Below are 57,671 nucleotides of genomic sequence, written 5' to 3' on the forward strand. Positions count from 1 at the left end.
TTGATGAAAAAAGAAATTCCTGAAATTTCTGAAGAAATCATTGAAATTAAGGCCGCAGCTCGTCAACCGGGTGTTCGTGCTAAAATTGCAGTGAAAACCAATGACCACCGTATTGATCCGGTGGGTGCTTGTATTGGTATGCGTGGTACACGTATCCAGGCTGTACAGCAAGAGCTCAATGGCGAGCGTATTGATGTGGTAGTTTGGTCGGATGATCCTGCGCAATATATCGCAAGTGCATTAGAACCAGCAGATGTCTCTAGTATTGTCATCGATGAAGATGCACGTACTGCAGACATCATTTTCGCGACTAGTGATCAGCTAGCTCGTGCAATTGGTTCACAAGGTCAAAACGTTCGTCTGGCATCTGAATTGACTGGCTACAAGCTGGACATGATGCTGGAAGAAGAGTACTACGCACGTCAACAAAGCGAAGCACAAAAATACCTAGACATGTTTGTTACACGTCTGGATATTGCTGAAGATTTGGCGATGGCGTTGGTAGAAATGGGCTTCACCTCGCTTGAAGAAATTGCTTACGTACCGCCAGAAACGTTTGATGAAATCGAACTGGATGCGGAACTGGTTGAACTACTGCAAAGCCGTGCGAAAGAAATTGCACTTGCTGATGCATTACAACAGCAAGAAAACGTACAAGCGCCAAGTGAAGAACTTGTTGCAATGGAAGGCATGACAGCAGAGATCGCGCAAGCTCTCGCAGCTCGTGGTGTGGTAACCGTAGATGACTTAGCTGACCAAGCGACTGATGATATCGAAGATATCGAAGGTCTCGGTGCTGAGAAGGCCGGTCAACTTATTATGAAAGCGCGCGAATCATGGTTTAACTAGGAGGTAGTATATGACGGACAAGTCGATTAAAGAGTTAGCACTCAGCGTGGGTCGCCATGTTGATAAGCTCCTAGAGCAGGTTCGTGAGGCAGGTTTACCACAGCGTAAAGCTGACGATATTATTACCACCGAACAACAAGATCGCTTAATGAATCATGTGAAAAAGACACAAGGTTCGGATGGCCATGCAGGACAAATCACGTTGAAACGTAAAACGACCAGTACTGCTAAAGTGGCAAGTACTTCAGGTAAGGCGAAAACGATTAATGTAGAAGTTCGCAAGAAACATACATTCGTCAAGCCAGACCCGGAACAAATTAAAGCAGAAGCTTTAGCGAAGGCTCAAGCTGAACAGCAAGCGAAAGCAGAAGCTGAACAGAAGTCAGCACCAGCTAAAAAACCTGCTGATGCACCTAAGTCAGGTACAAACAATGCAAGCAAAGCGCTAGAAGCAATGCGTGCAGCTCAGAAACAAGAAACTGAGAAACAGGAAACACCTAAAGCAGCTGTTGTGGTAAAACGCAAATCAACTAATAAACCGATTGTGAAAGCAGCGGTTAAACAAGTTGAAACAGCAGAACAGAAAAAAGCGCGTGAAGCTCAAGCCGCTCAATTAAAAGCAGCTGAAGAAGCAGCACGTCGTAAGGCAGCTGAAGAAGCACAGCAACGTACCCTTGAGCAAATGCGCAAGATGGCGTCGAAGTATTCTTCTGAAGATACCACTGCAACCATTCGTGTGATTGATGATTCTCCACTTGCTGCTGGTCTGGTTGGCCAGGCATATGAAGACTCATTTGCGAAAGAAGACCGCGAAATTAAACGTGGTACTAACACTTCAAATACACGTTCACCGAAGAAAGGTGGTCGTCGTGGTGAAGAGCAGTCTTTCCGTGATAACTCGCACAAACGTGGTCTGAAATCTAGCCAAGCGAACAAGCATGGTTTTGAAAAACCAGTGAAAAAACAGGTTTATGACGTTGAAATCGGTGAAACGATTGTCGTTGCTGACCTGGCTGCGAAAATGGCAGTTAAGGTTCGCGAAGTGATCAAGTCACTGATGAAAATGGGTGAACTGGTTACTCAAAACCAGGCAATCGATCAGGAAATCGCGGCTCTTGTGGTTGAAGAAATGGGCCATAACCCGGTACTGGTTTCTGAAACTGCAGTCGAAGATAACCTGCTTGAACAGGCTGAAGAAGCACGTGGTGCGCAAACTACTCGTGCGCCAGTTGTTACGATCATGGGTCACGTTGACCATGGTAAAACATCGCTTCTTGACCGTATTCGTCGTGCCAAAGTGGCGCAAGGAGAAGCAGGTGGTATTACCCAGCATATCGGTGCTTACCATGTAACGACTGATAAAGGTATTATCACATTCCTTGATACTCCGGGACACGCAGCGTTTACTGCAATGCGTTCACGTGGTGCCAAAGCGACTGATATCGTAGTCCTGGTTGTTGCAGCAGATGATGGCGTGATGCCACAAACTGCCGAAGCCATCGATCACGCACGTGCAGCGGGTACGCCAATCATTGTTGCAATCAACAAGATGGATAAAGACTCTGCTGATCCAGATCGCGTATTGAATGAATTGACCACCAAAGAAATCGTACCTGAAGAATGGGGCGGTGACGTTCCTGTAGCGAAAGTATCTGCACATACTGGTGCCGGTATTGACGAACTTCTTGACCTGATTTTAATTCAGTCTGAATTGCTTGAATTGAAAGCGTCTGAAGAAGGTGCAGCACAAGGTGTTGTGATTGAAGCGCGTGTTGATAAAGGCCGCGGTGCAGTAACTTCTATTCTTGTACAGAACGGTACGTTGAAAGTGGGTGACCTGGTACTTGCTGGCTCATCTTATGGCCGCGTTCGTGCCATGACCGATGAAAACGGTAAGCGTATCAAGTCTGCAGGTCCTTCGATTCCAGTTGAAATTCTGGGTCTTCCAGAAGCACCGATGGCAGGTGACGAAGTTCTGGTTGTGAATGACGAGAAGAAAGCACGTGAAGTTGCCGATGCGCGTATGGATCGTGAACGTCAAAAACGTCTTGAACGTCAATCTGCAATGCGTCTTGAAAACATCATGGCGTCTATGGGCAAAAAAGATGTGCCGATCGTCAATGTGGTATTAAAAACTGATGTACGCGGTACATTGGAAGCGCTGCATGTTGCATTGGCTGAGCTTTCAACTGATGAAGTAAAAGTACGTATCATTGGTTCTGGTGTTGGTGCGATTACTGAATCTGACGTGACACTTGCTGAATCTTCAGAAGCGGTTCTTCTGGGCTTTAACGTACGTGCCGACAATACTGCACGTCAAAAAGCAGATGCAGACAGTATCGACATTCGTTACTACTCAGTGATCTATCAATTGATTGATGACGTGAAAGCAGCGATGAGCGGTAAACTTGCTCCTGAACACCGTGAAACGATCTTGGGTGTTGCTCAAGTGCGTGAAGTGTTCCACTCAAGCAAATTCGGTGCTGCAGCAGGCTGTATGGTGCTTGAAGGTGTATTACACCGTAATAAACCGATTCGCGTATTACGTGATGACGTGGTGATCTTCCAGGGCGAGCTAGAATCTCTTCGTCGCTACAAAGAAGTGGTGGAAGAAGTTCGTGCCGGTATGGAATGTGGTCTTGCGGTGAAAGGCTATAAAGACATCAAACCTCTCGACAAGATCGAAGTGTATGATGTGCAATTGATTAAACGGAGTCTTTAATGGCGGGTAGTCAACGTCTGAAGCGTATGGCGGATACGGTACAACGCGAGTTGTCTGAACTGATCCGTCAGGAGCTGAAAGATCCACGTCTGGGTGGTCTGGTGACCATCTCAGCCGTGAAGGTGAGCCCAGACTTAGGATATGCAGAAGTTTATGTCACAGTAATGGGTCGTGAACTTGGTGATGAGCAAAGTGAAGCCGCAAATAAAGAAACACTCGATGTCCTGAATAAGGCATCTGGGTTCCTGCGCCATGAACTGAGCCGTCGAATCAAGACACGTATTACACCTCGTCTACGTTTCCATTACGACAAAACCAATGCATATGGTAACTATATGTTTGGTCTGATTGCTGAAGCAGTGAAGGATTTACCTCCTGCTGACGACAAGAAAGATGAAGAATAAGCTTTTATAAAGCGCAATAAAAAAGCCACCTTAGGGTGGCTTTTTTATTGCTGAACTTTTAAGTAGAACTGGCTAACTATTACTTTGAATCTTGATCATTCATTTTCTTTTCATAAAATGCACGACGGCGGGTTTTCTGCCAAGGTAATGGACGTTCCAGCGTTTCTGGCACTTCACCACTCATCGAGCGCAAACGTAAATGCAAGGCCGCTTGCGCCATCAGGTTGGCAGATACCGGTGCAGTAATAAAGGCAAATAGGGTAATTAGTACTTCAGCAAAACCTAAACGACCATAGATAGCCGAAAAAATAATAGAAGCGATCAGAAAGCTTCCTAGACCTAAGGTACTGGATTTGGTCGGTGCATGCAAACGCATAAACAGGTCGGGTAGACGTATCATCCCAATGCCGCCCACCAGCATAAAGAAAGCGCCAATCAATAAAAAAATCGAAACTAGTATTTCTAAAATTAAAGGCATTTAAAAACTCCTAGTCGATGACATGGCCAGTAGTGAAATAGCGGGCAAGGGCAGCGGTAGAGACAAAACCTAGCATAGCCACCAGTAGGGCACCTTCAAACATAAAGGTACTGCTCCAGTAGATTCCCAGAATCACCACCAGACAGGTTGCATTCAAAAACAGGGTATCTAATGCTAGGAGACGGTCAACAATTGAAGGGCCCATGACCAGCCGGATCAGACACAGCAACATGGAGATCGTGACAGCACCCAGACAAATCAGCAATGCATATGGCAGAATGGTCATGCTTCAGCTCCTGATTGTGCGCTAAAAATTTTAATCAATGGTTGTTCATAGCGCTGTTTAATAGTTTCAATTTCGGCCTCTTCATCATCCGTACTTAAGGCATGCACCAGAATATCGCCACGGTCCTGATCAATCCCCGCAGAAACTGTACCAGGTGTGGTGGTAATGATCATTGCCAGCAAAGTATTTACTTCTTCATGCTCGGTATCCAGAGGTACCCGGAACCATTTGGGATGCAGATTTTTGGTCGGTCCCAGTACTAAAATCGCGACTTTAATATTAGCGACAATGATGTCCCAAACAACGACCCAGAATAAGCGCATCGCTGGGATCCATCGGATATTCGGCGTGTAATCAATAAAAGGAGCGACCATTCGTGGAATCAAGATGGCCAGAAATATTGCCATGAGCAGTGTGCCGGCTTCCATATTATGGGCTAGCATGACCCAGCTCATCGCCACAATCACGGAAACGAAAGGATGAGGAAACCAGCGTTGAAGTAATGATTCAGCCATTAAAGTCCCTCCGCCGGTTTAAGTTGATTGTCGTCGTATTTGTTCTGTTCAATATACTGCTTATCAATCTGACGTTGTTTAAATTCAGAAATATGATCGCCATTTAAGGTGTTTTCTGAAATGACATAAGGAATCAGATGCGCATTTGGATCAGGTGTTTCACCACCATATTTGGTTTCTGGTAAATAACCTGGATCAAATGGCTGAACACTGATGAACTTACCTTCAGCATCACGTTTTAACAGTGCTGCTTCATAAATCGGATTGGTTTTAATCTGTGCTGCGGTCTGATAATTATATTGATAGATCGGTGCAGCAAAAACCACGTAGGCTGTCAGACTGAGCAATAACAGATAAATAACCCGGTCATTTCGTGCCGGTGCCTTGCTCGGTAAGGCTTCATACTTGCTGAATTCTTCAGAATTTTCATCCTGTTCCGGTCGGCTTGAACGCCAGAACAGAATAAAACCGACCCGGGTAAAAGCCAAAATACTCAGTAAGCTGACCAGTAGAACCGTAAAGATAATCAGCATTTGATGCTCAGACTGTCCTGAAGCTTGCAGGATAAACACTTTACCGAAGAAGCCGCTGAAAGGTGGCAAGCCAGCCATCATCAAGGCAATGATGAAATATACAATGGAAACCAGCTTATTCTGTTTCATCTGTGGGGCAATCTTAAAGTGATCTTTAAACTCGCCACGCTGTGAGGTGATCCAGCCACACAGAATATAAAATGCCGCGCCAATTAGGGTGCTGTGCACCATGTAATACAGTGCACCTGCCCAGGCCTGAGTGCTATTCATCGCAATGGCAATCAAAATAGTCCCAACTGAAGACAGCACCATAAAACCGACAAAACGACGCAGGCGTTCGGTACCAATTGCACCGATTACCCCATAGACCGAAGTAATCAGACCAATCACCAGCAGACAGTTCATCAGAATCTGGTGGCTATATTCATCATCAAATACAGTGCCATTGACCCGGATAATCGCGTAGATCCCGACTTTGGTCATGATGGTAAACAGGGCAGCCACCGGAGTAGTTGCAACAGCATACGTTTTAGGAAGCCACAGGCCTACCGGTAACATGGCTGCCTTGATCCCGAACACCACAAATAGCATCAGTCCGCCTGCAACGGCCAGCTTATGTTCATCGCCTGCCAAAGTTGGCATCAGGCGGGCAACATCAGCCATATTCAGGCTGCCGACACTGCCATAAATCATCCCGAGTCCGATCAGGAACATAGCAGAAGCGAGCAGGTTAATAGCCACATAATGCACAGCGAGCTGGAAGCGTGCCTTGCCTTGCCCATGCAAAAGTAGAACATAGGAGGCCATTAACAGGATCTCGAAGAACACGAACAGGTTAAACAAGTCACCGGTCAGGAAGGCACCACTAAGCCCCATTAATAGAAAATGGACCATGGTGTGGAAATAGCGCCCGCGAATATCCCATTCTTTGCTGGCATACCAAACGATTGGCAAAGCGAGTGTATAGGTCAGTACCAGCATCAAGGCAGAGAGTTGGTCCAAGACCAGTACAATACCAAAAGGGGCGGCCCATTCACTTAAAGTGTAGACACTGATCTGCCCTTGGCTGCTATTGATCAGATAGCCAACCGCCATAATCAAACCCAATAGGGTCGAAATATGACTCACGCCACGACGCCACGGCTGACGCCAGTCGGTAATCAGAGAACCGGAACCCGGGTTACCCAACAGTACTAAAATAAAGGCAGTAAAAGCCGGTAAAAGAATACTGAAAATAGGAGTGTGTTGATTCAAGAAGTTGAGAAGATCAGTCATTACGGCTCATCCTCACGTGGGTCATGTTGCGGTATCTCTTCTTTGGAATCAACGTGATCTGTTCCTGATTCATAACGGCTACGTAAGGCCAGCTGTACAATAAAGGCGGTGGTGGCAAAACCGATTACAATGGCGGTCAGCACTAGCGCCTGAGGTAAAGGGTCGGTGACCTGCGTGGCTTCGGTGAGCACTGCAGGCGAATTCATCTGAATACGACCCATGGCAAATAAAAACAGGTTCACTGCATAACCAATCATGGCCAGTCCAAGAACGACCGGAAAGGTACGTGCCCGCAGAATCAGATAGATCCCGGTGGCAGTAAGTAGGCCAATTGCTGAGGCTAATAAAAGTTCTAAACTAATCATTCTATTATCCTCTTGGTACTGGGCCAGTCATACTTGAGTGACGGGAGTCACCTAGAACGGAAATCATCAGCATGGTCGCCCCGACTACGGTGACATAGACACCGACATCAAATAGCGCGGCAGAAGCCAAATGCATATCGCCAAGTAATGGTGGATGAACATGAATATGGGCACTGGTCAGGAATGGACGTGACCAGAACCAGGCTGCAATACCAGTTAGGCCTGCAATAGTCAGGCCGACGCCAATCCAGATTTCATAGAGACGTCCAGATTTAGCTCCCAGCATTTTCTCTGCATGATCCTGACCAATGGCAACGTATTGAATGATCAAGGCCAATGAGGTAACCAGACCGGCAATAAAACCACCACCCGGAAGATTATGGCCGCGCATAAAGATATACAGACTCACCACCAGGGCTACCGGTAAAATCCATGATGCAGTAATACGCAGCATCAAAGGGGAGGGGTTAAAACGGTAAGTCAGACCTTGGGTAATGGTAGTGCCATGGGCACGCATGCCATCCATCAGACTCAGTACACCGATTGCTGCAATCCCGAGTACGGTAATCTCGCCGAAGGTATCGAAACCACGGAAATCGACCAGAATTACGTTGACGACGTTTGTACCGCCACCAAGCGGAATCGATTGTTGGATGAAGAACCAGGAAATTGAATTATGGTCACGTGTCATAACTAGCCAAGCAACCGTTGCAATTCCTAGACCCCCGCAGACCGCAATCACTGCATCTCGCCAGCGTCGGGTCGGGCTGGATTCATAAGGCGTGAGTTGTGGCAGTAGAGACAGGCTCATTAGTAGCAGAACCGTCGTTACTACATCGACTGTAATCTGGGTCAAAGCCAGGTCGGGTGCCGAGAAACCAATGAAAACCATGGTGACGACCAGACCGACCGCACCACTGATCAGGATGGCCTTAATCCGTTCATGATGGAACCACAGCATCATCCAGCAAGCTGAGAACAGCAATAACCACAGTACAATGGCAAGCACTGGTGCATGGGTCAGTTCGCGGCTACCGGTGTCGATCCCATTGACGACGAGTGGGTAACCCACCAGACCAATGGTAAACAGTACAATCCACAAAATATAACTTTGCAGTTTGCCATTTTCAGTCGCACGGCGGAAACGTCTTGAATTCAGTAATAGATTTTTCAGAAACAGATCAAATAGTACACGACCTTGCAGTTTGCCCAGTTTCGGATCCAGATCAATTTCCCGGATTGTGCCACCTTTGGCCAGTGCAAAATAGAAAATCGCACCGCCGAATATCGCAATAATACTCATCACCAAAGGCAGATTAATACCGTGCCAAAGGGCGAGGTGAGTACCTTCAAAGGCGAAATTCTGGGTTGATGCTTGTGTGGTGCTATTTACAATCTTTTCAACCAGTAATCCTGGTAACAGGCCGACTGCGATACACAGGAAAGCCAGTAAAATAGCCGGTGCACGCATACCGAATGGCGGTTCATGCGCATCTTTATTTGGGACTTGCTGGCCTAAGGGGCCATCAAAAAATACGCCATGCACCAGACGAATTGAATAGGCGACAGCAAAAATCCCAGCCAGTGTTCCTGCAATGGCGGCACCGACCATCACTGGTCCACTTAAGTTTGCGACCAGTTCGGTAAAGAACATCTCTTTGGACAAGAAACCATTGGTTAATGGAATACCAGCCATGGAGGCCGCTGTGATCATGGTCAGTGTTGCGGTAAAAGGTAGCATTTGCCAAAGACCAGACAATTTTCGCAGATCCCGGGTACCGGATTCATGGTCAATGATCCCGGCAATCATGAACAAGGCAGCTTTAAAGGTTGCATGGTTAATGATATGGAAAATTGCTGCTGCGACGGCGAGTGGTGAGCCAATACCCAGCAGACACATGATCAGGCCTAAATGGCTAATAGTTGAATAGGCCAACAGACCTTTCAGATCTTCTTTAAAGATGGCAAAGAACGCTGCCACACACAGGGTAAATAACCCAATAAAAGTAACAATATTATGGAACAGTGCCGCGCCTGCAAAAATCGGCAATAAACGTGCAACTAAAAACAGGCCTGCTTTAACCATGGTTGCAGAGTGCAGATAGGCAGACACCGGCGTCGGTGCTGCCATGGCATTTGGTAACCAGAAGTGAAACGGGAACTGCGCACTTTTGGTAAAAGCACCGAGTAAAATTAATAATAATGTCGGTACAAATAGGGCATGCGCCTGAATCTGTTCGCCCATCATCAGGATCTGGTCAATCTGATAGGTACCTGTCATCTGTCCGAGCAGAATAAAACCACCCAGCATAGATAAGCCACCCATGCCGGTAATGGTCAGAGCCATGCGTGAGCCGCGTTGAGCCGCTTCATAATTGCTCCAGTAACCGACCAGCAGGAAGGAGGAAATACTGGTGAGTTCCCAGAAAATCAGGAGAATCAGAAGATTATTAGACAAGGAAATGCCGAGCATCGCTGCCATAAACAGCATCAGCAGGAAATAGAGTTTACTCAGGGAGTTTTTAGGGCTGAGATAATAATAGGCATAGATATAAATCAGGGTGCCAATTCCACTAATCAGCAGAGCAAACAGCATGCCCAAAGCATCCAGCCGGAAACTGAAATCGATTCCAAGCTGGGGTAGCCAGGACCAGGTCTGGGTAATTACCGTTCCATTAAATACAGCAGGCGCCTGACTCAACAGTAATAAGAAACTGCTGAGGCTGACGGCAATTGCTCCTAAAGCCGTTACCCCGCGTGAAAATTGCTTCAGCCACGAGACAAGGGTTGTGCCTAATACTAACGGTAACAATATAATAATTGGCAGCACACTCGTATCCATTGTCGTGATATAGGTTAAGGTCAACCTAGGGTGAATCTTTATCTTTCAAGGATTACAGGACCGCAAAGAGCGACCCAAAACTTCTCGATCTTGAAAGCCAGAATGATATTCAAACAGAATAAAACAGTTGTATTGCGCAACTTATAAACGATAGCAAATTCCGATTTTACAACGAAAATTGCAAGTAAAACCGATCATATTACAGGATAACCACAACATCAATGTTTTTATGTAGAACTTGTAGATTATACGTAAGCTTGGTTTTGATATGGGGTGCATGCTTGAACATCTCGTACAAATTTGACCGAAAATAAAGATCAAACTCCCTGCATTTATTGATAAAAATTTATAACTTCTTGATCAGGAATGCAGAAAATCCAAACCTATTCTTGCATCCTGATTTTATTTTTTAAATTGCATTATCGTTTCAGCACTATTTAAGAAGATTGAGGCAAGCTTTGTGAATTATCCTGACTCAACAGTTGTAAAAGTTCTTGCTGCTGTTCTGTGCTTAGCTGCTCCTGAATCAGTTGCAAAACAGATTGAGCCGTCAGGTTGACTGTTTCTGGTTCCTGAAGTGCATCTTCAACTTTTTCTATATCTGAATGATGTTGGCTAATCTCAAGCGGCAACTTCGCATAGAGATGATCATATTGAACCTGCATTGGATTCAGATGGATGGGATGCAGCTGTTTATTTTCCAGTTTTAGACACTGAAAATCCTGAGCCTGTTCCAGCAATTCCGGCCGGTTTCCAGTCACAATAATCTGCAAGTTAGGAAACGCCTGATGCAGACGCGGTAAAATGACGGCAGCCATGTCCTGATCCAGTTGATGATCAATTTCATCAATCATTAAGATGCCAGTACCTTCCTGACAGGGAAATAAGCTGTGCGGATTAAGCAGACAAAGGCGTCGTACGATATCTCCCACCAGTGCAATCCAGTTCCGGATACTGCTCGACAACTGCTGAAAGCTAAAGGTGTGATCCTGATAACGCACCATCAATTGCAGCTTGGGCTGGTAATCGAGATAAATCTGGCTAAGTTCTGGTAGTACAATGGATAGAGCTTCACGCAAGGCAGTTAAGCTCGGTGTATGCATATGCGCTTTGGCTTTTTCAATTTGCTGGGCCAGTTGATCTGCCTGTATATCATCCGATTGCTGTAGTGCCTGATCTAGAATCTGGTCAATGATCTTGGCACTTTGTGCATTTTCAATATCACTAACTTCACGAAACCATTCAAAGAAGCGCGCAAAAGTCGTAAAAGGAATGGCGGTAATTTCATAAGCATGCGCAGTCTGAAAAATGGCCTGATTATTTTTGCTGAGTAAATTGATTTCATTGACGAAGCGTTCAGCCGGATAGTAGGCGACCATAGGCAGACCGAGCAAAGGGTCATGTTGCCTTGCCTTCTGATAAAGATTCACCATGGCATCGAGTTGCTGGGTTTCTGCTTTGGCAAAGCCAATTCCCTGACTATTTAAGGTTTTATATAACTGCCAGGAACAAGATTGGGCAGGGGCCGCTTCTCCCTGTGCTGATTCAGGAAATGATCCCAAATCATCAGGAAAACGCACCAGGATATCAATTTTGGATTGCAGACGATTTTGCAGGATATCCTGATCCAGCATACTTAAACCTGCGGTACGCAAGTCACGAAAACGTGCAGAAAACCAGGTCAAAGCCTGATAACTTAAGCGCAGCAAGGTAGTTTTACCGGAACCCTGATCACCCAGAATTAAAGTCACAGGTGATTTTTGCAGATCAAAATCGAGCTGGATATTAGAAAAGTGCAGAGCATGTTTGAGTTGTATTTTTTCGATGTGCATGGATCACCTGTAGCGTGATTTTTACATCTATGTTTTACCTTAGCCGACGGCTTGGCGCAGTGACTGTGGCATCCTGATTTTCAGTTGTTGAATGAGGTCATAAATGTGATGAATATTTAAGCTTACTTTAGCACGAGTACAGGCCACGTACAGCAGACGTAACTCTTCGTCACTAATTTTATGGTCTTTCTCATTCAGCTTAAACTGGTAATCATCTTCAATGTGTACCCGATCCCATTCCAAACCTTTGGCCTTATGCGCGGTAGAGATAATGTAGTCCGCTTGCCCGATTGGGGTGATTTTGGCGAGAGCAGTTTTCAGGGGATCAGTACCATGTTCATCGACCAGTTTGACTAAAGGTTTGATATCACTACCTTCATTGGTCTCGCAGTACTCGTGCACATCATGCCAGGAATTAAACCAGGCCAGTTCAGGTACATCAACCACACGTTTGCCCTGTTTCAGCATCGCAGCGGCATCAACAAAACGGTTCAGTTTGACATGATCCGCTTGCAGGCTGACTTTATCACCACGTACTAAACCAGCGAGTAACAGTTCCATAGCACGTGCATTGGTCCGGCATAGAATCGCATCGCGCAATTTGGTATGTGGTTTATTGACCACTTTAGAATTTAAGTGCGGATTACCGAGTAGGGGCACGGTTTCATTCAGTGCTCCCAAAATCGCATTGGCATTCAGCGCAATTTCAGGCCCGAAACGGAAGGAAGTGGTCAGACGAGATTCAGGTAGTGGCAGCTGCTGCATGGCATTCACTGCACCACGCCAGGCATAAATTTGCTGATGTGCATCGCCGACATAGATGACCTGAGTGCTACGCTGTTTCAGCAAAATTCCCAGCATCAGTGGATCAGCATCCTGTGCTTCATCAAACAGCACATAGTCGGCAGGAATATTGGGCTCAGACAATGCCCAAAGTTTCAGGTAAATATCATGCCCAATCCCGGCCTGATGATTGGGATCAATTGACTCTAACCAACGCCGTTCAACTGCTGGATAAAGTTTCTTTTGCAATGCTTCAATATCATCTGGGTGTAGCCAGCTCGGTGCCTGAATATGTCGCGGGGCGGGATATTGCGAACTGGTTGAGCAGAAATAGCCAACTGCATTCGCGACCAGACTGGCCAGACGCGAAGGCATCAGTACATATTTTTCATAACGTCCGCCCATCATCCGGCGCAAGGTCATCGGTTCAAGGCGATATTCTTTGGCAATAAAGCTTGGACTTAAACGCGGTAGGCGTAGTTTATCCGTGACTCCACGTGGAACACTGCGAAAAGCCAGGGAGTGGAAAGTACGGCAGTCGACACCACGATGAAACTTGTTTTGTGCTTCTGAGGCAATGGATTTATTAAACGCCAGATACATGCCGCGCCGTTCCGGCATGGCATCACTGATCATTTGCAGGGTCGTGGTTTTACCTGTGCCCGCATAGGCAATGACTTTAAAAGATTTTCCCAGGCGTGCGTTATCAATAGCAGTTGCCTGCTCATAGGTCGCTTTGGGTTTTTGCAGATCAGACACAGGTAGATTCATTCACGATTTAATGTTGGCGATTGGCTTTTTCAACCAGACCGGATAGACCCTGACGGCGTGCCAGTTCATTCAGGACCAGTTGCGGATCCAGGTCGAAGTAACCGAGCATCACAATGGTATGGAACCATAGATCAGCCACTTCATAGATCAGGTCATTCTTGTTGTCTTCAGAGGCTTCAGTTTTGAAATCTTTAGCCGCGATCACGGTCTCAAAGCTTTCTTCACCGACTTTTTCCAGAATCTTGTTGAGGCCTTTATGGTACAGCTTGGCCACATAAGAAGATTCCGGATCAGCTTTCTTACGCTCTGCCATCATCTCGCCCAAGTATGACAATACTTCAACCTGTTCAGACTGAGCGGTTGAGGCATTCATGGCAAGCGTATGCGGATTTGTTGATTTTTCACCGTAAATCGCAGCAGGATCTTTGATTTGTGCATCCACAATTTCCCAGCCATTTGGTGTCAGTTTACGGTAGAAACATGATTCACGACCAGTATGGCAGGCAATACCACCATGCTGTTCAATCTGTAAAATAATCACGTCAGCATCACAGTCCAGACGGATTTCATGCACAGTCTGGAAATGACCAGATTCTTCGCCCTTATGCCATAACTTGTTGCGCGAACGGGAGAAATATACCGCCTGATTTTTTTCAGCAGTTAAAGTCAGCGCTTCGCGGTTCATCCAGGCGACCATCAATACACGACCAGTTTGATGGTGCTGGGCAATGGCAGGGATCAGACCTTGTTCGTTAAATTTTACTTCATCGAGCCATTGCACGTTGTTCATAAGGGTTTCCATTAATTGAATCAGAATATAAAAAGATGGATAGGAAATATCCGTCCATAGTGTACGTGATCTCGTCGCATTTGCGGCAAAAATCTGTGCCTGAAAAGACAGGATGTGTCGTTAAGCGCATTCAGATTATAAACCTGAGCGACTGAATCTCTAAAGTGTAGAAATAAAATAGCCGCCCTTAGGCGGCCAGAATATTCTTGAAAAAATTACCAGTGCTCACCTGGGAAGATCCGCGCATAGGCCTTTTGCACCCAGTTCAGTTTTTGCGGCTGACCCACTGATGCTGAAGAGCTTGGGAATAGGTTATAACCGATCGACATCAGGACATTGTTGATGTCTGGCGCAATCGCATAGGTAATCGAAGCCAGACGTCCCAGATGGGTTGCGACTTTCTTCGGACGTTTCACAATCGCATAAGCAATCAGTTCGGCTGCCTGTTCCGGAGACAGGGTAGGCACATATTTATAAATTTTGGTCGGTGCGATCATTGGCGTACGAACCAAAGGCATATAAATCGAAGTGATCGCAATTTTATGTGAATGGACTTCTGCAGACAGACAGCGGCTGAAAGCATCCAGTGCGGCTTTAGATGCGACATAAGCCGAGAAGCGGGTGGCATTCGCCAATACCCCAATCGAGCTGATATTGATGATATGGCCTGCACGGCGAATCATCATTTGCGGCAGGATATTCATCACCAGACGTACAGCACCAAAATAATTTAGCTGCATGGTACGTTCAAAATCATGAAAACGATCCACTGATTCATGCACTGCACGGCGAATCGAGCGGCCCGCATTGTTAATCAGGATGTCGATATGATCGACTGAAGCAATAATCTGTTTGGACACTTCATCAATGGATTCCATATTATTGAGATCACATGGAAATACTGAAGCTTTACCGCCTTTGGATTCAATTTCTTTTTTTACTTGTTCTAGGGTGTCTTTGGTACGCGCGACCAGTAAAACATGTGCGCCAGCATCTGCCAGCTGATGTGCTGTCGTTAAACCTATACCACTGGATGCGCCTGTAATAAGGACAGTTTTACCTGCAATACGTTTTTCCAATTGTTTCTGTAGTCTAGTTTTCACGTTTGTTATCCCTAATTTGAAGACTGCGTTCAAATTATTTTTATTAAAAAATCAAAGATGGCTCTAACAGAGATAAGAGCGAAGATGAGTACTAATATGATAACTAATTATTTAAGAAAATCCATACATTAAACTATTGAAAATAAAATAAAAATTAGAGTAATTGCTCTATTTGTGTTCGCCGTTTCAATTGATTTTTATCATGAAAATAAATCACAAAGCAAGTGATTGTATTCAAAAAATAAATAAAAAAACCCCAGCATTTTTGCTGGAGTTTTCTGCTTTAAAATGAGGCTTAAACTGCTGCAAGAGATTGTTCCAGATCCGCAATCAGGTCATCAATGTGTTCAATCCCGATCGATAAACGCACCATATCTTCACTCACACCTGCTGATTTAAGCTCTTCAGCATTAAGCTGGCGGTGGGTGGTCGTTGCCGGGTGGCAGGCCAAACTCTTGGCATCCCCAATATTGACCAGCCGAGTGAACAATTGCAGGGCATCGATAAAACGGGCACCGCCTTCACGGCCACCTTCTACACCAAAAGTCAGAATGGCAGACGGTTTACCTTTCACATATTTTTGTGCCAAAGCATGCTGCGGGTGATCTTTCAGACCGGCATAATTGACCCATTTTACTTTCGGATGTTGTTGTAAATATTCTGCAACCTTCAGCGCATTTTCTGTGTGACGTTCCATACGCAGGCTCAAAGTTTCCAAGCCTTGCAGAATTAAAAATACATTTTGTGGGCTGATCGCTGCCCCGGTATTACGCAGAGGTACGACACGAGCACGCGCGATATACGCCGCTTCACCTAAAGCTTCGACATAATTCACACCATGATAACTCGGATCCGGTGTATTCAAAGCAGGGAAACGCTCGGCATGCTGCCCCCATGGGAACTTGCCACTATCCACGATAATGCCGCCAATCGAATTCCCATGACCACCAATATATTTGGTCAGTGAATGCACCACGATGTCGGCACCGAAATCAAAAGATTTCTGTAGAACTGGGGTCGCTACAGTATTGTCGACGATGACTGGTACGCCATATTCATGGGCAATCTTGGAAATCGCTTCGAGGTCAATAATATTGCCCAGCGGGTTACCGATTGATTCCACAAAAACCAGTTTGGTTTTGCCGTCAATCAGATTACGTAGAGCTTCCGGATCTTGATAGTCAAAGAAACGAACTTCGATCCCTTGTTTAGGCAGGGTATGTGCAAACAGGTTATAAGTGCCGCCATATAAAGTAGACACCGAAGCAATATTGTCACCCGCTTCAGCAATGGTCTGAATCGCATAGGTAATCGCAGCCATACCTGAAGCTAAAGCCAGCGCACCAATACCACCTTCCAGAGCTGCAATACGTTGTTCCAGCACTGCCGTGGTTGGGTTCATGATGCGGGTATAGATATTGCCCTGAACTTTTAGGTCAAACAGATCGGCACCGTGCTGAGTATTGTCAAAGGCATATGAGGTGGTTTGATAAATGGGAACCGCAACAGCTTTAGTGGTAGGTTCCGGGCTATAGCCTGCGTGAATCGCTAAAGTTTCTGCTTTATAAGTCATGATCGTTGGTCTTCTTGTGTTTTTAGCTGTAATGAAACTGCTCAAATATTAACACTTGAAATATGAAGAAAAGTGCATATTTATTCAAATGAATATCTTAATTAACGATATAGCATCAGCAAAATAATGCAAGTTTAGGTGTCAGAAATACTGTTTGAAAAATAAACAGGATTAAACTTGTAACAAGGCATTAACTTCACGTGAATGGCTTATGTTTTGAAGACTTTCTGCGTATAATAGCCGATTATTTTTTCGCTCATGATTGAGCAGGGGAAGTTTGTTTCTTCCCCATTTGGTTTTTCAATTGAGGAGTCCTACGTGGCCCAATATATTTATACGATGAACCGAGTGTCCAAGATGGTTCCGCCAAAGCGCGAAATCCTCAAGGATATCTCCTTATCATTTTTCCCAGGCGCAAAAATTGGTGTGCTTGGTCTGAACGGTGCAGGTAAATCTACTTTGCTTCGTATTATGGCGGGCGTAGATAAAGATTTCTCTGGTGAAGCACGTGCGCAACCGGGTATCAAAATCGGTTACCTCGAGCAAGAACCACCACTTGATCCAACCAAAGACGTTCGTGGCAACGTTGAAGACGGCGTACGTGAAGCACTTGATGCATTAGAACGCCTTGATCAGGTATTTGCAGACTATGCAGATCCGGATGCAGACTTCGATGCTTTGGCGAAAGAACAGGAAAAACTGGAAGCGATTATCCAGACTTGGGATGCGCATAACCTGAATAACCAGTTGGAACAGGCTGCAGCAGCATTAAATCTGCCTGCATGGGATGCAGATGTAACCATGCTTTCAGGTGGTGAACGCCGTCGTGTTGCATTATGTCGTTTACTGCTGTCTAAACCAGACATGCTGCTTCTCGACGAACCGACCAACCACTTGGATGCAGAATCTGTATCTTGGCTGGAACGCTTCCTGAAAGACTTCCCGGGCACTATCGTGGCGATTACGCACGACCGTTATTTCCTGGATAACGTAGCCGAGTGGATTCTGGAGCTTGACCGCGGACATGGTATTCCTTACCAAGGTAACTATTCTTCTTGGCTGGAACAGAAAAATGCGCGTTTAGAACAAGAGAACAAGCAGGAAGAATCTTTTGCTAAAGCATTGAAAAAAGAACTTGAATGGGTTCGTTCAAATGCGAAAGGCCAGCAGAAGAAAAACAAAGCACGTATGGAGCGTTTCGAAGAGCTTAACTCTCGCGAATTCCAGCAACGTAATGAAACTTCTGAAATCTATATTCCGCCTGGTCCACGTCTGGGCAACAAGGTGGTTGAAGTTGAAGGGATCAGCAAATCGTTTGGTGACAAACTGCTGTATAAAGACTTGTCTTTCACAGTACCACCAACAGCGATTGTCGGTATCGTAGGTCCAAACGGTGCAGGTAAAACTACATTGTTCCGTATGATGACGGGCGAACAGCAACCCGATACTGGTACAGTGACTTTGGGTGATTCTGTAAAAGTTGCTTATGTGGGTCAGATTCGTGACACCCTGGATGACAATAAAACCGTTTGGGAAGAAGTGTCTGGCGGTCTGGATATCCTGAAAGTAGGCGATTACGAAATTGCATCTCGTGCTTACATCGGTCGCTTCAACTTTAAAGGTCAAGATCAGCAAAAACGCGTAGGTGAATTGTCAGGTGGTGAGCGTAACCGTTTACAACTTGCGAAAATCCTGCAACAAGGTGCGAACGTAATCCTGCTCGATGAACCATCAAACGACTTGGACGTAGAAACTTTACGTGCGTTAGAAGATGCAATTCTGGTATTCCCGGGCTGTGTGATGGTGGTATCGCATGACCGCTGGTTCTTGGACCGTATTGCGACTCACATCTTGTCATTTGAAGATGAGACTCCAGAATTCTTCACCGGTAACTATACCGAGTTTGAAGAATATCGCCGTAAGAAATATGGCGATGATCTGGCAGCGAAGCGTCAGAAATACCGCAAAATTGGTGCTTAATCCAAGCGCATAAAAAAACCAGCCTTTGGGCTGGTTTTTTTATTTAATATTGGACACTCATTTGGCTATAAGTATTTGATAACAGCCGCGCAGCTTTTAAATGACCTTGCTGTTTAGCCTTATTCAGCCATTCTTCAGCATGAAAATAATTCTGATCTAAACCTAGACTACCTTTAAGAAAGTGTTTACCCAGTCTATATTGCGCTTCGGCGTGTCCACGTGTTGCTGCACTTAAATAGTTCCAGAAAGCATTGCGTTGATAACTTTCTTGCTGCTTTAGCTGCGCAATTTGAAAATGTTCGACTTGGCGTTGCTTTAAAGCATGGCAAAGCTTTTCAAGCTGTACAGCTTCCAGATAATAGGTGTCTGCTTCAGAAATAGAATTCTCCACTTCTGAACCTGTAGGCTCATCATGAGAAAACAGAAAATGTATGACTTTTTTAAGTTTAAGCATTTTTATTCCTCACGTTTGCCATTATTAACAATTAATTAAACTATCCACTAAAGACTACAATATAAAGCGGTTTTATTACGGTAATGAATTGCATGCTTTTAGTCTCATGTTGATATTTTTGTGTATTTAATGAGCAAAAACAAGAAGTAAAAATAAAAAAACTTCATTTAAAAAGTGAATTAAATTAGAAAAAATATGAATTTGTTGTTCTAGTCGACATTTTAATATTAGGGGCTAGAAGATTTAGTTTTACTAATAAAAAAAATCTTGCATAAGCATGCAAGATTTTTAGCTTTAAAAATGAGTGAACTATAGAAATCAGATTTCCCACTCATGATTGCATTCACGGCATTTCCATTTCTTTTGACTTTGCATGAAAGCTTGCATGGAAATTTTAAAATCAGGCAAATCTTTATAGAACATGAAGCCTGCGATCAGACAGATTATAAACACGATCACAGTAGCGGTCTGTAAAGTCGTACCTGCACCATCTCCAAAAATCCACATCGCGATGCTAATGATGACCAGCAGCAATAATACAAACAGGGCAGGCACCAGCATGATCAGGCTTTTAGGCACAACAGGACGCGCCGCTGGTTGACCTGGCTGAGCAACGGGCATGATTTTTGGGCTTTGACATTTAGGGCAACGATATTGCATTACAACTCCAAAATTCTAAATTACTGATTATTTTATCGGAAGATACGCAAAAACCGAAATACCGCCAATATAAAACAGACAGACAATAAAAAACCCAAGTCACAATGCTTGGGTTTTTTATTAAGATGTTGCCATCTTGAATATGGCGTCCCTACGGGGATTCGAACCCCGGTTACCGCCGTGAAAGGGCGATGTCCTAGGCCTCTAGACGATAGGGACAAATGAGGCAAATACACAGGTAAAGCAAGACTTATTTGGTGGAGTCAAGGAGGATCGAACTCCTGACCTCTACAATGCCATTGTAGCGCTCTACCAACTGAGCTATGACCCCAGTCTGTGTGAGCGCTATATTATGGATATAACGCTCAGCCGTCAACTAAAAAATAAATCAAGCTTGATCAACTGCTTCATTTTTCGGCAGTTTCAGACTCTCATTCAGCTTTTCCCAAGCTTTTACTTCTTTCTTGCTAGGACCACCCACAACTTCCAGCGCGTGGCGCAGACGGGCAAAAGTCAGATCCGGACCAATGGTAACCATGGTCTGCATGACTGGGGTAGAAGCGGTTGAACCGGCAATCGCAATAAAGAATGCTGGCATAAAGTCACGTAATTTAACGCCCATCTGATTTGCCAGATCCATCAGCGTTTGGCTGACAGTGTCATTGTTCCAGGTGAACAGGCTTTCCAGACGCCAGATCGCAAATTGCAGGCTTTGACGCACTTGTTCTTCAGAAAGTTTTTTGCTTTCAAACTGTTCTTTAGTCAAAGTCGGGAAATGGTTGAAATAATGCGCTGACCAGTTCACTGCTTCAGACAGCAAATTGATCCGTGGTTGAATTGCAGCAGCGATTTCTTCCAGTTTGGCACGGTCTGCTTTCCAGGCTAGTAAGGTATCTAATAGTTCAGCAGGAGAAAGGGCTTTAATCCACTGACCATTTAACCAGTTCAGTTTCTCAACATCAAAGATTGGACCACCCAGAGAGACACGGTTAATGTCAAAGTGTTCAATCATTTCAGCCAAAGTAAACTTTTCACGCTCATCTGGCATTGACCAGCCCATACGGCCCAGATAGTTCAGCAATGCTTCTGGCAATACACCGATGTCTTTATAGTAGTTAATTGAAGTCGGGTTCTTACGTTTAGACAGTTTTGATTTGTCCGGGTTACGCAGTAGAGGCATGTGGCACAGGACTGGCATGTCCCAACCAAAGTATTTGTACAGCAACTGATGTTTCGGTGCAGATGGAATCCATTCTTCACCACGAATCACATGTGTAATTTGCATCAGGTGGTCATCGACCACGTTTGCCAGATGGTAAGTTGGCAGACCATCAGTTTTCAGCAGAATTTGCATGTCGACTTGCGCCCATGGAATTTCCACTTCACCACGCAGCATATCATTGAACGTACATACCCCTTCAGTCGGCACTTTCATACGGATCACGTGCGGTTCACCAGCTGCCAGACGACGTGCCACTTCTTCTTTAGACAGTTTTAGACCGCGGCCATCATAACGTGGAGTTTCGCCACGTGCCTGCTGTTCAGCACGCATTTCATCCAGTTCTTGCGCTGTTGCGAAACAGTAGAAGGCATGACCTTTATCTACGAGTTCTTCTGCGTATTTTTTATAAATGCTCATTCGTTCTGACTGGCGGTATGGTGCATGTGGACCACCGACATCTGGGCCTTCTGACCAGTTCAGGCCTAACCAGCGTAGTGAGTCCAGAATCATTTTTTCAGATTCAGGAGTAGAACGTAGCTGATCCGTATCTTCAATACGAAGAATGAATTCGCCACCGTGCTGTTTGGCAAAACACAGGTTGAACAGGGCAATATAGGCAGTTCCCACATGCGGGAAACCGGTAGGAGAAGGTGCAATACGAGTACGAACAGTCATAACCGGATCTAATCTTAAATATAAAATTGCAGCTATTATAACGAAAAAGCCACATCACTTAATGCTTTATTCAACATTGAATGATGCGGCTTTTCAGGATGAGCAAAATATAACGAATGTGGAGAACTAAAACTAAGTCTTATGAATTGCTCGGAGAAAAAATACTTTGCACAAAGCGGGTAAAGCGCAGGTTTTGAGCTGCAAAAAAGCTTTGAGTCGGATTTGATTTGAACGCAGTCAGCGCCTTAAGTTCATCCTCAGTATGAAAAGCATTTTTATCAGCTTTATGTTGCTGAATCGCTTTTTCAATTGGTGAGGTTTTCACTTCAATTGCACTTGCAGAGGCTTTAGGTAGCTCTGTTTTTACAACTACGGCATGGCCAAGTTGAATCGAGAACAGCATGATAAGACTTAGGATGCTGGCTGTGAATATTTTAAATTTCATATCCAAACTTCCTCCTTGGCTCTGGTTAATCTTGTTTTGTTAAAAATGTTGTTATAATACTGGCTACAATCTAATCACATTCAGATATAAAAAAGTAGAACCAGGTCACATTTTTTACAAAAAACTAATATTTCTCTGTGGAAAATTACTAAATCTCAAAATTTCCACATTTAAGTTGCCTATTTGTAACAGATAACTGTGTAGAGATCGTGAAGAACTGTCTTATATTGTAGCAGGATATTAAATTTTTAGGGGAAAATGTATCCGAAATGAATTGTGAGCATATATATCAAAAATAGAATATGATTGGATAAAATATTATAATCATCTGATTGTTAAGTAATTTTTTTGTTTATATAGTGCTGGGTAAATTAGCAATGAGTGCCCATCATGAAAAAGATAATAACTTCTACTATTTTAGTATTACTTGGCGGAAGTGTCATTCCTAGCTATGCTGCAAAAGACTTTCTCAATGTTTCCTATGATCCGACCCGCGAATTCTATCAGGAATATAATGAAGAATTTGGCAAGTTCTGGAAACAGAAAACCGGGCAAGCGGTCAACTTTAAACAGTCGCATGGTGGTTCAGGTAAACAGGCACGCTCTGTGGTGGATGGTTTGCAGGCCGATGTAGTCACTTTGGCACTGGCCAATGACATCGAAGAAATTGTCAATGCAGGCTTAATCGAAAAGGGCTGGCAGAAAGAGTTCCCAAGTAATTCGGCTCCTTATACCTCTACGATTGTATTTCTGGTTCGTAAAGGCAATCTAAAACAGATTAAAGACTGGAATGACCTAACCAAACCAGGCGTTGAAATTATTACGCCAAACCCAAAAACCGGTGGTGCACCGCGCTGGATTTATCTGTCGGCTTGGGGTTATGCCTTGAAACAGCCGGGTGGTAATGATGCCAAAGCCAAAGAACTGGTGAAAAAACTCTATGCCAATGTCAAAGTATTGGATTCAGGTGCGCGTGGTTCCTTAACGACCTTTGCTGAACGCGGGATCGGCGATGTATTACTCTCTTGGGAAAATGAAGCGTTATTGGCGACGCAAGGTCTGGGTAAAGATAAGTATGAAATTGTTTATCCTTCGATTTCCATTCTGGCTGAGCCTTCAGTGGCGATTGTCGACAAGACCGTGGATAAAAATGGTAACCGTAATTTGGCCAAAGGTTATTTAAACTATTTATATTCACCAAAAGGGCAGGAGTTGGCAGCGAAATATTACTTCCGTCCACGTGATGCCAAAGCAGCAGCAAAATATGCGGCGCAATTCCCGAAAATTCAGACTTTTACCATTGATAAAGTCTTTGGCGGCTGGGCAAAAGCGCAGAAAACCCATTTTGTGAATGGGGCAATTTACGATCAGATCTCTGCGGAAAACCGTAAATAATTTTAATTACTGAAGCAAAGTCAGAAAGCGGATAGTTTATTATCCGTTTTTTTTATATCTAAAGCATAAAATGCTATAAAAATGGGATAAGCCTTTAATCTAGAAATTTTTATTATATAAAACATGAAATTAAAACAAAAAATAACTAAATATTACCCTGTATGCACTTTGTTTGCTCAATTGCGAAAAATAACTTTATTTCATATAGTTATATCTAATGAAGATAATCTCCCGATACTCTTATGAAAACTCAATTAAAATCACTGGTTAGTGTTGCTTTATTGGCAACAGGTCTGACATTTACTGCAACTGCAAGCCAAGCTGCGGATCGTGAATTCCTGAACGTTTCTTATGATGCAACCCGTGAATTCTATGATGAATTTAACAAATCTTTTGGAGCCTACTGGAAAAAACGAACCGGTATTGATGTGAACTTTAAACAGTCTCACGGCGGTTCAGGTAAACAGGCGCGTTCTGTGGTCGACGGTTTAAAAGGTGATGTGGTTACTTTGGCATTGGCAAACGATATTGAAGAGATCGTAAGATCTGGTCAGATTCAGCCAGGCTGGCAAAAAGAGTTCCCGCATAATTCTGCACCTTATACTTCAACGATTGTCTTCATGGTGCGTAAGGGTAACCCTAAAGGAATTAAAGACTGGAAAGATCTGACTAAACCGGGCGTAGAAATTATTACACCAAACCCGAAAACTGGTGGTTTGCCACGTTGGGTTTATCTGTCAGCTTGGGGTTATGCAGAAAAACAACCAGGTGGTAGCAAAACCAAAGCCCAAGAATTTGTCGGCAAGCTTTATAAAAACGTCAAAGTGATGGACTCAGCCGCACGTGCCTCAATGACGACATTTGCTGAACGTAATATTGGTGATGTGCTGTTAACTTGGGAAAATGAAGCTCTGGTAACGCAAAAAACTTTAGGTAAAAATAAGTTTGATATCGTTTATCCATCTTTGACCATTCTGACTGAACCTTCTGTAGCCATCGTAGATCGTACGGTAGATAAAAATGGCAATAAATGGTTAGCTAAAGGTTATATCAACTATCTTTATTCTCCACTTGGTCAGGACATGGCAGCACGACATTTCTATCGTCCACGTAATGAGAAAGTCTTAGCCAAATATTCATCACAGTTCCCGAAAATTAAAACCTTTACCATTGATGAAGTATTCGGTGGCTGGGCCAATGCACAGAAAACTCACTTTGTGAATGGTGCAATCTTCGACCAGATCTATAACTCGAAGCGTTAATTTGTTGATTAAAAAATAAATTTAAAATATAAAAAAAGCTTCCTCGATGGAGGCTTTTTATCGGCTGTCGAAAAATAAAAACGGTTTTCTCTATAGAAATTAATATTTATCTACAAAAAGTCGTTTGGAGCTTTAGCTAAACAGAGTGATAATGTGCAGTTAAATTTTTCGCCCTATTGATTGAGTTTTTATGTCACATATTTCTGTATTACTTCACGAAACGATTGATGCCTTACTGGCTGGTCGCAATACGGGAATTTATGTGGATGGAACCTTTGGCCGTGGTGGGCATACACGTTTATTACTTTCCAAATTAGATGAAAATGCACGCGTCTATGCTTTCGATAAAGACCCGCAAGCATTGGCTGTTGCCGCAGAACTGGAACAGGAAGATTCACGTTTCAAAATTATTCATGCCAGCTTCGCTGATTTAAAACAGGCACTGGCTGAGCAGGGCATTGAAAGTGTGGATGGTGTGATGGCTGACTTAGGGGTGTCTTCACCGCAGCTGGATCAGGCAGAACGCGGTTTTAGCTTTATGAAAGATGGCCCGCTGGATATGCGTATGGACAACTCGCAAGGTCCTACTGCAGCAGAATGGCTGGTAGATATTGAAGAAGAAGCACTGGCTAATGTGATTTTTCAGTATGGTGAAGAGCGTTATAGTCGCCGTATTGCTAAAGCAATCAAGGCTGCCGGATATATTGATACCACAGCTAAACTGGCGGAAATTGTAAAAGTTGCCCATCCAAAATGGGAAAAAAATAAACATGCTGCCACCCGAACTTTCCAGGCAATTCGTATTGCTATTAATAAAGAATTAGAAGATATTGAAACTTTCCTCCCTCAAGCGGTTGAGATTTTGAAACCGGAGGGACGTTTGGCTGTGATCAGCTTCCACTCATTGGAAGACCGGTTGATTAAGCAGTTTATTCAAAAAGAATCAACGCTTGAAGAAGATTCAGGCTGGGGAATGCCGCAACAACAAAAGGATACGCGACGTTTAAAGAAAATTGCCCGGGTCAAGGCAAGTGATGAGGAAGTTAAAGCCAATCCTCGTTCACGTAGCGCATGGCTGCGCGTGGCAGAACGTTTAGCTTAATAGGCACATCATGAAAACTGAAGTGGTTGATAAAAAAACAGAAAAGTTATGGCTGAAAAAAGTCATTGTTTACCTCATATTGATATTGATGGTCTTTATCAGTGCGGTATTTGTCGTCTTCCAGGTCTTTGAATACCGTCAGGATAATCGAGAACTAAGTACCTATCTGCGTGAACGGGATGATTTGAATGCAGAGTGGGGACGTTTGCTGATTGAACAGCAGACCTTTGGTGCGACCGCGCAGATTGGTACCCGTGCAGTGACCCAGTTAAGGATGTATTCACCTCCGATTTCACAGAGTGCCGTGATTTCCTTACCACAACCTTCAGATGAGAAAAAATAAGGCTAGCGCTCGAACATGGTAGACAAGAGAAAGAAGCAACCGGTACGTAAAAAGCAGTCCGTCACCGAGAAAAATGCCTTAAATGTTTATATCAACCGTTTTTACATCATGTGGGCCGTGGTGCTGCTGTGTTTTGTGACACTGATCGGCCGAGCTTTCTATGTGCAGATTATCAATAAAGACTTTTTGCAAAATAAAGCCAATGCCAATATTTTACGAACCAATACCATCAAGGCCATGCGTGGCGTAATTTATGATCGTAATGGTATTCCGCTGGCAATCAGTACGCCGATTATGAAAATCGTGATTGACCCACGTGACTATTTTGATAATAAAAAACTCTATGATGAAACCATGCTGGCGCTACAGAAAGAGCCGAATAGCCGTAAACTGAAACGTCAACTCCCAGATAAAAACCTGAATCTGGATGAGCTGGCTGATGCAGTAGGTATGGATCGTGCTGAATTGCGTAGAAAGATGGAAGAGCGCCCACGTTCACGTTATCTGATCCTTAAAAAAGAAGTGCCGCCACAACAGGCGGAACTGATCATGAAGCGTAATTTCCAGGGTGTGTATACCGAGAAAAACTATAAGCGTTATTATCCGCAGCCACAGCCAAACTCCCAGATTATTGGTCTGACCAATAGTGAAGGTACAGGTATTGAAGGTCTGGAGATGCAGCTGAATACCCGTCTTGCCGGTCAGGATGGAGAACAGCAGATTATTCGTGACAAAAAAGGCAACCGGGTTAAAGAACCGGAAGTGATTAAAGAAGTTGAGCCGGGTGAAAACATTACCCTGAGTATCGACTCACGTTTACAGTACATTATGTATCGTGAACTGACTGCAGCAGGCGTCGCCAATAATGCCCGCTCCGCAACAGCGATTGCAGTTGATGTCAAAACTGGTGAAATTCTGGCAATGTCTTCTTGGCCATCTTATAACCCGAATGACAAGAATGGCTTATTAAATAAAGACGCAATGCGTAACCGTGGCGCTGTCGATTCCTTCGAGCCGGGTTCAACCATGAAGCCGCTAACAGTGGCGATGGCTCTAGAGAGCGGGAAATATACGGCCAATTCGGTGATCAATACGAGTCCAGGTAGTATGCGAGTCGGGAATCATACTATTCGTGATACGCATAACTACGGTCAGTTGACACTGGGTGGTATTATCCAGAAATCATCAAACGTCGGTGTAGCTAAATTAGCTCTGTCACTGCCGTATGAAACTTTACCGACTTTCTATAAACGTCTTGGTTTTGGTCAGCGTTCCGCAGTGAAATTTCCGGGTGAAAGTTCCGGTTTGATTCTGCCGCCAAGTAAATGGAATGTGTCTGAAGTAGCAACCATGGCCTATGGTTATGGTCTGAATGCGACTGTGCTGCAATTGGCTGATGCCTATGCCATGCTGGCGAACAAAGGTGTGAAAGTGCCTTTAAGTCTATATAAGTTAGAAGAACAGCCACAAGGCGAGCAGATGATTGATCCACAAATCGCAGAACAGGTTCTGCTGATGATGGAAACAGCAACTTTGCCTGGTGGTACAGCAACCCGTGCAACCGTACCTGGTTATCGTGTTGCAGGTAAAACCGGTACTGCGCATAAATTGCGTGCCGATCGTAAAGGCTATTCAACCAGTGAATACCGTGCCTTATTTGCCGGTGTAGCGCCAGTAAGTGATCCGCGTATTGCCATGGTGGTGGTCGTGGAAAATCCGCAAGGGTCTTATTATGGTGGTATGGTATCTGCACCTGTCTTTGCCCGTGTGATGCAGGAATCTTTACGCCTGCTGAATGTCCCGTTGGACAAACCTTTAGAATCTCCCAAAGTCCAGTAAATAGGTGATCAATGTCCATTACATTTCAAGATCTCTACGCCGTTCAAGAACCTGCTGAGTGGATGCGACAATCCTTTCAGGGTTTCGAACTGGACAGCCGCAAAGTTAAACTGGGGCAAATTTTTATTGCCCTGACCAGCTTGTCTCAACCTGAAAAAACCGCAGAATATGCCAAGAAAGCCCTGTCATTGGGTGCACTGGCCGTGATTTCAGAACAAGAGCTGGGTGTTACTCCAGCTTTGGTAGTACCCAATGTCCGTCACTTGATGGGCGAGTGGCAGAAGCGCTATCTGCAAGCGACTCAACCAGTCAAGGCTGCTCGTATTCTGGCTGTGACCGGCACCAATGGTAAAACCACGATTTCCCGTCTGGTTGCTGAGTTGCTGATGCTGCAAGCTAAAGCCTGTGCAGTTATGGGGACTACAGGGAATGGTATTTTGCCGAATCTGGAAGCCTCTTCTCATACCACGCTTGATGCACTGCATTTGCAAAATGCCTTGCATGCCTATGCACAGGCAGGTGCGGAATTTGCCTCAATTGAAGCGAGTTCGCATGGTCTGGAGCAGGGCCGTCTGAATGGTTGTGCAATTGAAATTGCGGCTTATAGCAATTTAAGTCGAGATCATCTGGATTATCACGGTACGCTGGAAGCTTATGCAGAAGCAAAATCGCGTTTATTTAGCTTTGAATCTCTGAAAGTTGCAGTCATCAATATTGATGACGCACATGCAGAGGTGATGCTGAATGCTGCAAGAACCAATCCAAACCAACCGAAAATTCTGACTTATTCTTTGTCACAAGCAGCCGATTATCAGGTTCAGGATATCCAGTACAGTATTTCCGGTGCTGAATTTAAATTGATCACTGCACAAGATACATTTACTGTGCATAGTCCTTTGCTGGGTCATTTCAATATCGAAAATCTGGTTGCGAGCCTGATTGTGGCAGAGCAGGCGGGTTTTGCACTAGCCGATTTAATTGCAACTGTACCTGAGCTAAAAGGTGCTCCAGGCCGTATGCAGGTGATTCGTGATGATGAGCGTTTATTTGTCGTGGATTATGCACATACTCCAGATGCCCTGACTCAGGTCTTGCTTACACTGAAGCGCCATGTCAGTCAAAAACTCTGGGTTGCTTTTGGTTGTGGCGGTGATCGTGACCGTGGTAAACGTCCGCTGATGACTCAAGCGGCTCTCGAAGGTGCTGATATTGCAGTGCTGACTTCGGACAATCCACGTACTGAAGATCCAAACCAGATTTTCGCTGACATGAAGCAGGGTATCGATTTTTCAGACAAAACCTATCATGAAATTCATGACCGTCGTGAAGCAATCCGCTTTGTAGTCGACCAGGCGCAGCCAGGTGACATTGTGGTGATTGCCGGTAAGGGACACGAAAATTATCAGGAGATTGATGGGGTGCGACATTGGTTTGATGATGTGGTCGAGGTACAGGCCGCAATTGATGCCCAGCATCACAACTGTGATTTAGCATTTCCAGCGCATTAGGATTTTACATGCATACTTCAACAACAAGTACCGTGCCTTTAGAGCCATGGACAATTGAACAATTACAGCAAGCCACTCATGGTTATTGGCTGAATGATAAAAAACCTGAAGGTCAGATTAAGCGGATTTTAACTGATTCCCGTCATGCCGAAGCAGGTGATGCTTTTCTGGCATTGAAAGGTGAGCGTTTTGATGCACATGACTTTATCGCACAAGTGGCTGAAAAGGGCTGTGGAATCGCGATTGTCAGCCAACCTGTTGATGCAGAGATTTGCCAGCTGGTGGTTGAAGACACTCGTCTGGCACTGGGTCATCTTGGCGCTTATCGTCGTCAGCAAAACTCACAGCTTAAAGTCATTGCTTTGACTGGCAGTAGCGGTAAAACCACGACCAAGGAAATGCTGGGCAGTATCCTGTCACGTCTGGCACCGACTTTAGTCACTCGCGGTAACCTGAATAATGATTTGGGTGTCCCAATGATGTTGCTGGAACTGCGTGCTGAACATCAGTATGCAGTGATGGAATTGGGTGCGAGCCATCAGGGTGAAATTGATTACACTTCCAATCTGGTGCAGCCGCATGTGGCCGGTATTATTAATATCGGTACCGCACACTTGGGTGAGTTTGGTGGCCGTGATGGGATTTGTCGCGCCAAGTCTGAAATCTATTCGCATATTTCTGAAACTTCGATTGTGCCTGCAGCAGATGATTATGCCGAGCAAATCCGTGCAGCCGTCAAAACCGAGAAAGCTTTGAGTTTTGGTCAGGGCGGTGATGTCTATGCAACTGACGTAGAACTACATCCGCAATCTGCGACTTTCACGCTAAATACACCACAAGGCATTAAAACCGTAAATCTACCATTTGCTGGTGAACACAATGTGCAAAACGCAACTGCAGCGGTGGCTTTTTCTTTGGCAATTGGTATTAGTCTGGATGATATCGTGGCTGGCCTTGAACAGGCCGTTGGTGCCAAAGGTCGTTTGAACTTTATACCGCATAAAGAATTTTTATTTATTGATGATACCTACAATGCCAATCCAAGCTCGATGCGTGCAGCGGCTGAAGTTTTAGCGCAGCAGCAGGGTATTCGAGTGATGGTGACCGGTGATATCGGTGAACTGGGTTCATCTGCTGCAATCGAGCATTACAAGCTTGGTCGGGATCTGGTATCGGTCAAAGGCATTAATTTTGTGGTGGCTGTGGGTGAATTTGCTCCAGCTGCACAAGAAGGTGCACGTAGTACGCAATATGGTAAGAAAATGCAGGCTTTCCTGAAACAGGAGCAGGCTTTACCATTTTTAATTGATTTGATTGAAACACATCATCCCCAGCCAATGTCTTTCCTATTTAAAGGGTCGCGTTTTACCCATATGGAAACATTGATGGCTGCATTGATGGAGAAACTTTAAATGCTGTTATGGCTATTTGATCATCTGGCGGGCTTTGATAGCACGTTTCAGGTGGTTCGTTATCTAACTTTACGTGCTTTGCTCAGCGTCTTGACCGCTATGACTATCGGTTTGGTCTTGGGTCCGATCATGATCCGCAAATTGCAGGCACTAAAATATGGTCAGGCAGTAAGTTCGTTTGCTCCTGAGAATCATGCCAAGAAAATGGGTACACCGACCATGGGTGGGGTATTAATCCTGCTCTCAATCGGGATATCCACCTTACTATGGGCAGACCTGACGAACCCTTATGTCTGGATTGTGCTCTCGGTGATGGTGATTTTTGGCGCCGTGGGCTGGGCAGATGACTGGATTAAAATCCGTTATAAAGACAATGCTGGTTTACCTGCACGCAAGAAATTCTTTTGGACGTCTGTAGGTTCAATCGGTGCTGGTATTGCACTGTATGTGATCGCACAGCAGCAACCGAATCCGGTAGTGACTGCCAATATGCTGGATGTGCTGATTCCATTCTTTAAGGATCACACCATTCCATTGTCTGTGATTCCGCTGGGAATTGGCTTCATTATTTTCACTTACTTCGTGATTAATGGTGCATCCAATGCCGTAAACCTGACTGATGGTCTGGATGGTCTGGCGATCATGCCAATTGTTCTGGTTGCAGCAGGTTTAGGGGTATTTGCTTATCTGGCAGGCGATGTACGTTTCGCTAACTACTTACATATTCCTTATGTGAAATATTCTTCCGAACTGGTAGTCATCTGTGCTGCGATGATTGGTGCCGGTCTGGCATTCCTCTGGTATAACGCTCATCCAGCTCAAGTGTTTATGGGTGATGTGGGTGCATTATCTTTAGGTGCAATGCTGGGTACGATTGCCGTGATGGTGCGTCAGGAAATCGTGTTTGCGATTATGGCAGGTGTATTCCTGGTGGAAGCGATTTCAGTCTTCCTGCAAATCGGTTCATTAAGAATGCGTAATAAACGGGTATTCCTGATGGCACCTTTGCATCACCATTATGAAAAGAAAGGTTGGCGTGAAACTCAAGTCGTCATTCGTTTCTGGATTATTACGATTATGCTGGTAGTTTTAGGCCTAATGACCTTAAAATTACGCTAAGAAATGCATTTAAAAAAAGTCGGCGCATGCCGGCTTTTTTGTTTTGGAGAAATTAAAAAATGAACCTACTGATGTGTCCTGTTTGTCGTGAGCAGTTGCGCTTAAATGAACGTACATGGCGCTGTGACAATCAGCATAGCTATGATGTGGCCAAGCAGGGTTATGTGAATCTGCATGTGGTGCAGCATAAACATAGTAAAAATCCGGGTGATACGCCTGAATCTGTGCAGGCACGCCGTGCATTTCTGAGTGCAGGTCATTATGCGCCTTTGCAACAGGCTGTGGTCAAGAAAATCCGTGAGCTGCGGATTGAAAATCTGCTCGATATTGGTTGTGGCGAAGGCTATTACACCAATGCCATGCAGGCTGAAGTCATGCAATGTGTCGGCGTAGATATTGCCAAAAATGCAGTTCAGGTTGCAGCTAAACTGAATAAAGAAATTACCTGGGTGGTAGGAACAGGGGCGACCTTGCCGGTATTGGATCAATCCATTGATCTCTGTACCAGCTTATTTAGCCCGATTCCGAAACAAGAAATCTTGCGGGTATTAAAGGCAAAATCTTATTTGATGGTAGTGACACCTGCACCACAACATTTGTACGCGATGCGTGAAGCCTTATTCGAGGAAGTGAAAGCACATGAACCACATAAATTTGTCGAACAGTTGCAGGATACATTTAATCTGGTAAGTGAACAGGTGATTGATGCGCCAATGACTTTGGCTCAAGCGGATTTAAAAAACTTGATTACCATGACTCCTTATGCTTATAAAGCCAAACCTGAACGCCGTTTGGCACTTGAGCAGCAGGATCAATTCGATTTAATGGCTCAATTCCAGATTTATGTATTTCAGAAGAAATAAATTTAAAATCTAGAAATAAAAAATCCCTCAATAATGAGGGATTTTTTATTGGTTCAGATTATTCAAGTTCTTCAATCAAGTTTTCCAAAGGATCCACCACCCGATTTGGCTGTGGTGGCTGGTCTCTTGGCGCCACTCTTTCATCATCCGGTATGCGAATTTCCTGATCAGGCAAATCTTCAAAATCATTGCTTTGTCGCTTAGGTGCTACAACCGGGGCAGGGCGATACAGAGGCGTCGCTAAAGGTGGAGAAGACGGATCATGCTGTTCCTGCTCACCTTGCACTACCTTATTACGGTTAATTGGTGCTTTAGCATTACGATCCAGGCGAACCCAAGCTTCTGGTGTGCCTTTTAAGGCATTCCCCATAAAGTCGGTCCAAATTGGCAAGGCTGCTACGCCACCGTATTCACGTCGACCTAAAGTCTTCGGCTGATCAAAACCGACCCAGGCAACGGTGACCAGTTTGCCATTAAAACCTGCAAACCAGGCATCTTTGGCATCATTGGTGGTACCGGTTTTACCCCCAATATCGCTACGACCAATTCTTAAAGCAGCACGCCCCGTACCATGCTGAATCACATCGCGTAAAATATTGGCCATATCATAAGCAGAGCTAGATTTTAGAATACGTTCTGCCTGACGGTAATTACTGTCTTCCGCCGAGATTTTTGGTGTCTCTGGTTTCTGTGCCAAGGTTTTGTTATTGATTTCAATGGCTTCGTCATCAGGAGTGAGTGCGCCTGTTGGTTGAGGGCTTTCTTCCTGAGCATTAATACACGAGATGCAGGCATATTCAGGCTTAGCCTCAAAAATAGTCTTGCCATAGGCATCTTCGATACGCGTAATAAAATGTGGCTGAATGCGATAACCGCCATTGGCGAACGTAGCATAACCAGTGGCCATTTGAATTGGTAAAACCTGAGGTGTGCCTAGAGCAATGGTGTAGTTACGTGGAATCTGATTATCCTGCAAGCCAAAATCCATAAATAACTGACGGGTACGCTCAATACCAACGGTTTGTAATAGGCGTACTGAAACCGTGTTACGTGACAGATATAAAGCACGACGTAAAGGAATCATCCCTAAATAACGACCATCCGAATTACGCGGACTCCATTTACCAATGGTAATAGGCGCATCATTGACCATGGTATGCGGAGTCATACCACGTTCTAAAGCCAGAGCATAAACAAAGGGTTTAATGGTTGAACCCGGTTGACGCCAGCCTTGAGTCGCGCGGTTAAATTTGGATTGATAAAAATTATAACCACCGACAATGGCTTCAATCGCACCATTATTTGGGTTCAATGCAATTAATTGGCCCTGTACCTGAGGCGTTTGTACTAGTGCCCAGGAACTTTTATTTTCATTAGGTCTTAAACGAACAATATCTTTAACTTTAACAATCTGTGAAGCTCTGCTTGGTGTAGCACCTACACTATCTGCACTACGATAAGGGCGAGCCCAGGACATGCCGGACCAAGGCACAGTTACAGTGGTGCCATCCTGCATCAACGCTTCAAAGCTATTATTATTGACCTTGGTCACTTCAGCAGGGTAAGTGTTGGCATAGACACGGAAATTTTGCAGGGGCTGATCATGAGCCTCAGCACCTCGCCAGCCATGACGACGATCATAGGCCTCTAAACCATCCTGTACTGCCTGTTCAGCATAAGCCTGACGTTCACTATGGATCGTCGTGTAGACTTTATAACCTGAATCTATGGCCTGTTCACCAAAATTTTCTACCAGTTCAGAGCGAACCATTTCGCCGACGTAGGGAAATTTGTTGCGGGTACTACGGTCAGGCATATCCAGGTTAATCGGTTCAGCAATGGCTTCCTGATATTGGCTCTGATTCAAATAACCCAGTTGCAGCATACGACCTAAAATCCAGTTGCGGCGTTCCAAGGCACGCTTAGGGTTGGCCACCGGATTATAACGAGAAGGTGCTTTAGGAAGACCAGCAATCATCGCCATTTGCGCAATCGAAAGCTCATCTAAACTTTTGTTGTAATAGATTTTCGCTGCTGCCGCAATGCCATAAGCATTTTTCCCCAAGAAAATTTTATTGACATATAAAGTCAGAATTTCTTCTTTACTTAAATTCTGTTCTATTTTACGTGCCAGGAAAATTTCAGTCAGCTTACGCTTTAAAGTACGTTCGGGACTTAAATAGTAGTTTTTAGCGACCTGCATGGTAATGGTCGAACCACCAGTCTGTACATCAGAGCCGGTAATGGTTTCACTGACTGCACGTCCCAAGCCTTTAAAGCTGATCCCGCTGTGTTCGAAGAAACTGGAATCTTCTGCAGCGAGGAAGGCGTGAATAAATTCTTTCGGAATCTGTTCATAATTCACAGGAACAGAAAGCTTGCCACCATACTCTGCAATGAGCTCATTATCTGAGCTAAAAACTTGTAAAGGCTTTAATAAAGGTGCCTTTTTAAGCGTAGACATTTCAGGCAAAGATGGGGCAATATAGAGATACATGCCATAGAAACCCATCGGAATTGAGATCAAAATAATGATAATGATCAAAAAAAATGGATGAACAAGGCCTGAACAAGATAGCTTTTTCATAACAAGTAAGTTTTAATAAGAGCTAATGGCAAACTAATTACCGGTCAGTATATCCTTTAGATATGCATATTGTTAGATGAGTTATTGTATCTATATAAAATTATAGACCGGCACAGATTGGTGAGTTTGTTTTTATTGGGGATAAAAAAATAATAGGAATTGTATTGTGCGCAGGTTATATCGTAAGCCAAATAAGGGGTTAATAGGAGTGGATATTAGTTCGACTTCTGTTAAAGTTTTAGAGCTCTCTGTAAAGAACGGTCGGTACTGGGTAGAAAGTTATGCTTTGGTCCCACTACCAGAAAGTAGTGTCGTTGAAAAAAATATTTTAAATCCAGAAGCGGTGGGTGATGCGTTGGGGCGTGCGATTAATTTGGCCAATACCCAGTCCAGTCAGTCAGCCTTTGCGATTCCAACTTCTATGGTCATCACCAAGATCATCGAAATGGATGCTGATATGTCGGATGATGAACGTGAAATTCAGATTCGTGAAGATGCCGAACAATATATTCCTTTCCCACTTGATGAAGCCAGTCTGGACTTTGAAGTTCTGCCAGACCGTTTAACCAATCCGAACCGGGTCAATGTCCTGTTGGTAGCGACCCGAATCGAAAATGTTGAAGCACGTTCTGAAGTACTGCAAATTGCCAATCTCAACCCAAAAATTGCAGATGTCGAGAGTTTTGCACTAGAAAATGCATTCAAGGTGTTTTCAGATACCTTGCCGATGGGGGTAAATACTGTCGGGATCCTGGATATTGGTCATAGTATGACGACTTTATCCGTCATGCAGAATAACAAGATCATTTATACTCGTGAGCAGGTTTTTGGTGGTAAGCAGCTGACTCAGGAAATCCAGAACCGTTATGGATTGTCTTTTGAGGAAGCAGGGCGTGCTAAAAAAACCCGTGCCTTACCCGATGATTATGACATCGAAGTGCTGGAACCTTTCCTGGATGCAGTCGTGCAACAGGCAGCACGTTCATTACAGTTCTTCTTCTCTTCATCTCAGTTTAACGAGATTGACCATATTTTATTGGCAGGGGGGAATGCCAATATTCCAGGTCTGGCAAAACTATTACAGCAAAAACTCGGCTACCGGGTCACGATTGCCAATCCGTTCCTGCAAATGGGCTTTTCTCCTCAAATTGATATTAAAAAAATTGAAAATGACGCGTCCTCACTCATGGTTGCATGTGGTTTGGCATTGAGGAGTTTTGATTAATGGCAAAGATTAACTTACTCCCTTGGCGCGATGAGCTAAGAATTAAAAGAAATAATGAATTTGTAGCGATTTGCGCAGGGGCACTTTTTCTAGGATTGGCAGCAGCAGGTTCAACCTGGTTCTATTACGATCAAAAACTTCAGGATCAGGAACAGGCCAACCAGCTGGTGGTCAGTACTAACCAGAATCTGGATGTACAGCTGAAAGCATTGGATGGTTTACAAGACCAGCGTAATGCAATTGTTGAACGTATGAAGCTGATTCAGGGTCTACAGACTCAACGACCGATCGCAGTTCACCTGATTGATGAAATTGTACGGGTCACACCAAGCAATATGTATATTACGAAATTTCAGCGTACCGGTGATAAATTTACCATTGAAGGTAAGGCGGAAAGTCCGAATACAGTGGCTGAGTTGCTACGTAATCTGGAAGCTTCTAGCTGGTATCGTAATGCATTTATGAATGCCTTTATTGTCGCAGACGAAGCAAAAAATAAAGCGCCATCCTCGGTGATTCCTCGAGTAGAAGAATCTTATGGCAGCTTTACGGTCACGGTTGATCTAGATCAAATTGCTGAGCCAACACTTAAAGAAGGACAAACGCCAGCCACAACTACAGCGGAGGCATCATCATGAGTAATGACGGATTCGATGAATTAAGCCAAGACGTAGTGGCTGTTCCTAGAAAAAAAATGACTGTTGAAAAGTTCTTTCAACAATTCAATACACTAGATCCAAATAATTATGGCAGCTGGCCATTATCAGTCAAAATCACCTGCTGGATCTTTATTGTTATTCTGGTTTTTATGCTGGGGTATTTCGGGTTTATTCGCGGCAAAATAGAAGCAATTTCACAAGCCAGTGCTCAAGAACAAAACCTGTTAAATGAATTCCGGGAAAAGGAATCCAAGCTGCGGAACTTACAACAGTACCAGATTCAGTTGCAGGAAATGGAAGCACGTTTTAATCAGCAATTAGAACAATTGCCGAAAGAAACTGAAATTCCTGGCCTGGTTGAAGATATTAACCTGAGTGGAGTGAACTCCGGACTGAAATTCAAGAATATTCGCCTGGAACCTGAAATCAAGCAGGAATTCTTTATTGAGCAGCCGATCGCGATTGAAGCCACTGGGGATTATCATGCCTTTGGTTCTTTTGTGAGCAGTATTGCAGGGCTTTCGCGCATCGTTACACTGCATGATTTCACCATTACAGGAACTGAAAATAAAGAAAAGAAATCTGAAATTCCTGTTATTGATTATGTAGTGAAAGCGAAAACCTACCGTTATGTAGGCAATGCAGATGCTTCATCTACTTCAGCTACAACTGATACGCAGGGAGCTCAGTAATGAATATCATTAAAATTACTTCAGCTTTAACGCTCGGATTTTTATTGGTGGGCTGCGAATCAAGAATTGATGCAGTCAATCAGGAAATGGCCAATATCCGTAATCAACCACCATTACCAATTGAACCGGCGCCGGATTTTATTCCGACAGAAATGTTTAATTATGCAGCTCATCAGCTGAAAAGTCCTTTCCTGCCAAGCTCTTTAGCAGCCGAATTGAAAATTATGGCAGGTAAGCGGGTTTATCCAAACTTGTCACGCCAATTACAGCCTTTAGAGAGTTATCCACTGGAAACCTTAAGCATGAAAGGCAGTATGCGGAATCAGGCGGGGCAGATTCTGGCTTTAATTCAAACGCCTGATGGGGAAATTGAACGGATACAACGTGGCAGCTATATGGGACTTAATCACGGTCGTGTAACGAGAATTACGCCGACACAGATTGACTTGATTGAGATTATTCCAGATGGCCGTGAGGGATATGTGGAACGTCCACGAAGTCTGGTTTTGATTGGGCCAGCGCCATAAGTTTTAAGGAATAAAAATGAATAAGAGTATTAAAGAATTTATTTTTGGGGATGCTAATACAATGAATCATGTGTTTCGTCAGTTTTCTATGGGGGCTGTCGCGATTGCTGTGATGCAAGCAGCGAGTGCGCAAGTTTCAATGACCAATGTGGTGCCAATGCAGATTCCTGGACAGGGAACTGAAATCCGGGTGATGTTTAATGGCTTGCCACCTCAGCCTCAAGCTTATCAGCTTGAATCTCCGTCACGCCTGATTCTGGATTTTAATGAGGCACAACAAAATCTAAAACAGTCTAGTATTCCAGTCGCAACTGCTGAAGCTAGTTCAGTGGATGTTAGCTCGGATGCACAGCGTTCTCGTTTGACAGTGAATCTTGCTAATGCAGGTGCATTTACGACGCGTGTGGAAGGCAATACCTTTATTTTAAAAATTAATTCTGCCACTCCAGTCGCTATTGCTCAGCCTGTACAACAGCAGGTCGCTCAGGGGATTACTAATATTGGTTTCCAGCGGGGTGCGCAAGGTGAAGGACTGGTGGTAATTGATCTGGCAGGTCAGAACACACCAGTCGATGTACAGCAGCAGGGAACCAAAGTGATTGTACGGACCTTGGGCTCCAAGATTCCAGCACATTTGACCCGACGTTTAAATGTAAATGATTTTGCTACACCCGTTTCAACGGTAGATGCAGTCAACCAGAATGGATCAGGTGTGATTACCATTCAGTCTGCAGAAAGTTATGAATATATGGCTTTCCAGACGGATAATAAGCTGACCATTAGTTTGAAGCGTCCAGAAGTTAAAAATCCGCTGCGTCCTAAATCAGTCGCTTATACAGGCAAGAAAATTTCCCTAGATTTTCAAGATATTGAAGTTCGTCGAGTTCTACAGTTATTAGCCGATTTTACCGATATCAATATGGTTGCTGCAGATAGCGTACAGGGTAATATTACCTTACGCCTCAAAGAAGTGCCTTGGGATCAGGCTTTAGATATTGTTTTAAAAACCAAAAATCTGGATAAACGCCGTAATGGTAATGTCATCTGGATTGCACCGGTTGCAGAACTGATTAAAGCTGAAGAAGAAGAAGCCAAGGCTTTAAAACAAAGCGTTGCACTTGCGCCAATTCAAACTGAATATATGCAGCTCAGCTATGCAAAAGCGGCAGATATTGAAAAGCTGATTACTCAAAATAAGAGTGCATCAGGATCAGGTAGTTCAAGCAATACAAGTAACAGTGATGATAGAGAAAGTTTATTAAGTTCACGTGGCTCTATCTCTATTGATGCTCGTACCAATACCATTATTGTGAATGATACCCAGCCTTTCATTGATAAAATTCGTAACATGGTAGACTTGCTTGACGTGCAAGTGAAGCAGGTGATGGTTGAAGCGCGAATTGTCCGTGCAACCACTGACTTTACCAAAGAAATGGGGGTCAAGTGGGGGCTACTATCACAAGGAATTATGAATAATAATCACCTACTTGTTGGTGGAAGCGATACGACTCTTTGGGATCTTAGAGAACCACAAGCGAATGAGTTTGGTGGTTGGACATATGATATTCAACGTCCAGATAACCTGAATGTAGATTTGGGTGTTACTAGTCAGGGGGCTAGCCGTATTGCTTTTGGTTTAATTAGCCTTTCAGATTTTATGCTGGATCTTGAACTTTCTGCGCTTCAAGCAGATGGTTATGGTGAAGTGATTTCTACACCAAAAGTACTCACTGCTGATAAACAAAAAGCGACTGTGGCATCTGGTTCACAAATTCCATATCAGTCCGCAGAAGGTGGTGGTGCCAATGCAGTGTCGACTACAGAGTTTATTGATGCAACTTTAAGTCTGGATGTTACACCAAGTATTACTCCAGATGGCAAGGTGCAGATGGAGTTAAATATTACCAGTGACTCACCAGGAAATCCTACACCAACTGGCCAGTTAACGATTAATAAAAACCAGATCAATACTAATGTGCTGGTTGATAATGGTGAAACAGTAGTACTTGGTGGTATTTTTGAGCAAGAAACCCGAAATGCACAAACTAAAGTTCCTTTCTTGGGCGATCTACCTTATTTAGGACGTTTATTCCGTAAAGATGTAAAAGCGGATAACAAGCGTGAGTTACTGATTTTTGTTACACCTCGAATTGTTAATGACAGTGTTTCAAGAAATCATTAATATATTTTGAATTTAACAAAATGAATAGGTGACTCCTTGCCAAGCAAAGAGTTTGAAACCCTGCCAAATATCTATTTGGTAGGGCCGATGGGGGCCGGTAAAACAACAGTAGGACGACATTTAGCAGAACTGTTAGGACGAGAATTTCTGGACAGCGATCATGAAATTGAGCGTAAAACAGGGGCTACGATTCCCTGGATCTTTGAAAAAGAGGGTGAAAAGGGTTTTCGTCATCGTGAAACTGTTGTAATTGATGAGTTAACCTCACGTCCACAACTTGTACTTGCGACTGGTGGTGGTGCAATTACTCAGGCTCCTAATCGGGATTATTTAAAGCAGCGAGGCATCGTTGTTTATCTTTACACTCCAGTTGAAATTCAGCTTCAGCGAACCTATCGCGACAAAAACCGTCCCTTGTTACAAGTCGAAAATCCTGAACAGAAACTCAGAGATCTGCTTGCAGTACGGGATCCGTTATACCGGGAAGTCGCACATTACATCATTGAGACCAATCAGGGGGCTGCACGGGATCTGGCGCAGCGTATTCTGAATCTCATCCTTCCGAAAAAATAAGTTCAGTTGAAAAAGTGGTTATCCCCTCATGAAAACCTTATATGTCGAACTCGGTGAACGTCGTTACCCCATTTTTATTGGCAGTAACTTGAATCCTCAGGAACTGCTTGAACCTTATATTCATGGCAAACAGGTGATGATTGTCAGTAATGATACGGTGGCACCACTTTATCTAGATCGCTATAAGGCTGCATTGGAAAATCTGGGTAAAACTGCGGCGACCTGTATTTTGCCGGATGGTGAGAAATACAAAAATATTGAGCATTTAAACCTGATTTTTGATGCATTGCTTGAGGCGGGTTTTAACCGCGATTGTACAGTTTTGGCACTCGGTGGTGGTGTTATTGGAGATATGGCCGGCTTTGCTTCTGCCTGTTTCCAGCGCGGAGTATATTTTATTCAGGTGCCAACGACTTTACTCTCTCAAGTGGATTCCAGTGTGGGGGGTAAAACCGGTATTAATCATCCACTGGGTAAAAATATGATTGGTGCTTTCCAGCAGCCACAAGTGGTGCTGGCAGATATGTCACAACTTGCAACTTTGCCGGATCGTGAGCTGTCGGCAGGCTTGGCTGAAGTGATCAAATATGCCTTGCTCGGCGATGAAGAATTTCTGGTCTGGTTAGAAGCTAATATGGAAGGTCTTATTGCCCGTGATGAGCAATTGCTGGCCGTAGCGGTTTATCGTTCATGTGCGCATAAAGCCCGTATTGTAGCGAATGATGAAAAAGAGCAGGGTGAGCGTGCTTTACTTAATCTCGGTCATACTTTTGGTCATGCGATCGAGTCTTATCTGGGCTATGGTGAATGGCTACATGGTGAAGCTGTAGCAACCGGTATGGTAATGGCAGCAGATTTATCCCATCGCATGGGTTGGATTTCATTAGAAGACCTTGAGCGTACAAAAAAAATCATTTCTCGTGCGCAATTACCTATTGTTTGTCCTAAAATCCCACTTGACGATTTTCTGGCTTATATGGCTCACGACAAGAAAGTTTTAAATGGGCAGCTTCGTCTTGTATTATTGCAACAACTTGGAAAAGCGGTCATTACTCGAGACTTTAATGTCGAGTTGATGCAACAGGCGATTTTAGCTCATCAGGCATAGGTTTAATTTTTATGACAGCATTACGTTCTCCTTGGCAAAAGATTCAGCATTATTTCTGGCTGGTCTGTGGCGTATGCTGTCTATTTACTGCCTTGGTTTGTTGGGCTATCACTGATACAGATGAAGTTGTAGAAGTAGAGAAGAAGCCGGAAACGGAAGTTGAATTACAGATTCAACCAGAAAAAGTGGCCTCGATGACCCATCTTGGTGCACTTTCTGATGAGGTTAAGCCTCTTGATCTCAATACTCGAATTGTTGTCAATGTTAGTCATGAGCCTGAATTCCGTGGAACCAAATATATTGGTGAAGTAAAGAAACAGCATGCGATTGAGCTATTTCGTGTAGGTAATGAAGCCATTCTAAAAACCTTCCTGAAAAAGCAGCAGGATCGTAAGCCTTTTGTTTATTTAAGGCTTTCGGGTGAGAACCAGCCTGAACAATATGTATTGTTATATGGTCTGTATAAAACTGCAGCAGAAGCTCAACAGGCTTTATCAGCGCTCAATCTGAATTTGCCTAAATCCGTCCAGCCTAAAGTTGTGGCCATGCAACAATATGCCAGTCTAGTCAACAGTATGGGTTCGGAAGAACTGGCAAGTAATCAAAAACTTTATGAAATTCAGTTGAAAAATGTACCTTTACCGAAAGTCGATGAATCCGTACAGATCAGACCGAAAGCTCAACCTTCAGCCCCTATGGTCACCCCTAAAGAAAGCACCACGAGTACCACGATTGTTCGACGTGATCAGGAAGGTAATGTAGTGGATGTACAGAAATCTCAAAGTCATGTCGAAGGAAGTCCGCGCTCATCAAATGGCAATTCTCGAGCTCAAGAAAACGAGATTAGTGATCCATTTAACTAGGCCGGTCTAAAATAGCGCACGGACACTTTATCTTTATTATAAATGTGCGCTTTTGGTGCAAAAAATACGCACCATAAATAATCATAATTTTCCTTTTGTAGGCTAAATCTTTGTCATTTGTGTTGTTTTGATTTTTGCTCCTTAAGTTGGCATGAAATTTGCTTTATTGGTGCATGAATTGAATTAATCTCCCTGTTTTAGCGCGAAAATGATTCGATGAATAGGCGTAATTGTCATCTTTGTTGCTTATTTTTATCTTATCCATCAGCAAAATGAATGTTATTTTTCATGCATTCCGTCTGAAAAAGGATTATGTTGAAAAGATACTCAATGATATTTTGCTCTATAAAGCTGCTTAGCTTGCGGAGTAAATCAGACAGTCACGCACAGCAGAATTTAGATTGTTTAATAGCCTATCGGGCTTAGTGAAAAAGAAGGGTACGCTATGCACATGCCATCGCCTAATAATGTAGCTCCCGCTCAAGGTTTATACCAACCGGATGAGTTTAAAGATAACTGTGGTTTCGGTTTGATCGCCCATATGCAGGGTGATGCCAGTCATGATCTGGTCAAGACCGCAATTCATAGTCTAAGTTGTATGACCCACCGTGGCGGTATTGCTGCTGATGGCAAGACCGGTGATGGTTGTGGTCTATTGCTGGCAATGCCTAAAGAATTCTTCCGTGAAGAGGCCAAACGCTTAAGCGACATTACCTTAAGTGAGATTTTTGCTGTGGGTACAGTATTCCTGAATCTGGACCCCGCATTAGCCGCACATGCAAAACAGGTCCTGACGAAAGAAATTGAAGAAGAAGGCTGTCGCGTTATCGCATGGCGTGTTGTACCGACGAATAATGATGCGCTTGGTGAGATTGCAATGCAGTCTCTACCAGCTTTTGAACAGATCATCGTGAACTGCCCAATTGGTGTAACTGAAGTTGAATTCAACCGTAAATTGTTCCTTGCACGTCGTCGTGCTGAACAGCAGTTAACCAGTGATCCATACTTCTATGTGACTACCTTATGCTCAACTGTAATCAGCTATAAAGGTCTGATGATGCCAGCAGCTATTGCTGACTTCTATACTGACCTGGCTGATGAGCGTCTGGCATCACATATCGTGGTCTTCCACCAACGTTTCTCTACCAATACATTGCCACGCTGGCCACTAGCTCAGCCATTCCGTTACTTGGCCCACAATGGTGAGATCAACACTATTACGGCTAACCGTAACTGGGCAATGGCGCGTACGCCTAAATTTGAAAACCCATTACTGCCAGGTTTGACTGAGCTGAATCCAATCGTAAACCGTACTGGTTCAGATTCATCTAGTCTGGATAATATGCTGGAAATTCTAGTGGGTGGTGGTATGGATTTGTTCCGTGCGCTACGTATGCTGGTTCCACCTGCTTGGCAGAACGTTGAAACGCTTGATGCAGATTTACGTGCATTCTATGAATTCAACTCTAAACATATGGAAGCATGGGATGGTCCTGCTGGTTTAGTTATCCAAGACGGTCGTCATGCGATCTGTATGCTGGATCGTAACGGCTTACGTCCGGCACGCTGGGTCATCACTAAAAATGGCTACATTACACTGGCTTCAGAAATTGGTGTATGGGGCTATGAACCTGAAGATGTCATTTCTAAAGGTCGTGTGGGTCCAGGTCAAATGCTGGTGATCGATACTTATACCGGTAAAGTATTAGATACTCAGGATGTGAATAATCACCTGAAACGTATGCGTCCGTACCGTGAATGGTTACGTGAAAATGCTGTACGTCTACAAGGCAGCCCTGAGCTGGAAGAATATCTATGTGAGCGAGGCTTGAAAGGTGACAACCTGAAAGCGGCACAGAAAATGTTCATGGTGACTTTCGAGGAACGTGACCAGTTGCTGCGTCCAATCGCTGAAAGCGGTCAGGAAGCTGTGGGTTCTATGGGTGATGATACCCCGATGGCGGTTCTGTCACGTCAGGTACGTCATGTATCAGACTATTTCCGTCAGCAGTTCGCACAGGTAACGAATCCGCCAATCGATCCATTACGTGAATCGATTGTGATGTCGCTGGAAACCTGTTTAGGTCGTGAACAAAATGTTTTCGAGCAAGGTCCAGAACATGCAGACCGTCTGATTATTTCAAGTCCGGTTCTGTCTAACTCAAAAATGCACCAGATCCGCACGCTAGGCCGTACAGGTTATGAGATTGCGGATATTGATCTGAACTATGCTGAAACCGAAGGTCTGGAAGCTGCGATTGCTCGTATTTGCGAAGAATCAGCGCAAGCGATTCGTGACGGCAAAACTTTATTGGTACTTTCAGACAAGAAAATCCGTGAAGGTTACTTGCCAGCCAATGCTGTGATGGTCACTGGTGCAGTACACCACCACCTAATCAATACTGGTCTGCGTACTGATGCGAACCTGATTGTTGAAACCGGTTTTGCACGTGATCCACATCAATTTGCCGTTCTGCTGGGCTTTGGTGCGACAGCAATTTATCCGTACCTGGCATATGACGTGATCAATGATCTGGTGGCTAAAGGTGAATTGCTGGGCGATCCGGTCTATGCACAAAATAATTTCCGTAAGGGTATTGAAAAAGGCCTGCTGAAAGTCCTGTCTAAGATGGGTATTTCAACCGTGGCTTCTTATCGTGGCGGTCAGTTATTTGAAGCAGTCGGTTTATCCAATGAAGTTGTGAACAAATGCTTCGTAGGTGTTCCGAGCCGTATTCAAGGTGCAACTTTTGCTGATCTTGAAAATGACCAGAAGCAACTGGCAGATTTAGCCTGGAAAAACCGTAAGCCAATCGATCAGGGCGGTATGCTGAAATTTGTCTTCGGCAAGGAATACCATGCGTTTAACCCGGACGTGATTAACTCACTGCATAAAGCAGTACGTTCTGGTAATTATGCTGACTTTAAAGAATATGCAGAGCTGGTAAACAATCGTCCGATTGCAACCATCCGTGACTTATTCAAGCTAAAAACTGATAACTCAATTCCAGTGGATCAGGTTGAGTCTGTAGAAGATATCCTGCCTCGTTTTGACTCTGCGGGTATGTCTTTGGGGGCGTTATCTCCTGAAGCACATGAGGCGATTGCGATTGCCATGAACACCATCGGTGGTCGTTCTAACTCCGGTGAGGGCGGTGAAGATCCAGCGCGTTATGGCACCATTCGCAACTCGAAAATTAAACAGATTGCATCCGGACGTTTTGGTGTAACCCCAGCGTACTTAACTTCAGCAGAAGTGTTGCAGATTAAAGTGGCTCAAGGTGCGAAACCGGGTGAAGGTGGTCAGTTACCTGGTGGTAAAGTGAATGGTTTGATTGCCCGTTTACGTTATTCTGTTCCAGGTGTGACTCTGATTTCACCACCACCACACCATGATATCTATTCGATCGAAGATTTATCTCAGTTGATCTTTGACTTGAAACAGGTCAATCCGCAAGCGATGGTATCGGTGAAACTGGTATCTGAACCGGGTGTAGGTACGATTGCAGCAGGTGTAGCAAAAGCTTATGCCGATTTCATTACCATTTCTGGTTATGATGGTGGTACAGCAGCATCTCCATTGTCTTCGATTCACCATGCGGGTTCTCCATGGGAATTAGGTTTAAGTGAGGCGCATCAAGCACTTCGTGTAAACGACCTGCGTGGCAAAGTACGCGTTCAAACTGATGGTGGTTTAAAAACTGGTCTGGACGTCGTAAAAGCAGCGATCTTGGGTGCAGAAAGCTTCGGCTTCGGTTCGACTCCAATGATTGCTTTAGGTTGTAAATACCTGCGTATCTGTCACTTGAATAACTGTGCGACCGGTGTTGCGACTCAGCAGGATCATCTGCGCCAAGAGCACTACATCGGCGAACCACAAATGCTGATCAATTTCTTCACTTTCATTGCTGAAGAAACACGTGAATGGTTGGCGGCACTTGGCGTATCTAGCCTGAAAGACCTGATCGGTCGTACAGATTTGCTGGAAATCCTGCCAGGTGAAACTGACAAACATGCTCACCTTGACCTGAGCAAACTGCTAGAGTCACATCCAGCAGCAGAAGGTAAAGCACAGTACTGTGAAGTACAGGGTAATGAACCGTTCGATAAAGGTATTTTGGCTGAGAAGATGGTAGAAGAAATTCTGCCAGCAATCGAAGCAGGTACAGGCGGTCAATACAGCTTTACCGTAGGTAACTGTGACCGTTCAATTGGTGCACGTCTGTCAGGTGAAATTGCCAAACGTTATGGCAACCTGAGTATGGAAGCACATCCGGTTAAAGTAAATCTAACTGGTACAGCGGGTCAGTCACTCGGTGTCTGGAATGCCGGTGGTCTGCATCTGAAACTGGAAGGTGATGCGAACGACTACGTGGGTAAAGGTATGGCAGGTGGCCGTATCTCGATTTTCCCACCGAAAGGTTCGCCATTCCAGACTCAAAATACTGCGATCATTGGTAATACCTGTCTGTATGGTGCGACTGGTGGTAAATTGTTTGCTGCAGGTACGGCTGGTGAGCGTTTTGCAGTTCGTAACTCTGGTGCCTTCGCAGTCATTGAGGGTGCAGGCGATCACTGCTGTGAATATATGACTGGCGGTATTGTGACCGTCCTAGGTAAAGTAGGCCATAACTTCGGTGCAGGTATGACCGGCGGTTTCGCTTATGTATTGGACCTAGACAATGATTTCGTAGATCATTATAACCATGAGTTGATTGAACTGAACCGTATCTCAACTGAAGCGATGGAAGAACATCAGACCTTCTTGCTTCGCATTTTAGATGAACATATTGCAGAAACAGGTAGTGCTTGGGCGTACAAGATCCGCCATGAGTTTGATTTCTATAGTCGTAAGTTCTGGCTGGTAAAACCAAAGGCAGCTAACTTATTGACCTTGTTGAAAACAACTCAAGCTGATCCACAATAATTCCACTACTGCAGATATAGGCAGACCTAAGGTAATGCGAATAAAGCCTTGGGTCTACCCACGGAGAGAGAGATGGCAGAGCGCCTAAATAATGACTTTCAATTCCTGGATGTCGCACGCCAAGATCCAGAGAAAAAAGAGATTGACGTCCGCAAAGCAGAATTTGTGGAAATTTATAAACCTTTCACAACAGAAGTGGCTGCAAATCAGTCACATCGTTGTCTAGGTTGTGGTAACCCATACTGTGAATGGAAATGTCCGGTTCATAACTACATCCCAAACTGGTTGAAGTTACTGGCAGAAGGCCGTATTTTCCAGGCAGCAGAATTGTGTCACCAAACAAATACTTTGCCAGAAGTCTGTGGTCGTGTTTGTCCCCAAGACCGTCTGTGTGAAGGTGCTTGTACCTTAAATGATGGTTTTGGTGCAGTCACCATTGGTAATGCTGAAAAATATATCAATGACACCGCTTTCGCTTTAGGCTGGCGTCCAGACATGTCTCATGTGAAATGGACTGATAAAAAAGTGGCTATTATTGGGGCAGGTCCTGCCGGTCTAGGTTGTGCTGATATTCTGGTACGTAATGGTGTGAAGCCAGTTGTATTTGATAAACGTCCTGAAATTGGTGGTCTGCTGACTTTCGGTATCCCAGAATTCAAGATGGAAAAAGACGTGATGAAACGCCGTCGTGAAATCTTCACGGGTATGGGTGTTGAATTCCGTCTGAATACTGAAATTGGTACCGATGTCACTATCGACCGGTTACTTGCGGACTATGATGCTGTCTTTATGGGTATGGGAACATACACTTATATGAAAGGTGGCTTTGCTGGTGAAGAGCTGGATGGTGTGTATGATGCACTGGATTTCCTGATTGCTAACGTTAATCGTTGCCAAGGCTGGGAAAAAGATCCATCGGAATACATCAGCGTTGAAGGCAAGAAAGTGATTGTCTTAGGTGGTGGTGATACCGCGATGGACTGTAACCGTACTTCAATCCGTCAAGGTGCTGAGTCAGTGGTTTGTGCTTATCGTCGTGATGAAGCGAACATGCCGGGTTCACGTCGTGAAGTAAAAAATGCGCGTGAAGAAGGTGTGGAATTCCAGTTTAACCGTCAGCCTATCGAAATCGTGGGTGAAAATGGCAAAGTGACTGGCGTAAAAGTGGTAACGACTCAACTGGGTGAACCAGACAGCCGTGGCCGTCGTAGCCCAGAACCAATTCCAGGTTCAGAAGAAATTCTGCCTGCAGATGCGGTATTGCTGGCATTTGGTTTCCGTACCAGCCCTGCGGACTGGTTTGCTGATGTAAGTATTAATCTGGATGGTTCAGGTCGTGTCGTTGCCGCTGAGCAGCAGCAATATAAATTCCAGACCTCGAATCCAAAAATCTTCGCGGGTGGTGACATGGTGCGTGGTTCAGATCTAGTAGTCACTGCGATCTGGGAAGGTCGTCAGGCTGCAGAAGGTATTCTGGATTATCTTGATGTTTAATCTAATTTAATCATTTATTTAAAAAACCCGCTACGGCGGGTTTTTTATTTTTCCTCATTTTACTAATTCAGTCAGCTTAGTTCTAAGAAGTTATAGTAGATATGGATTTTAACTTATAGATATATCCAATATTAATTCGTAGCTTTGAAGCATAACGAAAGGAATAAGAACGATATAAGTAAAAAATTATAAAAATTAACAAAAAATGAGAAAAATATGTTTAAAATCAAATTAATTAAATAAATATCAATAAAGAATTGAGGATAAAAGATGATCCCTGTATTAAAAAAATCTTTCATTGCTCTGATGTTAGCTAGTACCCTGACGCTTACAGGTTGTGGCTATAACACCTTACAAGTCAAGGATGAGGCAGTAACTGCGGCATGGTCTGAAGTGCAGAACCAGTATCAGCGCCGTGCTGACTTGGTGCCAAATTTGGTCAATGTGGTTAAAGGTTATGCCAAACATGAAGAGCAAGTACTGACTGAAGTAACTCAGGCACGCGCCAATGTTGCAGGTTTGAAAGTTGATCGTGAAGTGCTGGAAGATCCTGAACTGTTCCAGCGTTATCAGGAAGCTCAGGCACAAATGACCAGTGCCTTATCGCGTTTATTGGCCGTAACCGAGAATTATCCTGATTTGAAAGCTAATGAGCAGTTCCGTGATCTGCAGGTACAACTTGAGGGTACTGAAAACCGTATTGCTGTAGCGCGTAATCGTTACATTACGACGGTACAAGACTATAACTCTTATGTGCGTCAATTCCCGCAAGTGATGACTGCAAAAGTGATTGGTATGGATACCAAGCCAAACTTTAGTGCTGATCAAGCTGCGCAAAATGCACCTAAAGTCTCTTTTGATTAAAGTAATTTAATCGGGAAAATCTAGATGCTGAATTTCAGGAAAAAACAGACCATGTGGAATATCACTCGACATCTGATCATCATATGTATGCTGATGATGAGTCATTTGACGTGGGCTGAAGTCGCGACTGCTACGGATACAGCAGAAGAGGTTGTGGTTGCGAGTAAAATTCTGAAAGATCAGCAGCAAAACAATCAGCAAGCCCAACCCCCAACAGACTCTGAATCAACCGTTCAGCAACCACAGATTGCCAATGATATGGCAGAAGGTCAGGTTCAGCGCGACTTGCCCAGCATGAATGAGCCGGTGATTGATCAGGCAAATTTATTAACAGCAGCAGAAAAACAGCAACTTAGTCAACGAATCATCAATCTTTATCAGGCAGATAAGGCTCAGATCGGCGTGGTGATTGTACCTACCACGGGCCAGGAAGATATTTTTGACTATTCCATGCGTGTGGCGGATCGCTGGCAATTGGGCTCAAAAGAACATGATAATGGTTTGTTAATGACCATTGCGGTAAATGACCATCGTATCCAGATTTTAACTGGATATGGGTTAGAAGGTGTTCTGCCGGATATTGTGGCTGGACGGATTATTAATAACAAAATTACACCTTTGTTTAAGCAGGGTCAGTATGCACAAGGGATAGATGCGGGACTGGCAGAAATCGAGCGTATTTTAAATCTGGATCCTGAGATTGCAGCTCAAGCAGCGGCTGAGCTTAAAGAGCGTCAGGAGCAGGCTTATAAAGCGCAGCAAGCATCTCAAGCGACTTTTGGTTCGGTTATTTTTATTATCGTCGCTGGTGTCATTGGTTCCATGATCTTTGGCAGGAAGCTGAGTGCAGCGACTGCTGCAGTAGCTGGTACCGCAGCTGGATTAGTCAATGGTATGGGATTGGTCGCTAGCCTATTAATTGGTGCTGGAGTTTTCTTTTTGCTCGTGACCTCACTTGCTCAGTTAATCCTGCATGCCTTTATGGCAGGTGGAGGCCGTGGCGGTGGTAGTGGGCGTGGTGGTTTTGGAGGCGGCGGCTTCGGTGGAGGCGGCGGTGGTTTTGGTGGGGGAGGAGCATCAGGCTCATGGTAACAACTACAGATACAACAGATATTGTCACGCAGCCTAAGCTGGAAGAACATGCTCAACCAAGTTTTAAGCGCTGGCTTAAGCACTTTTTTTATATGCCTGCAACCAAACGGTTTTTCTCCAAGCAGGATCAGCATGCGATTGCATTCGCTGTAGAAGAAGCAGAGCATGGGCATGTGGGGGAAATTCAAGTCGTGATTGAAGGGTGTCTGCCTTCTCGTTCTGCTTATTACCAGGATACGCTTTGTCGTGCCCGCCAGCTCTTTGCTGAACTAGGGGTTTGGGATACAGAGCATAATAGTGGTGTACTTGTATATTTAAACCTCTGTGATCATAAAGTTGAAATTGTGATTGATCGGGGAATTAAGCAGGCAACTACACAAGATGTATGGGATCAGATTTGTGAAAATATTATTCAGCAGTTGAAGCAACAGAAGTATAAGAATGGGGTGATTTTGGGTGTTAAGCAGATTGGAGAAATTTTAAATCAATACTATGATCGAAAAATGGATGATTTAAAGAATGAATTAGGGAATAAACCCATCATTCTAGGGTGACTTTAGTCAAATAAATGACAATTTTTGTCAGTTATCTACACAAAATGAAACCTAAAAATAACAAATTGAAAAATATTTTTTTAAACTGCTGTTTTTTCTGTCAAAATTATTATAATAAAAGTTGGCACATTTAGTGCTAAATACAAAATAGGCTAAATTAGCTTTTGCTTAAGCTTATAAATAAACAAAAAAACATTTGTGGAGAATGTTATGAAAACTATGCAAAAGGGTTTCACCCTTATTGAATTAATGATCGTGGTAGCGATCATCGGTATTCTTGCTGCGGTTGCACTTCCTGCTTATCAAGATTATACAATCCGTGCTAAAGTTTCTGAAGCGATTTTAGCAGGTTCTACTTGCCGTACAACGGTCTCAGAAGTATTCCAATCATCTTCTGGTTCTTTACCAGCTGCTGGTGCATGGGGATGTGAAGCTGGTAGTGCTGCTTCGGCTGCAACTAAATATGTGCAATTTGTAACTACTACGGAGCGAGGGGAAATTGCTGTTAAAACTTCTGCAGATACCAGCTTAAAAGATGCAGCAAGTAAAATGATTTATATGATCCCTACAGATAATGCTGGTACATTATTAGCTGCTCAAGGTGGACAAGTAGTAAATGCTTGGAAATGTGGTGTATCTGGCGCTACAGGAACCCCAGCGATCACAGCTACAACTGCACTTGCATCTAAATATTTACCAGGTTCATGTCGCGGTCAATAATAGATTATATATAAAGAGAGGCTTAGGCCTCTCTTTTTTTATGGATATATAATGAAAATTACCTTACTATTACTCATCACAGTTAGTGCATTTTTGAGTTGGCTGAATCCATTTCATTATGGGATTTGGGTGACGGCTCATTCAGAGTTTTTTATTTTTTTCAGTCTAATTAGTCTATTAATTTATCTGTTGTATACACAAAAAAAAATTACATTTCTATATTCGGATTTGATTTTTTTAATAATTGCTATAATTCCTTTATTTCAATATTGCTTTGGGAAAATTATATTTTTTGGTGATGCTCTGCTTGCATGTATATATATCTTAAGTTTTGTTTTTGTGCTCGCAACGGGAAGAAATTTAGCAATCATTCCGGAGCAACGTGAAAAAAGCTTTATTATATTTTCAGGACTGATAGTATTTTCTGCTTTAGTCAGTTTTTATGCTCAAATTTCACAATGGTTTATGTTTGGAAAATATATTGTATTTATTTCTGAACTCCCACCAAATGCAAGACCTTCTGCAAATTTTGCACAACCAAATACATTAGCTACTTTCTATGTATTAAGTATTTTTTCTTTAATTTATTTATATGAGAAAGGGAGGGTTAATACCTTAATTACTTCAGTGGCGCTAATAGTTTTAATATTTGGTGTCGCACTAACTCAATCTAGGACACCTTGGGTATTTATTTTATTTTTTATCATTTGGTGGTGGTGGAAGGGTAGGTTATTACAATCGACTAAAATAAAAACCAAGAATGTATTTTGTTGTGTCAGTGTTTTTGTTTTATTTACATTTCTAGTACCTTATTTTTCGGAAATCCTTCTATTATCAGCATATTCTTTGGAAGATCGTATTAATGGAGGAATGGCCCGTATAAATATGTGGCAACAAATGTTAGTGGCGATTTTAAATCAACCAATTTCAGGATATGGTTGGCAACAAGTGGGGCTTGCTCAAGTAGAAACGACTTTGCAATATCCATATTATGAGTGGACAGAACATGCACATAATATTTTGTTGGATTTACTGGTTTGGAATGGTATTCCACTAGGTTTAATTATAATATTTTTTATATTTTCCTGGTTATTTAAATTTATTCAATATGCTAATAAAATTGACAATTTTTGGTTTTTATCAGCAATAGGTGCAGTAGTTGTACATGGTATGTTTGAGTATCCTTTAGAGTACGCTTTTTTTCTATTACCTATAGGATTTTTATTTGGTTTAATTCAAGGAGAAACATCGCTTAATTCTGAAGGGATTGTACTAAAAAAGAAAGCATTTTTAATTTTATTTTTTGGAGGTATTTTATATATTGTTATTTTTATAGACTATCTAAAGTTAGAAAAAGACATGATGTTAGCACGTTTTGAAATTCTAAATATAGGTGAACTGCATGCAGATAAACAATCACCAAATATTATTTTTTTAACTCAATTAAAAGCAAAAATTGCGTTAATGAGAACTCAGCCAAACGAGTATATGAGTGAAATAGAAATTAACAAAGTAAAAGAAGCGACGTATAGATATGCTTCATCTTCTGCACTTTATCGTTACGCACAAGTTTTGGCGCTTAATGGTCAAGAAAAAAGTGCACAAGATCACTTGGATATTTTGGAAAAAATGCACGGTAAAAAATATTCTCTGGCTTCATTATATGATGTACAGCCAACCTTAGCATTTGAATGGATGAATTCAGGAGCTTCCAAATGACTATTAATAATAGAATTAGATTTTTTATTGGTCATTTTACATTATCCATATTTATTGCATTTTTGGCTTTAGTACTAGTATTCTTGTTTTGGTATCCATCTCCGCTTGCACAAGCAGTAGGGGTAACGCATTTATTTTTAATGATGCTAGCGATAGATGTGATCGTGGGTCCAGTGCTTGGCTTCATTGTTTATAAAGAAGGCAAGAAAACTTTAAAAATGGATTTGGCTATTATTATTCTGATTCAGCTCTCAGCGCTGATCTATGGTTTGTATAGTATTGAAAAAGGGCGACCAGCCTATATTGCATACAACATAGATCGCTTTGAACTTGTCCGTAAGAACGAGATCGCGAGTAATGATTATCAACACAATGACAATTTTGGATCATATCCAAGCTATGTGGCGGTGCAATATCCAAAAGATCATAAACTAAAAGAAAAAGTCATGTTTGATGAAGTCTTTGGCGGAGTGTCTTTAAGTCAAAGACCTGAGTTTTACCAAGCACTAGAGAGTGCTAAGCAACAGATGACGGAAAAAGTGCTTAGTTTGAATGATTTATCAAAATATAATTCACCTTTGCAGGTAGGTAAAATATTATCAAAATATCCAACAGCCATTGGTTTCTTTCCACTAAAAGCAAATAATTTAGATATGACTGTATTGGTGGATAAAGAATATAAAGTCATTAAAATCGTCGACCTCCGCCCTTGGAACTAGTCTAATGTCGCACGATCAAAAAAGCAGATTACCTATTAATCTGCTTTTTTGATTATCATGTGTAAAATTTCTTTTTCCTGAACTACACATGAAATTAACGCTTGCCCTTATCGCAGCAATTCTGATCGCCCTGGCATGGCTTATGCCCATTCATTACCGGCCTTGGGTGACTTATACTGGTGAACTCTATGCCTTTTTTGCGCTATTTACATTAGCTGCAATTTGCTTAAAAGAAAAACTCAAAATTCCTGCGGTCAGTCTGTCCTTATTAGTGCTTGCCTGTGTCCCGCTGATCCAATTTCTTATGGGACAGGTGTTTTTCTTTAGCGCCGCCATATTGGGCTTTATTTTCGTGTTTAGCTTTTGGCTGGCTAGCGTGTTGGGTTATCACTTTTCAACAGGAAACTATGACCGAGAAGAAACTTTTACCAACTTAAGCTATGTATTTTTAGTTTCAGGAACAATCACAGGTTTAATTACTTTGTGTCAGTGGACTAACTTGGATGCAAGCTTACCTGGTATGGTTAATATCAGTGGTAATCAGCGACCTTATGCCAACTTTGCTCAGCCGAACAATATGGCGACTTTTTTGGTCATGGCATTGATGAGCTGTCTTTATCTGTATGAGAAGAAAAAAATCCAGATTAAATGGTTATTTGCATGTGCGGCAATCATTGTTGTTGGCATGGCTTTAAGTCAGTCACGAACTGCATGGGTGGCTGCGATTACGATTATCCTTTATTTAGCTTTCTATCAATATAAAGGTGTGATCCGTCTGAAATGGTATTACAGTATTATATGGTTTGTTTTCTTTATTGCATGTATTGCTGTTTTTCCATTACTTAGCCAGTTAGCTGCTCAGGCGATAGATGCAGATGTGGTACAAAGCCGCGATGTAGTAGCACGTGCGACAGGCGATATGTCTCGTTTAGCGATTTGGCAGCAAATGCTAGCGGCAATTCAGGCACAGCCATGGTTTGGATATGGCTGGTATCAGACCAGTGTTGCCTTTGTCTCGATCAGTGATACGGTGCAAGGTCCAGTTTGGATTCGAAGTGCACATAACTTTATTATTGATTTCTTACTATGGAATGGGCTGATTGTTGGTCTGCCTTTTTTAGCCTATTTCGGCTATTTAGGTTATCAGCTTCAAAGATGGGTGAAAACTCCTGAGTCTGTCATTGGTATTTTAATGATTGGAGCTTTTCTTACTCATGCCATGTTTGAGTTTCCACAGCACTATGCCTATTTCCTTTTACCGGTTGGGTTTATTATTGGTACGGTTCTAGCCCAAAATCCGAATATTAAAACCGTTAGTTTGCCCTCTGTAGCAATGAAAATCATTTTTGGATCTGGGCTGCTGTTATTGATTGTGATCTATCGGGATTATGATGTCGCTGTACCAAAACTTGGGCAAAGTATTCGTTATGAGCAACAGCCTGAAAAAATCACCAATCAACAGCCAATTTATTTATTAACAGAATTTAATCATCGTATTGACTGGATTCGTCTTAATCCTTATAGCAAAGCATCTCCTCAACAGGTTCAAGCAGGTGAGCAGATGGTATTAAGTTATCCGACTAAGTATAACCTGATCAAATATGCCAAATTACTGGCTTTTAATGGCTATGAAGATGAAGCCAAGCATCAGTTGCAACGCTTAAAAGTCATTCAGAAAACCGAACTCAGTTATGAGGAATTAGTTCAGGATATGCCAAGATAAATTCCATATAAAAAGCCAGCAATTGCTGGCTTTTTTATTGATT

At 43.5% G+C, this 57,671-nt stretch carries 46 protein-coding genes and 2 tRNA genes (1 of these 48 running past the window's edge); 30 read left to right on the forward strand and 18 right to left on the reverse strand.

The window, feature by feature from the left end:
• The 3 genes in view from nusA to AC4MCD_RS01385 are tightly spaced (at most 10 nt apart) and all read left to right on the forward strand, a layout consistent with a single transcriptional unit that may run on beyond the window.
• On the forward strand, positions 1–849 hold the 3' portion of the coding sequence (nusA, locus tag AC4MCD_RS01375) for a transcription termination factor NusA (protein WP_004787201.1). Its footprint begins 636 nt before the window's first position; only the last 849 of its 1,485 coding nucleotides appear in the window; the start codon falls outside the window, past its left edge; it ends in the stop codon at positions 847–849.
• A gap of 10 nt (positions 850–859) precedes the next feature.
• Positions 860–3,571, forward strand: coding sequence for a translation initiation factor IF-2 (gene infB, locus AC4MCD_RS01380; protein ID WP_180011351.1), 2,712 nt, complete (start codon positions 860–862; stop codon positions 3,569–3,571).
• Positions 3,571–3,975: a ribosome-binding factor A gene (locus AC4MCD_RS01385; protein WP_179992191.1), complete on the forward strand. Its 405-nt coding sequence runs from the start codon at positions 3,571–3,573 to the stop codon at positions 3,973–3,975. Before infB ends, AC4MCD_RS01385 begins: the two co-directional genes overlap by 1 nt.
• Before the next feature lie 79 nt (positions 3,976–4,054).
• Here AC4MCD_RS01385 and AC4MCD_RS01390 read toward each other — a convergent pair whose 3' ends face one another.
• The 11 genes from AC4MCD_RS01390 to AC4MCD_RS01440 form a co-directional block, all read right to left on the reverse strand.
• Positions 4,055–4,453, reverse strand: coding sequence for a Na+/H+ antiporter subunit G (locus AC4MCD_RS01390; RefSeq protein ID WP_005233541.1), 399 nt, complete (start codon positions 4,451–4,453; stop codon positions 4,055–4,057).
• A 10-nt stretch (positions 4,454–4,463) separates the two neighbouring features.
• A complete protein-coding gene (locus tag AC4MCD_RS01395) occupies positions 4,464–4,739 on the reverse strand; it encodes a monovalent cation/H+ antiporter subunit F (protein ID WP_004787192.1) in 276 nt (91 codons plus the stop codon).
• Complete coding sequence (locus tag AC4MCD_RS01400; protein ID WP_125278899.1) at positions 4,736–5,254, reverse strand: Na+/H+ antiporter subunit E; 519 nt, start codon at positions 5,252–5,254, stop codon at positions 4,736–4,738. The genes AC4MCD_RS01395 and AC4MCD_RS01400 overlap by 4 nt, the downstream gene beginning before the upstream one ends.
• A complete protein-coding gene (locus AC4MCD_RS01405; protein ID WP_491876452.1) occupies positions 5,254–7,062 on the reverse strand; it encodes a monovalent cation/H+ antiporter subunit D in 1,809 nt (602 codons plus the stop codon). The genes AC4MCD_RS01400 and AC4MCD_RS01405 overlap by 1 nt, the downstream gene beginning before the upstream one ends.
• A complete protein-coding gene (locus AC4MCD_RS01410) occupies positions 7,062–7,427 on the reverse strand; it encodes a Na+/H+ antiporter subunit C (RefSeq protein ID WP_004787185.1) in 366 nt (121 codons plus the stop codon). The genes AC4MCD_RS01405 and AC4MCD_RS01410 overlap by 1 nt, the downstream gene beginning before the upstream one ends.
• 4 nt (positions 7,428–7,431) lie before the next feature.
• On the reverse strand, positions 7,432–10,269 hold the full coding sequence (locus tag AC4MCD_RS01415; RefSeq protein ID WP_491876453.1) for a monovalent cation/H+ antiporter subunit A: 2,838 nt from the start codon (positions 10,267–10,269) through the stop codon (positions 7,432–7,434).
• 437 nt (positions 10,270–10,706) lie between these two features.
• Positions 10,707–12,101 (reverse strand): AAA family ATPase, encoded by a 1,395-nt coding sequence (locus AC4MCD_RS01420; RefSeq protein ID WP_491876454.1) that lies wholly within the window; start codon positions 12,099–12,101, stop codon positions 10,707–10,709.
• A gap of 39 nt (positions 12,102–12,140) precedes the next feature.
• Complete coding sequence (locus AC4MCD_RS01425; RefSeq protein WP_034590271.1) at positions 12,141–13,643, reverse strand: AAA family ATPase; 1,503 nt, start codon at positions 13,641–13,643, stop codon at positions 12,141–12,143.
• A gap of 19 nt (positions 13,644–13,662) precedes the next feature.
• Positions 13,663–14,445: a bifunctional phosphoribosyl-AMP cyclohydrolase/phosphoribosyl-ATP diphosphatase HisIE gene (hisIE, locus tag AC4MCD_RS01430; RefSeq protein ID WP_180013393.1), complete on the reverse strand. Its 783-nt coding sequence runs from the start codon at positions 14,443–14,445 to the stop codon at positions 13,663–13,665.
• 215 nt (positions 14,446–14,660) lie between these two features.
• Positions 14,661–15,548: an SDR family NAD(P)-dependent oxidoreductase gene (locus AC4MCD_RS01435; RefSeq protein WP_419364021.1), complete on the reverse strand. Its 888-nt coding sequence runs from the start codon at positions 15,546–15,548 to the stop codon at positions 14,661–14,663.
• A gap of 295 nt (positions 15,549–15,843) precedes the next feature.
• A complete protein-coding gene (locus AC4MCD_RS01440; protein ID WP_419364022.1) occupies positions 15,844–17,121 on the reverse strand; it encodes a bifunctional O-acetylhomoserine aminocarboxypropyltransferase/cysteine synthase in 1,278 nt (425 codons plus the stop codon).
• A 318-nt stretch (positions 17,122–17,439) separates the two neighbouring features.
• Here AC4MCD_RS01440 and ettA point away from each other — a divergent pair, with 318 nt between their 5' ends.
• Entirely contained in the window at positions 17,440–19,101 is a 1,662-nt protein-coding gene (gene ettA, locus AC4MCD_RS01445; RefSeq protein WP_005233568.1) for an energy-dependent translational throttle protein EttA, read from the forward strand.
• Positions 19,102–19,144: 43 nt separating this feature from the next.
• Here the strand turns inward: ettA and AC4MCD_RS01450 are convergent, their stop codons facing one another.
• The 6 genes from AC4MCD_RS01450 to AC4MCD_RS01475 all read right to left on the reverse strand — a co-directional run bounded on the left by AC4MCD_RS01450 (position 19,145) and on the right by AC4MCD_RS01475 (position 22,557).
• Positions 19,145–19,555, reverse strand: a complete 411-nt coding sequence (locus AC4MCD_RS01450) for an SEL1-like repeat protein (protein WP_419374537.1) — start codon at positions 19,553–19,555, stop codon at positions 19,145–19,147.
• 318 nt (positions 19,556–19,873) lie between these two features.
• Complete coding sequence (locus AC4MCD_RS01455) at positions 19,874–20,215, reverse strand: hypothetical protein (RefSeq protein WP_004787163.1); 342 nt, start codon at positions 20,213–20,215, stop codon at positions 19,874–19,876.
• A 143-nt stretch (positions 20,216–20,358) separates the two neighbouring features.
• Positions 20,359–20,434, reverse strand: a tRNA-Glu gene (locus AC4MCD_RS01460).
• Between the two features lie 36 nt (positions 20,435–20,470).
• Positions 20,471–20,546, reverse strand: a tRNA-Ala gene (locus AC4MCD_RS01465).
• 57 nt (positions 20,547–20,603) lie between these two features.
• Positions 20,604–22,112 carry a glutamate--tRNA ligase gene (gltX, locus tag AC4MCD_RS01470; RefSeq protein ID WP_262737953.1) on the reverse strand — a complete coding sequence of 503 codons (1,509 nt, stop codon included), beginning with the start codon at positions 22,110–22,112 and terminating at the stop codon, positions 20,604–20,606.
• 139 nt (positions 22,113–22,251) lie between these two features.
• Positions 22,252–22,557, reverse strand: a complete 306-nt coding sequence (locus tag AC4MCD_RS01475; RefSeq protein WP_491876455.1) for a hypothetical protein — start codon at positions 22,555–22,557, stop codon at positions 22,252–22,254.
• A gap of 390 nt (positions 22,558–22,947) precedes the next feature.
• Between AC4MCD_RS01475 and AC4MCD_RS01480 the strand changes: the two genes are divergently transcribed.
• The 9 genes from AC4MCD_RS01480 to AC4MCD_RS01520 all read left to right on the forward strand — a co-directional run bounded on the left by AC4MCD_RS01480 (position 22,948) and on the right by AC4MCD_RS01520 (position 33,400).
• Positions 22,948–23,952 carry a sulfate ABC transporter substrate-binding protein gene (locus AC4MCD_RS01480; protein ID WP_491876456.1) on the forward strand — a complete coding sequence of 335 codons (1,005 nt, stop codon included), beginning with the start codon at positions 22,948–22,950 and terminating at the stop codon, positions 23,950–23,952.
• A 242-nt stretch (positions 23,953–24,194) separates the two neighbouring features.
• Positions 24,195–25,214, forward strand: a complete 1,020-nt coding sequence (locus tag AC4MCD_RS01485; RefSeq protein WP_491876457.1) for a sulfate ABC transporter substrate-binding protein — start codon at positions 24,195–24,197, stop codon at positions 25,212–25,214.
• 190 nt (positions 25,215–25,404) lie between these two features.
• Complete coding sequence (gene rsmH, locus AC4MCD_RS01490) at positions 25,405–26,316, forward strand: 16S rRNA (cytosine(1402)-N(4))-methyltransferase RsmH (RefSeq protein WP_180104162.1); 912 nt, start codon at positions 25,405–25,407, stop codon at positions 26,314–26,316.
• Positions 26,317–26,326: 10 nt separating this feature from the next.
• Positions 26,327–26,659, forward strand: a complete 333-nt coding sequence (ftsL, locus tag AC4MCD_RS01495; protein ID WP_491876458.1) for a cell division protein FtsL — start codon at positions 26,327–26,329, stop codon at positions 26,657–26,659.
• Between the two features lie 15 nt (positions 26,660–26,674).
• Complete coding sequence (ftsI, locus tag AC4MCD_RS01500) at positions 26,675–28,498, forward strand: penicillin-binding protein PBP3 (protein ID WP_491876459.1); 1,824 nt, start codon at positions 26,675–26,677, stop codon at positions 28,496–28,498.
• Positions 28,499–28,509: 11 nt separating this feature from the next.
• Positions 28,510–30,006 (forward strand): UDP-N-acetylmuramoyl-L-alanyl-D-glutamate--2,6-diaminopimelate ligase, encoded by a 1,497-nt coding sequence (locus AC4MCD_RS01505; RefSeq protein ID WP_491876460.1) that lies wholly within the window; start codon positions 28,510–28,512, stop codon positions 30,004–30,006.
• An 8-nt stretch (positions 30,007–30,014) separates the two neighbouring features.
• Positions 30,015–31,418: a UDP-N-acetylmuramoyl-tripeptide--D-alanyl-D-alanine ligase gene (locus AC4MCD_RS01510; protein ID WP_491876461.1), complete on the forward strand. Its 1,404-nt coding sequence runs from the start codon at positions 30,015–30,017 to the stop codon at positions 31,416–31,418.
• Positions 31,419–32,537 (forward strand): phospho-N-acetylmuramoyl-pentapeptide-transferase, encoded by a 1,119-nt coding sequence (mraY, locus tag AC4MCD_RS01515; protein ID WP_159122695.1) that lies wholly within the window; start codon positions 31,419–31,421, stop codon positions 32,535–32,537. It abuts the gene before it with no gap.
• A gap of 59 nt (positions 32,538–32,596) precedes the next feature.
• Positions 32,597–33,400, forward strand: coding sequence for a putative RNA methyltransferase (locus AC4MCD_RS01520; protein ID WP_419364031.1), 804 nt, complete (start codon positions 32,597–32,599; stop codon positions 33,398–33,400).
• 58 nt (positions 33,401–33,458) lie between these two features.
• On the opposite strand, the gene ponA is transcribed toward AC4MCD_RS01520, so the two are convergent.
• On the reverse strand, positions 33,459–35,987 hold the full coding sequence (ponA, locus tag AC4MCD_RS01525; RefSeq protein WP_491876462.1) for a penicillin-binding protein PBP1a: 2,529 nt from the start codon (positions 35,985–35,987) through the stop codon (positions 33,459–33,461).
• A 166-nt stretch (positions 35,988–36,153) separates the two neighbouring features.
• Here ponA and AC4MCD_RS01530 point away from each other — a divergent pair, with 166 nt between their 5' ends.
• The 17 genes from AC4MCD_RS01530 (at position 36,154) to AC4MCD_RS01610 (ending at position 57,628) form a co-directional block, all read left to right on the forward strand.
• Complete coding sequence (locus AC4MCD_RS01530) at positions 36,154–37,212, forward strand: pilus assembly protein PilM (RefSeq protein ID WP_180002742.1); 1,059 nt, start codon at positions 36,154–36,156, stop codon at positions 37,210–37,212.
• Entirely contained in the window at positions 37,212–37,850 is a 639-nt protein-coding gene (locus AC4MCD_RS01535; protein ID WP_491876463.1) for a PilN domain-containing protein, read from the forward strand. The genes AC4MCD_RS01530 and AC4MCD_RS01535 overlap by 1 nt, the downstream gene beginning before the upstream one ends.
• On the forward strand, positions 37,847–38,563 hold the full coding sequence (locus AC4MCD_RS01540; RefSeq protein ID WP_034702183.1) for a type IV pilus inner membrane component PilO: 717 nt from the start codon (positions 37,847–37,849) through the stop codon (positions 38,561–38,563). The genes AC4MCD_RS01535 and AC4MCD_RS01540 overlap by 4 nt, the downstream gene beginning before the upstream one ends.
• Positions 38,563–39,090 (forward strand): pilus assembly protein PilP, encoded by a 528-nt coding sequence (locus AC4MCD_RS01545; protein WP_034169727.1) that lies wholly within the window; start codon positions 38,563–38,565, stop codon positions 39,088–39,090. The genes AC4MCD_RS01540 and AC4MCD_RS01545 overlap by 1 nt, the downstream gene beginning before the upstream one ends.
• A gap of 16 nt (positions 39,091–39,106) precedes the next feature.
• A complete protein-coding gene (locus AC4MCD_RS01550; protein ID WP_491876464.1) occupies positions 39,107–41,272 on the forward strand; it encodes a type IV pilus secretin PilQ in 2,166 nt (721 codons plus the stop codon).
• Positions 41,273–41,308: 36 nt separating this feature from the next.
• Positions 41,309–41,845, forward strand: a complete 537-nt coding sequence (aroK, locus tag AC4MCD_RS01555) for a shikimate kinase AroK (protein WP_005233593.1) — start codon at positions 41,309–41,311, stop codon at positions 41,843–41,845.
• A gap of 28 nt (positions 41,846–41,873) precedes the next feature.
• Complete coding sequence (gene aroB, locus AC4MCD_RS01560) at positions 41,874–42,953, forward strand: 3-dehydroquinate synthase (RefSeq protein ID WP_491876465.1); 1,080 nt, start codon at positions 41,874–41,876, stop codon at positions 42,951–42,953.
• 11 nt (positions 42,954–42,964) lie between these two features.
• Complete coding sequence (locus AC4MCD_RS01565) at positions 42,965–43,816, forward strand: hypothetical protein (RefSeq protein WP_491876466.1); 852 nt, start codon at positions 42,965–42,967, stop codon at positions 43,814–43,816.
• Between the two features lie 451 nt (positions 43,817–44,267).
• A complete protein-coding gene (gene gltB, locus AC4MCD_RS01570) occupies positions 44,268–48,743 on the forward strand; it encodes a glutamate synthase large subunit (protein ID WP_491876829.1) in 4,476 nt (1,491 codons plus the stop codon).
• Positions 48,744–48,815: 72 nt separating this feature from the next.
• Positions 48,816–50,237, forward strand: a complete 1,422-nt coding sequence (locus tag AC4MCD_RS01575; RefSeq protein WP_491876467.1) for an FAD-dependent oxidoreductase — start codon at positions 48,816–48,818, stop codon at positions 50,235–50,237.
• 270 nt (positions 50,238–50,507) lie between these two features.
• Positions 50,508–51,101: a LemA family protein gene (locus AC4MCD_RS01580; RefSeq protein WP_491876468.1), complete on the forward strand. Its 594-nt coding sequence runs from the start codon at positions 50,508–50,510 to the stop codon at positions 51,099–51,101.
• Between the two features lie 51 nt (positions 51,102–51,152).
• The gene (locus tag AC4MCD_RS01585) at positions 51,153–52,193 is read left to right on the forward strand and encodes a TPM domain-containing protein (protein WP_491876469.1); all 1,041 of its coding nucleotides are present in this window, start codon (positions 51,153–51,155) and stop codon (positions 52,191–52,193) included.
• Entirely contained in the window at positions 52,187–52,747 is a 561-nt protein-coding gene (locus tag AC4MCD_RS01590; protein ID WP_491876470.1) for a TPM domain-containing protein, read from the forward strand. Before AC4MCD_RS01585 ends, AC4MCD_RS01590 begins: the two co-directional genes overlap by 7 nt.
• Before the next feature lie 210 nt (positions 52,748–52,957).
• Positions 52,958–53,467: a pilin gene (locus AC4MCD_RS01595; RefSeq protein ID WP_491876471.1), complete on the forward strand. Its 510-nt coding sequence runs from the start codon at positions 52,958–52,960 to the stop codon at positions 53,465–53,467.
• Positions 53,468–53,518: 51 nt separating this feature from the next.
• A complete protein-coding gene (locus tag AC4MCD_RS01600) occupies positions 53,519–55,186 on the forward strand; it encodes a PglL family O-oligosaccharyltransferase (RefSeq protein ID WP_491876472.1) in 1,668 nt (555 codons plus the stop codon).
• Complete coding sequence (tfpZ, locus tag AC4MCD_RS01605) at positions 55,183–55,905, forward strand: TfpX/TfpZ family type IV pilin accessory protein (RefSeq protein ID WP_491876473.1); 723 nt, start codon at positions 55,183–55,185, stop codon at positions 55,903–55,905. Before AC4MCD_RS01600 ends, tfpZ begins: the two co-directional genes overlap by 4 nt.
• Positions 55,906–55,993: 88 nt before the next feature.
• The gene (locus tag AC4MCD_RS01610) at positions 55,994–57,628 is read left to right on the forward strand and encodes a PglL family O-oligosaccharyltransferase (RefSeq protein WP_491876474.1); all 1,635 of its coding nucleotides are present in this window, start codon (positions 55,994–55,996) and stop codon (positions 57,626–57,628) included.
• Positions 57,629–57,671: the final 43 nt, after the last annotated feature.

The organism is Acinetobacter sp. CAU_H_78, assembly GCF_058599365.1.

Bases quoted from the DNA above. Each gene is read 5' to 3' on its own strand.
- infB (WP_180011351.1), top strand. From the start codon at position 860: ATGACGGACAAGTCGATTAAAGAGTTAGCACTCAGCGTGGGTCGCCAT.
- AC4MCD_RS01385 (WP_179992191.1), top strand. From the start codon at position 3,571: ATGGCGGGTAGTCAACGTCTGAAGCGTATGGCGGATACGGTACAACGC.
- AC4MCD_RS01390 (WP_005233541.1), bottom strand. From the start codon at position 4,453: ATGCCTTTAATTTTAGAAATACTAGTTTCGATTTTTTTATTGATTGGC.
- AC4MCD_RS01395 (WP_004787192.1), bottom strand. From the start codon at position 4,739: ATGACCATTCTGCCATATGCATTGCTGATTTGTCTGGGTGCTGTCACG.
- AC4MCD_RS01400 (WP_125278899.1), bottom strand. From the start codon at position 5,254: ATGGCTGAATCATTACTTCAACGCTGGTTTCCTCATCCTTTCGTTTCC.
- AC4MCD_RS01405 (WP_491876452.1), bottom strand. From the start codon at position 7,062: ATGACTGATCTTCTCAACTTCTTGAATCAACACACTCCTATTTTCAGT.
- AC4MCD_RS01410 (WP_004787185.1), bottom strand. From the start codon at position 7,427: ATGATTAGTTTAGAACTTTTATTAGCCTCAGCAATTGGCCTACTTACT.
- AC4MCD_RS01415 (WP_491876453.1), bottom strand. From the start codon at position 10,269: ATGGATACGAGTGTGCTGCCAATTATTATATTGTTACCGTTAGTATTA.
- AC4MCD_RS01420 (WP_491876454.1), bottom strand. From the start codon at position 12,101: ATGCACATCGAAAAAATACAACTCAAACATGCTCTGCACTTTTCTAAT.
- hisIE (WP_180013393.1), bottom strand. From the start codon at position 14,445: ATGAACAACGTGCAATGGCTCGATGAAGTAAAATTTAACGAACAAGGT.
- AC4MCD_RS01440 (WP_419364022.1), bottom strand. From the start codon at position 17,121: ATGACTTATAAAGCAGAAACTTTAGCGATTCACGCAGGCTATAGCCCG.
- AC4MCD_RS01450 (WP_419374537.1), bottom strand. From the start codon at position 19,555: ATGCTTAAACTTAAAAAAGTCATACATTTTCTGTTTTCTCATGATGAG.
- AC4MCD_RS01455 (WP_004787163.1), bottom strand. From the start codon at position 20,215: ATGCAATATCGTTGCCCTAAATGTCAAAGCCCAAAAATCATGCCCGTT.
- gltX (WP_262737953.1), bottom strand. From the start codon at position 22,112: ATGACTGTTCGTACTCGTATTGCACCTTCTCCTACCGGTTTCCCGCAT.
- AC4MCD_RS01475 (WP_491876455.1), bottom strand. From the start codon at position 22,557: ATGAAATTTAAAATATTCACAGCCAGCATCCTAAGTCTTATCATGCTG.
- AC4MCD_RS01480 (WP_491876456.1), top strand. From the start codon at position 22,948: ATGAAAAAGATAATAACTTCTACTATTTTAGTATTACTTGGCGGAAGT.
- AC4MCD_RS01485 (WP_491876457.1), top strand. From the start codon at position 24,195: ATGAAAACTCAATTAAAATCACTGGTTAGTGTTGCTTTATTGGCAACA.
- rsmH (WP_180104162.1), top strand. From the start codon at position 25,405: ATGTCACATATTTCTGTATTACTTCACGAAACGATTGATGCCTTACTG.
- ftsL (WP_491876458.1), top strand. From the start codon at position 26,327: ATGAAAACTGAAGTGGTTGATAAAAAAACAGAAAAGTTATGGCTGAAA.
- ftsI (WP_491876459.1), top strand. From the start codon at position 26,675: ATGGTAGACAAGAGAAAGAAGCAACCGGTACGTAAAAAGCAGTCCGTC.
- AC4MCD_RS01505 (WP_491876460.1), top strand. From the start codon at position 28,510: ATGTCCATTACATTTCAAGATCTCTACGCCGTTCAAGAACCTGCTGAG.
- AC4MCD_RS01510 (WP_491876461.1), top strand. From the start codon at position 30,015: ATGCATACTTCAACAACAAGTACCGTGCCTTTAGAGCCATGGACAATT.
- mraY (WP_159122695.1), top strand. From the start codon at position 31,419: ATGCTGTTATGGCTATTTGATCATCTGGCGGGCTTTGATAGCACGTTT.
- AC4MCD_RS01520 (WP_419364031.1), top strand. From the start codon at position 32,597: ATGAACCTACTGATGTGTCCTGTTTGTCGTGAGCAGTTGCGCTTAAAT.
- ponA (WP_491876462.1), bottom strand. From the start codon at position 35,987: ATGAAAAAGCTATCTTGTTCAGGCCTTGTTCATCCATTTTTTTTGATC.
- AC4MCD_RS01535 (WP_491876463.1), top strand. From the start codon at position 37,212: ATGGCAAAGATTAACTTACTCCCTTGGCGCGATGAGCTAAGAATTAAA.
- AC4MCD_RS01540 (WP_034702183.1), top strand. From the start codon at position 37,847: ATGAGTAATGACGGATTCGATGAATTAAGCCAAGACGTAGTGGCTGTT.
- AC4MCD_RS01545 (WP_034169727.1), top strand. From the start codon at position 38,563: ATGAATATCATTAAAATTACTTCAGCTTTAACGCTCGGATTTTTATTG.
- AC4MCD_RS01550 (WP_491876464.1), top strand. From the start codon at position 39,107: ATGAATAAGAGTATTAAAGAATTTATTTTTGGGGATGCTAATACAATG.
- aroB (WP_491876465.1), top strand. From the start codon at position 41,874: ATGAAAACCTTATATGTCGAACTCGGTGAACGTCGTTACCCCATTTTT.
- AC4MCD_RS01565 (WP_491876466.1), top strand. From the start codon at position 42,965: ATGACAGCATTACGTTCTCCTTGGCAAAAGATTCAGCATTATTTCTGG.
- gltB (WP_491876829.1), top strand. From the start codon at position 44,268: ATGCCATCGCCTAATAATGTAGCTCCCGCTCAAGGTTTATACCAACCG.
- AC4MCD_RS01575 (WP_491876467.1), top strand. From the start codon at position 48,816: ATGGCAGAGCGCCTAAATAATGACTTTCAATTCCTGGATGTCGCACGC.
- AC4MCD_RS01580 (WP_491876468.1), top strand. From the start codon at position 50,508: ATGATCCCTGTATTAAAAAAATCTTTCATTGCTCTGATGTTAGCTAGT.
- AC4MCD_RS01585 (WP_491876469.1), top strand. From the start codon at position 51,153: ATGTGGAATATCACTCGACATCTGATCATCATATGTATGCTGATGATG.
- AC4MCD_RS01590 (WP_491876470.1), top strand. From the start codon at position 52,187: ATGGTAACAACTACAGATACAACAGATATTGTCACGCAGCCTAAGCTG.
- AC4MCD_RS01595 (WP_491876471.1), top strand. From the start codon at position 52,958: ATGAAAACTATGCAAAAGGGTTTCACCCTTATTGAATTAATGATCGTG.
- AC4MCD_RS01600 (WP_491876472.1), top strand. From the start codon at position 53,519: ATGAAAATTACCTTACTATTACTCATCACAGTTAGTGCATTTTTGAGT.
- tfpZ (WP_491876473.1), top strand. From the start codon at position 55,183: ATGACTATTAATAATAGAATTAGATTTTTTATTGGTCATTTTACATTA.
- AC4MCD_RS01610 (WP_491876474.1), top strand. From the start codon at position 55,994: ATGAAATTAACGCTTGCCCTTATCGCAGCAATTCTGATCGCCCTGGCA.